Source organism: Hydrogenophaga sp. 2FB (genome assembly GCF_005503365.1).
GTDB lineage: Bacteria > Pseudomonadota > Gammaproteobacteria > Burkholderiales > Burkholderiaceae_C > Hydrogenophaga.
Genome location: NZ_SCML01000009.1, coordinates 1 through 56,632, shown reverse-complemented (window position 1 = coordinate 56,632; position 56,632 = coordinate 1). Strand labels below are relative to the sequence as shown.

Annotated in this window: 52 protein-coding genes (1 of these 52 cut by a window edge); 30 read left to right on the top strand and 22 right to left on the bottom strand. The window is 67.0% G+C overall.

Going from position 1 to position 56,632, the window contains the following annotated elements:
- The 4 genes in view from wecB to FFS09_RS07560 are tightly spaced (at most 12 nt apart) and all read left to right on the top strand, a layout consistent with a single transcriptional unit that may run on beyond the window.
- Nucleotides 1-500: the end of a non-hydrolyzing UDP-N-acetylglucosamine 2-epimerase gene (gene wecB / locus FFS09_RS07575; RefSeq protein WP_137918263.1), read on the top strand. It extends 628 nt beyond the left edge of the window; only the last 500 of its 1,128 coding nucleotides appear in the window; its start codon lies beyond the left edge, outside the window; its stop codon occupies nt 498-500.
- Nucleotides 497-1,477 carry a UDP-glucose 4-epimerase family protein gene (locus FFS09_RS07570; RefSeq protein WP_252374277.1) on the top strand — a complete coding sequence of 327 codons (981 nt, stop codon included), beginning with the start codon at nt 497-499 and terminating at the stop codon, nt 1,475-1,477. Before wecB ends, FFS09_RS07570 begins: the two co-directional genes overlap by 4 nt.
- Nucleotides 1,474-2,034 carry a sugar transferase gene (locus tag FFS09_RS07565; RefSeq protein WP_137918262.1) on the top strand — a complete coding sequence of 187 codons (561 nt, stop codon included), beginning with the start codon at nt 1,474-1,476 and terminating at the stop codon, nt 2,032-2,034. The genes FFS09_RS07570 and FFS09_RS07565 overlap by 4 nt, the downstream gene beginning before the upstream one ends.
- 12 nt (nt 2,035-2,046) lie before the next feature.
- A complete protein-coding gene (locus FFS09_RS07560; RefSeq protein ID WP_137918261.1) occupies nt 2,047-4,041 on the top strand; it encodes a polysaccharide biosynthesis protein in 1,995 nt (664 codons plus the stop codon).
- 210 nt (nt 4,042-4,251) lie between these two features.
- Here FFS09_RS07560 and FFS09_RS07555 read toward each other — a convergent pair whose 3' ends face one another.
- Both FFS09_RS07555 and FFS09_RS07550 read right to left on the bottom strand, forming a co-directional pair.
- Nucleotides 4,252-5,505, bottom strand: a complete 1,254-nt coding sequence (locus FFS09_RS07555) for a HAMP domain-containing sensor histidine kinase (RefSeq protein ID WP_137918260.1) — start codon at nt 5,503-5,505, stop codon at nt 4,252-4,254.
- Entirely contained in the window at nt 5,502-6,218 is a 717-nt protein-coding gene (locus FFS09_RS07550) for a response regulator transcription factor (protein ID WP_137918259.1), read from the bottom strand. Before FFS09_RS07550 ends, FFS09_RS07555 begins: the two co-directional genes overlap by 4 nt.
- A gap of 87 nt (nt 6,219-6,305) precedes the next feature.
- Between FFS09_RS07550 and FFS09_RS07545 the strand changes: the two genes are divergently transcribed.
- Nucleotides 6,306-7,856, top strand: coding sequence for a class I adenylate-forming enzyme family protein (locus tag FFS09_RS07545; RefSeq protein WP_137918258.1), 1,551 nt, complete (start codon nt 6,306-6,308; stop codon nt 7,854-7,856).
- Between the two features lie 3 nt (nt 7,857-7,859).
- Here FFS09_RS07545 and FFS09_RS07540 read toward each other — a convergent pair whose 3' ends face one another.
- Nucleotides 7,860-9,251 (bottom strand): AmpG family muropeptide MFS transporter, encoded by a 1,392-nt coding sequence (locus tag FFS09_RS07540; protein ID WP_137918257.1) that lies wholly within the window; start codon nt 9,249-9,251, stop codon nt 7,860-7,862.
- A gap of 72 nt (nt 9,252-9,323) precedes the next feature.
- Here FFS09_RS07540 and FFS09_RS07535 point away from each other — a divergent pair, with 72 nt between their 5' ends.
- Nucleotides 9,324-10,196: a M48 family metallopeptidase gene (locus tag FFS09_RS07535; RefSeq protein ID WP_137918256.1), complete on the top strand. Its 873-nt coding sequence runs from the start codon at nt 9,324-9,326 to the stop codon at nt 10,194-10,196.
- On the opposite strand, the gene FFS09_RS07530 is transcribed toward FFS09_RS07535, so the two are convergent.
- From FFS09_RS07530 to kdpA, 6 genes are all read right to left on the bottom strand, one after another.
- On the bottom strand, nt 10,193-10,834 hold the full coding sequence (locus FFS09_RS07530) for an MBL fold metallo-hydrolase (RefSeq protein ID WP_137918255.1): 642 nt from the start codon (nt 10,832-10,834) through the stop codon (nt 10,193-10,195). The two genes, FFS09_RS07535 and FFS09_RS07530, sit on opposite strands and share 4 nt — an antisense overlap.
- A gap of 80 nt (nt 10,835-10,914) precedes the next feature.
- Entirely contained in the window at nt 10,915-11,637 is a 723-nt protein-coding gene (locus FFS09_RS07525; protein ID WP_252374276.1) for a response regulator, read from the bottom strand.
- Between the two features lie 4 nt (nt 11,638-11,641).
- Nucleotides 11,642-14,362 (bottom strand): ATP-binding protein, encoded by a 2,721-nt coding sequence (locus tag FFS09_RS07520; protein WP_137918253.1) that lies wholly within the window; start codon nt 14,360-14,362, stop codon nt 11,642-11,644.
- Between the two features lie 92 nt (nt 14,363-14,454).
- Entirely contained in the window at nt 14,455-15,099 is a 645-nt protein-coding gene (kdpC, locus tag FFS09_RS07515) for a potassium-transporting ATPase subunit KdpC (protein ID WP_171019908.1), read from the bottom strand.
- A gap of 9 nt (nt 15,100-15,108) precedes the next feature.
- A complete protein-coding gene (gene kdpB / locus FFS09_RS07510; RefSeq protein ID WP_137918252.1) occupies nt 15,109-17,133 on the bottom strand; it encodes a potassium-transporting ATPase subunit KdpB in 2,025 nt (674 codons plus the stop codon).
- Nucleotides 17,134-17,145: 12 nt separating this feature from the next.
- The gene (gene kdpA / locus FFS09_RS07505; RefSeq protein WP_137918251.1) at nt 17,146-18,873 is read right to left on the bottom strand and encodes a potassium-transporting ATPase subunit KdpA; all 1,728 of its coding nucleotides are present in this window, start codon (nt 18,871-18,873) and stop codon (nt 17,146-17,148) included.
- A gap of 134 nt (nt 18,874-19,007) precedes the next feature.
- Between kdpA and FFS09_RS07500 the strand changes: the two genes are divergently transcribed.
- The 6 genes from FFS09_RS07500 (at nt 19,008) to FFS09_RS07475 (ending at nt 22,725) form a co-directional block, all read left to right on the top strand.
- Entirely contained in the window at nt 19,008-19,547 is a 540-nt protein-coding gene (locus FFS09_RS07500) for a DM13 domain-containing protein (RefSeq protein WP_354595871.1), read from the top strand.
- A 118-nt stretch (nt 19,548-19,665) separates the two neighbouring features.
- On the top strand, nt 19,666-20,286 hold the full coding sequence (locus FFS09_RS07495) for a cytochrome b/b6 domain-containing protein (RefSeq protein WP_137918250.1): 621 nt from the start codon (nt 19,666-19,668) through the stop codon (nt 20,284-20,286).
- Complete coding sequence (locus FFS09_RS07490) at nt 20,283-21,074, top strand: molybdopterin-dependent oxidoreductase (protein ID WP_137918249.1); 792 nt, start codon at nt 20,283-20,285, stop codon at nt 21,072-21,074. The genes FFS09_RS07495 and FFS09_RS07490 overlap by 4 nt, the downstream gene beginning before the upstream one ends.
- A gap of 85 nt (nt 21,075-21,159) precedes the next feature.
- On the top strand, nt 21,160-21,390 hold the full coding sequence (locus tag FFS09_RS07485; protein WP_137918248.1) for a pentapeptide MXKDX repeat protein: 231 nt from the start codon (nt 21,160-21,162) through the stop codon (nt 21,388-21,390).
- A 91-nt stretch (nt 21,391-21,481) separates the two neighbouring features.
- Nucleotides 21,482-22,087, top strand: coding sequence for a sigma-70 family RNA polymerase sigma factor (locus tag FFS09_RS07480; protein ID WP_137918247.1), 606 nt, complete (start codon nt 21,482-21,484; stop codon nt 22,085-22,087).
- Nucleotides 22,084-22,725, top strand: coding sequence for an NrsF family protein (locus tag FFS09_RS07475; RefSeq protein ID WP_137918246.1), 642 nt, complete (start codon nt 22,084-22,086; stop codon nt 22,723-22,725). Before FFS09_RS07480 ends, FFS09_RS07475 begins: the two co-directional genes overlap by 4 nt.
- 27 nt (nt 22,726-22,752) lie before the next feature.
- Here FFS09_RS07475 and FFS09_RS07470 read toward each other — a convergent pair whose 3' ends face one another.
- Entirely contained in the window at nt 22,753-23,544 is a 792-nt protein-coding gene (locus FFS09_RS07470) for an exodeoxyribonuclease III (RefSeq protein ID WP_137918245.1), read from the bottom strand.
- Nucleotides 23,545-23,554: 10 nt separating this feature from the next.
- Between FFS09_RS07470 and pyrE the strand changes: the two genes are divergently transcribed.
- Together pyrE and FFS09_RS07460 are read left to right on the top strand one after the other, a co-directional pair.
- Complete coding sequence (pyrE, locus tag FFS09_RS07465) at nt 23,555-24,283, top strand: orotate phosphoribosyltransferase (protein ID WP_137918244.1); 729 nt, start codon at nt 23,555-23,557, stop codon at nt 24,281-24,283.
- Nucleotides 24,284-24,295: 12 nt separating this feature from the next.
- The gene (locus FFS09_RS07460) at nt 24,296-24,991 is read left to right on the top strand and encodes a DUF4124 domain-containing protein (protein WP_171019907.1); all 696 of its coding nucleotides are present in this window, start codon (nt 24,296-24,298) and stop codon (nt 24,989-24,991) included.
- 41 nt (nt 24,992-25,032) lie between these two features.
- Here the strand turns inward: FFS09_RS07460 and gatB are convergent, their stop codons facing one another.
- Genes gatB through gatC form a run of 3 tightly spaced genes read right to left on the bottom strand, consistent with a single transcriptional unit; the run spans nt 25,033 to nt 28,287 of the window.
- Complete coding sequence (gene gatB / locus FFS09_RS07455; protein WP_137918243.1) at nt 25,033-26,499, bottom strand: Asp-tRNA(Asn)/Glu-tRNA(Gln) amidotransferase subunit GatB; 1,467 nt, start codon at nt 26,497-26,499, stop codon at nt 25,033-25,035.
- Between the two features lies 1 nt (nt 26,500).
- Entirely contained in the window at nt 26,501-27,991 is a 1,491-nt protein-coding gene (gene gatA, locus FFS09_RS07450) for an Asp-tRNA(Asn)/Glu-tRNA(Gln) amidotransferase subunit GatA (RefSeq protein ID WP_137918242.1), read from the bottom strand.
- Nucleotides 27,988-28,287 (bottom strand): Asp-tRNA(Asn)/Glu-tRNA(Gln) amidotransferase subunit GatC, encoded by a 300-nt coding sequence (gene gatC / locus FFS09_RS07445; RefSeq protein ID WP_137918241.1) that lies wholly within the window; start codon nt 28,285-28,287, stop codon nt 27,988-27,990. Before gatC ends, gatA begins: the two co-directional genes overlap by 4 nt.
- Nucleotides 28,288-28,559: 272 nt before the next feature.
- Between gatC and FFS09_RS07440 the strand changes: the two genes are divergently transcribed.
- The 4 genes from FFS09_RS07440 (at nt 28,560) to mrdA (ending at nt 33,129) form a co-directional block, all read left to right on the top strand.
- Entirely contained in the window at nt 28,560-29,603 is a 1,044-nt protein-coding gene (locus tag FFS09_RS07440) for a rod shape-determining protein (RefSeq protein ID WP_137918240.1), read from the top strand.
- 72 nt (nt 29,604-29,675) lie between these two features.
- Nucleotides 29,676-30,623, top strand: a complete 948-nt coding sequence (gene mreC, locus FFS09_RS07435) for a rod shape-determining protein MreC (protein WP_137918239.1) — start codon at nt 29,676-29,678, stop codon at nt 30,621-30,623.
- Entirely contained in the window at nt 30,620-31,150 is a 531-nt protein-coding gene (gene mreD, locus FFS09_RS07430) for a rod shape-determining protein MreD (RefSeq protein WP_137918238.1), read from the top strand. Before mreC ends, mreD begins: the two co-directional genes overlap by 4 nt.
- Before the next feature lie 2 nt (nt 31,151-31,152).
- Nucleotides 31,153-33,129, top strand: coding sequence for a penicillin-binding protein 2 (gene mrdA / locus FFS09_RS07425; protein WP_137918237.1), 1,977 nt, complete (start codon nt 31,153-31,155; stop codon nt 33,127-33,129).
- A gap of 9 nt (nt 33,130-33,138) precedes the next feature.
- Here mrdA and FFS09_RS07420 read toward each other — a convergent pair whose 3' ends face one another.
- Complete coding sequence (locus FFS09_RS07420; RefSeq protein ID WP_137918236.1) at nt 33,139-33,900, bottom strand: sulfite exporter TauE/SafE family protein; 762 nt, start codon at nt 33,898-33,900, stop codon at nt 33,139-33,141.
- Between the two features lie 286 nt (nt 33,901-34,186).
- Between FFS09_RS07420 and FFS09_RS07415 the strand changes: the two genes are divergently transcribed.
- Nucleotides 34,187-35,554 carry an ammonium transporter gene (locus tag FFS09_RS07415; RefSeq protein WP_137918235.1) on the top strand — a complete coding sequence of 456 codons (1,368 nt, stop codon included), beginning with the start codon at nt 34,187-34,189 and terminating at the stop codon, nt 35,552-35,554.
- A complete protein-coding gene (locus FFS09_RS07410; protein ID WP_137918234.1) occupies nt 35,555-35,863 on the top strand; it encodes a hypothetical protein in 309 nt (102 codons plus the stop codon).
- A gap of 3 nt (nt 35,864-35,866) precedes the next feature.
- Here FFS09_RS07410 and FFS09_RS07405 read toward each other — a convergent pair whose 3' ends face one another.
- Both FFS09_RS07405 and FFS09_RS07400 read right to left on the bottom strand, forming a co-directional pair.
- Nucleotides 35,867-37,525: a GMC family oxidoreductase gene (locus tag FFS09_RS07405; protein WP_137918233.1), complete on the bottom strand. Its 1,659-nt coding sequence runs from the start codon at nt 37,523-37,525 to the stop codon at nt 35,867-35,869.
- Between the two features lie 132 nt (nt 37,526-37,657).
- Nucleotides 37,658-39,172, bottom strand: coding sequence for a CoA-acylating methylmalonate-semialdehyde dehydrogenase (locus FFS09_RS07400; RefSeq protein WP_137918232.1), 1,515 nt, complete (start codon nt 39,170-39,172; stop codon nt 37,658-37,660).
- Between the two features lie 111 nt (nt 39,173-39,283).
- Between FFS09_RS07400 and FFS09_RS07395 the strand changes: the two genes are divergently transcribed.
- Entirely contained in the window at nt 39,284-40,228 is a 945-nt protein-coding gene (locus FFS09_RS07395) for a LysR family transcriptional regulator (protein WP_137918231.1), read from the top strand.
- 8 nt (nt 40,229-40,236) lie between these two features.
- On the opposite strand, the gene FFS09_RS07390 is transcribed toward FFS09_RS07395, so the two are convergent.
- Nucleotides 40,237-41,142: a LysR family transcriptional regulator gene (locus tag FFS09_RS07390; protein WP_137918230.1), complete on the bottom strand. Its 906-nt coding sequence runs from the start codon at nt 41,140-41,142 to the stop codon at nt 40,237-40,239.
- 83 nt (nt 41,143-41,225) lie between these two features.
- Here FFS09_RS07390 and FFS09_RS07385 point away from each other — a divergent pair, with 83 nt between their 5' ends.
- A complete protein-coding gene (locus FFS09_RS07385) occupies nt 41,226-41,969 on the top strand; it encodes a sulfite exporter TauE/SafE family protein (RefSeq protein WP_137918229.1) in 744 nt (247 codons plus the stop codon).
- Between the two features lie 63 nt (nt 41,970-42,032).
- Here the strand turns inward: FFS09_RS07385 and FFS09_RS07380 are convergent, their stop codons facing one another.
- Nucleotides 42,033-42,710, bottom strand: a complete 678-nt coding sequence (locus FFS09_RS07380) for a hypothetical protein (RefSeq protein ID WP_137918228.1) — start codon at nt 42,708-42,710, stop codon at nt 42,033-42,035.
- Between the two features lie 84 nt (nt 42,711-42,794).
- Here FFS09_RS07380 and FFS09_RS07375 point away from each other — a divergent pair, with 84 nt between their 5' ends.
- The 7 genes from FFS09_RS07375 (at nt 42,795) to FFS09_RS07345 (ending at nt 48,968) form a co-directional block, all read left to right on the top strand.
- Nucleotides 42,795-44,012, top strand: coding sequence for an AI-2E family transporter (locus FFS09_RS07375; RefSeq protein WP_252374275.1), 1,218 nt, complete (start codon nt 42,795-42,797; stop codon nt 44,010-44,012).
- A gap of 73 nt (nt 44,013-44,085) precedes the next feature.
- Nucleotides 44,086-44,289 carry a hypothetical protein gene (locus FFS09_RS07370; protein WP_137918227.1) on the top strand — a complete coding sequence of 68 codons (204 nt, stop codon included), beginning with the start codon at nt 44,086-44,088 and terminating at the stop codon, nt 44,287-44,289.
- Nucleotides 44,286-44,939: a Pr6Pr family membrane protein gene (locus FFS09_RS07365; RefSeq protein ID WP_137918226.1), complete on the top strand. Its 654-nt coding sequence runs from the start codon at nt 44,286-44,288 to the stop codon at nt 44,937-44,939. The genes FFS09_RS07370 and FFS09_RS07365 overlap by 4 nt, the downstream gene beginning before the upstream one ends.
- A gap of 127 nt (nt 44,940-45,066) precedes the next feature.
- Entirely contained in the window at nt 45,067-45,480 is a 414-nt protein-coding gene (locus FFS09_RS07360) for a hypothetical protein (protein ID WP_137918225.1), read from the top strand.
- 73 nt (nt 45,481-45,553) lie between these two features.
- Complete coding sequence (locus tag FFS09_RS07355) at nt 45,554-47,029, top strand: UbiA family prenyltransferase (RefSeq protein WP_137918224.1); 1,476 nt, start codon at nt 45,554-45,556, stop codon at nt 47,027-47,029.
- A gap of 16 nt (nt 47,030-47,045) precedes the next feature.
- Nucleotides 47,046-47,408 (top strand): SMR family transporter, encoded by a 363-nt coding sequence (locus tag FFS09_RS07350; RefSeq protein ID WP_137918223.1) that lies wholly within the window; start codon nt 47,046-47,048, stop codon nt 47,406-47,408.
- An 18-nt stretch (nt 47,409-47,426) separates the two neighbouring features.
- Nucleotides 47,427-48,968, top strand: coding sequence for an ArnT family glycosyltransferase (locus FFS09_RS07345; RefSeq protein ID WP_137918222.1), 1,542 nt, complete (start codon nt 47,427-47,429; stop codon nt 48,966-48,968).
- Between the two features lie 150 nt (nt 48,969-49,118).
- Here FFS09_RS07345 and alr read toward each other — a convergent pair whose 3' ends face one another.
- Nucleotides 49,119-50,213 carry an alanine racemase gene (alr, locus tag FFS09_RS07340; RefSeq protein ID WP_137918221.1) on the bottom strand — a complete coding sequence of 365 codons (1,095 nt, stop codon included), beginning with the start codon at nt 50,211-50,213 and terminating at the stop codon, nt 49,119-49,121.
- Nucleotides 50,214-50,425: 212 nt separating this feature from the next.
- On the opposite strand from alr, the gene lplT reads away from it, so the two are divergent.
- Nucleotides 50,426-51,709 carry a lysophospholipid transporter LplT gene (gene lplT, locus FFS09_RS07335; protein WP_137918220.1) on the top strand — a complete coding sequence of 428 codons (1,284 nt, stop codon included), beginning with the start codon at nt 50,426-50,428 and terminating at the stop codon, nt 51,707-51,709.
- Nucleotides 51,710-52,416: 707 nt separating this feature from the next.
- Here the strand turns inward: lplT and FFS09_RS07330 are convergent.
- The 3 genes from FFS09_RS07330 to FFS09_RS07320 all read right to left on the bottom strand — a co-directional run.
- Nucleotides 52,417-52,698 (bottom strand): hypothetical protein, encoded by a 282-nt coding sequence (locus tag FFS09_RS07330; protein WP_137918219.1) that lies wholly within the window; start codon nt 52,696-52,698, stop codon nt 52,417-52,419.
- Nucleotides 52,699-52,734: 36 nt separating this feature from the next.
- On the bottom strand, nt 52,735-52,962 hold the full coding sequence (locus FFS09_RS07325) for a hypothetical protein (protein WP_137918218.1): 228 nt from the start codon (nt 52,960-52,962) through the stop codon (nt 52,735-52,737).
- A partial coding sequence (locus FFS09_RS07320) for a hemagglutinin repeat-containing protein (RefSeq protein ID WP_171019906.1) occupies nt 52,959-56,632 on the bottom strand: 3,674 nt, incomplete at its 5' end. The genes FFS09_RS07320 and FFS09_RS07325, both read right to left, overlap by 4 nt.

The following is a 56,632-nucleotide window of genomic DNA, read 5'->3' as shown; positions in this document are numbered from 1 at the left end:
TGCCCGAGAACCTGCGCAACCTGCTCGACAGCCTCAATGCCCTGGCCGATGCCTATGGCTTCCCGGTGATCGTCTCCACCCATCCCCGCACCGCCAAGCGGCTGGAAGACATCGACCACGGCGCACCCCATGCGCTGGTGAAGTTTGTCAAGCCTTTCGGTTTCCTGGACTACAACAAGCTGCAGATGGAAGCGGCGTGTGTGGTGTCCGACAGCGGCACCATCACCGAAGAATCCTCGCTGCTGAACCTGCCCGCCATCACCATCCGGAACGCACACGAACGCCCCGAAGGCATGGACGTGGGCACCTTGATCATGAGCGGCCTCGATCCCGAACACGTGCTGGACGCGGTCAAGGTGGTGATGGCCCAGCACCAGCGCGGCCCGTTGTCGGCGCGGCCTGTGCCGGACTACGAGGCCGTGAATGTGTCCCAGCAGGTGCTGCGGGTCGTCATGAGCTACACCGGCTACGTGAATCGAACCGTGTGGCGCAAACCGTGAACGCGGCAACGGCGAGCCTGGCTGGAGCAACCCTCATTACCGGTGCCAACGGCTACGTGGGCCGCGCGCTATGCGCGCGCGCGGCTGCACAAGGGCGCCCGGTACGCGCCTGTGTTCGGAGCGCCACGGATATGCCGGTCCACGGCTTGCCCACCGTGGCCGTGGGCGACATCCACGAGGCAACGGAGTGGAGCGCTGCACTCAACGGTTGCTCAACCGTGGTTCACCTTGCCGCGCGCGTCCATGTCATGAACGAACGCTCCAGCGACCCCTTGCGCGAGTTCCGCCGCACCAATGTGGACGGCACACTCCATCTTGCGCGGCAAGCCGCCCGTTCCGGCGTGCGTCGCTTCGTCTTCGTCAGCTCCATCAAGGTCAACGGTGAGGCGACGTCCGCGGGTCACCCCTTCACCGCCGCAGACGCGCCGGCAGCAGGGGACGCGTATGGCATCTCCAAAATGGAAGCCGAACAAGGCCTGCCAACGATCGCCCGCGACACCGGAATGGAAGTCGTCATCGTCCGCCCACCCCTGGTCTACGGCCCGGGCGTCAAGGCCAATTTCGCCAGTCTCATGCGCGCGGTGCAACGTGGCATCCCGCTTCCACTGGGCTCTGTCAGCAACAACCGGCGCAGCCTCGTGGCGCTGGACAACCTCGTTGACCTGCTCATCACGTGCATTCACCATCCCGCCGCAGCCGGTCAGACGTTTCTGGTGAGTGATGGCGAAGACCTCTCCACCACCGCATTGATTCGCCGCATCGGCCAGGCGATAGGCACGCCCGCGCGTCTGCTGCCCGTGCCACCGGCCTTGCTGGAGCTGGGCGCAGCGGTCGTTGGCAAACGCGACATGGCGCAGCGACTGCTCGGCAACCTCCAGGTCGACATCACCCACACGCGCACAACGCTGGGATGGGCCCCCCCCATCAGCGTCGACGAAGGTTTGCGCCGGGCCACCGCCGGTATGGTGGCGCGATGAAACGCCTCTTCGATCTGCTGCTGGCACTGTGTGCGGGGCTGGTGCTGCTTGTGCCGGTGGTGCTGGTGGCGCTGGCGGTGCGGTTCACCTCGCGAGGCCCGGCCCTGTACTGGAGCGACCGCGTGGGCCGCCACAACCGCATCTTCAAGATGCCCAAGTTCCGCAGCATGCGCGTGGACACGCCAGCCGTGGCCACCCACCTGCTCACCGAGCCCACCAGGTACCTCACCCCCATCGGACCGTTCCTGCGCAAAAGCAGCCTGGACGAACTGCCGCAGCTCTGGAGCATCCTCAAAGGCGACATGAGCTTCGTCGGCCCTCGCCCGGCCTTGTTCAACCAGGACGATCTGATCGCACTGCGCACGCAGCAGGGCGTGCACGAACTGGTGCCGGGGCTGACCGGCTGGGCGCAGGTGAATGGCCGTGACGAACTGCCCATTCCGCAAAAGGTGGCGCTGGATGCAGAATACCTGCGCCGCCGGAGCTTGGGCTTCGACCTGCGCATTCTCTGGATGACGTTCGTGAAAGTGCTGCGCCGTGACGGCGTGGCCCACTAGAAAAAAACCGCGATGAACAACAGGGACCTCAGGCAGAGCTTCGCCGCCGCCTCGCTGCTGCACATGCCACGTGTGGCCAAGCGTGCTCTCGCCGTTGGCGTGGATATTGCGCTGTGCTCGCTCACCGTCTGGCTGGCGCTCTGCCTTCGTCTGGAGCACTGGGTTCACCTGACACCGCCGCACATGCTGGCCATCATGGGTTCCGTGCTGATGGCACTGCCGCTGTTCATCCGCTTCGGCCTCTACCGTGCCATCTTCCGCTACGCGGGCTGGAACGCCATGGTCAGCCTGGCCCAGGCCATGGTGCTGTACGCGCTGTTCTACGCCACCCTGTTCACTGTGATCGGCGTCACGGGCGTTCCCCGCACCGTGGGGGTGATCCAGCCCCTGCTGCTGCTGGTTGCCGTCGGGTTCAGCCGCGTGGTGGTGCGTTACTGGCTGGGCGGTCTGTACCGCACCATGCTGCAGCGCGAGCACCTGCCCGGCATCCTGATCTACGGCGCTGGTCAGGCAGGCCGGCAGCTCGCGGCGGCGCTCTCGCGCGGCAGTGAACAGCGTTTGCTGGGCTTCCTCGACGAGGACGACCAGTTGCAGGGCAATAGCCTCGATGGGCGCACGGTGTACGACCCCTCCGAGCTGGCGGAGTTGATTCCCAACCTGGGGGTCACAGACGTGCTGCTTGCCCTGCCGTCGATCTCCCGCGAACGCCGCCTGGACATCCTCGACGCCCTGCGGCACTACCCGGTACGTGTGCGCACGCTGCCCACCATGTCGGACCTGGCGTCGGGCCGGGTTGCCTTGAGCGATGTGCAGGAACTCGACGTCGAAGACTTGCTGGGCCGCGACCCCGTCGTCCCCGACACCGCGCTGCTCACCCGCCTCAACCAGGGCAAGGTGGTGGCGGTCACCGGCGCCGGCGGCAGCATTGGCAGCGAACTCTGCCGGCAAATTGCCGCATGCCAGCCGTACACGCTGCTGCTGGTGGAGAACAGTGAGTTCGCGCTGTACCAGATTCACCGCGAACTCATCGCGCTGTTGGGCCAGGATACCGACCCGCTTGAAACCGAGGAAGACGACAACAAAGGCGCCTCGGTGCGGTTGATTCCCCTGCTGGCCTCGGTGCAGGACGAAGCGCGCATCACACAGATCATGCAGGCCTGGCAACCCGAAACGGTCTACCACGCAGCGGCCTACAAGCACGTGCCGCTGGTGGAACACAACCCCGTGCAAGGCCTGCGCAACAACGTCTGGGGCACCTGGGTGTGCGCCCGCGCCGCGCAAGCCGCCGGCGTTTCCCACTTCGTGCTGATCAGCACCGACAAGGCCGTGCGCCCGACCAACGTGATGGGTGCCAGCAAGCGTCTGGCCGAGATGGTGCTGCAGGCGCTGGCAGCCGAACCCGGCGGCACCACGAACTTCGCCATGGTGCGCTTTGGCAACGTGCTGGGCTCCAGCGGCTCGGTCGTGCCGCTGTTTCGCGAGCAGATCCAGAACGGCGGGCCGATCACGCTGACGCACCCGGACATCACACGCTACTTCATGACCATTCCCGAAGCCGCGCAACTGGTGATTCAGGCCGGGGCGATGGCGCATGGGGGCGATGTGTTCGTGCTCGACATGGGCGAACCGGTGCGCATCATCGACCTCGCACAGCGCATGGTGGAGCTGTCAGGTCTGCAAGTGAAGACCGCGCAGAACCCCACGGGCGACATCGAAATCCAGATCACCGGACTGCGGCCCGGTGAGAAGCTGTATGAGGAACTGCTGATCGGCGACAACCCCCAGCCGACGCAGCACAAGCGCATCATGAAAGCACTGGAAGACAGCCTGCCCTGGGCGGAATTGCAAGCCCTTCTGGCGTCGCTGGAAGAGGCCATGGCGCGCAACGACGTGACAACCGTGCGCAACTTGCTCCAGGTGTGTGTGCAGGGTTATCAACCCACCGGCGACGTGGTGGACTTCGTGCACTCATTGCCCAACAGCCGCCCGGCCCCCCTGCGCGCCTGAGCAAAAAAAAGCCACCGACATGCGGTGGCTGGAAATGTCCTTGAGGACGTCGTTGGAGAACAGCTTCAAATGCCGGTCCTGATGTGCTCGCCGCCGAATCTTGGGACCCGGCGTTGTGACAGCAACGGTTGATATTGTGCGCCGCATCATGCGTTTCGACCATCCCCCATTTGGGGGATGACGCGTGTGTTTCCGGTCGAAAAATACAGCTCACACCGGCAACCGAACGACAAAGCGCGCGCCACCACCCGGCCGGTCTTCGCAGTGCACCGTGCCGCCGTGGCGCTCGACGATCGTTTTCACCAGCGATAAGCCCAGCCCCACGCCACCTTCGCGCTCGCTGGCGCCCGGCAGGCGGTAGAACGGTTCGAAGATGCGCTCGCGCTGGTCGGGCGGTACACCCGCCCCATGGTCCTCCACCCATAGCGTCACGCTTGAGCCGCCGCCTCGGCCCGTGGCGGTGGTGGGCACCAGGATGGTCAGGCGCACCTGTGCGTCACCGCCCACCGCGCTTGCGGACCCGCCGTAGCGGCGGGCGTTTTCCAGCAGGTTGCGCAGCACCCGGCGCAACAGGCGCGCCTGCCCTTGCACCAGCACGGGGGCCGCGCCCGGCGCGATGTCCAGGTCCGCGCCGGTGCGCGCGCATTCCTCCGCCGCCAGGCCCACCAGGTCGACCTCTTCGGTCGGCCCGAGCGCGGAGGCATCGCGCGCGTCGCGCAGGTCCAGCCGGCTGGCCAGCAGGATCTCGTCGATGAGCTGGTCCAGTTCGTCGATGCTGCGGGCAATCTCGGCACGCTGCGCGGCACTGGCGCCGTCCTTGCCGAGCAGCTCCAGGCCCATGCGGATGCGCGTCAGCGGCGAGCGCAGTTCGTGTGAGGCATTGGCGAGCAAGGCCTTGTGCGACTGCACCAGGGTCTGCACGCGCTCGGCGGCGGCGTTGAAGCGGGTGGCGAGAAACGCCACCTCGTCCTGCCCTCCCATCGGCAGGCGGGTCGACAGGTCGCCATCGCCCCAGCGCTCCACGCCCTTCTGCAAGGTCTCCAGTCGTTTGGTCAGGCGCCGCACGATGGGGTACGCGCCCAGGGCCACCGCGAAGGCCACCAGCCCCAGCAGCCAGGCGAAGCCGGTCGGGGTCTGGAACCATTCGGGCGTGCGGCGACCCGGTCCGCTGGAGGGACGGCTTCGGGGCAGCAGCACGTACAAGGTCTGCCCGTCTTTCATCAGCACCTCGAACTCCCAGCCCTCGCCCGGGATGCTCACCGCGCGCGCGGGCGCTTCGCCGAGGATGTCGCGCGCGCCATCGCGCACGATGATCGTGCGGGTGACGCGCGCCTCGCGCTCGGCGCGGTCTTCGTCCAGCGCCTGTTGCCACAGCCAGCCCACCACGAGCGTGAGCACGGTCACGGCCGCCACCACGGCGAGCCAGATGCGCACGTACAAGCGGGAACCGAAGAGACTGCTCATTCCTGTTGCTTGGCAAACACGTAGCCCACGCCGCGCACCGTGAGGATGCGTTTTGGATCCTTGCTGTCGGCTTCGATGGCGTTGCGGATGCGGCCGATGTGCACGTCGATCGAACGGTCGAAGGCTTCGAGCTCACGCCCGCGCACGGCTTCCATGATCTGGTCGCGCGTGAGCACACGCCCGGCGCGCTCGGCCATCGCCACCAGCAAATCGAACTGGTAGGAGGTGAGCTCACACGCTTGACCCGCCACTTGCACGGTGCGCGCGTCGCGGTCGATGTCGAGCGAGCCAAAGCGCAACACCGGCGTGGAGCGCGCCACGCTGGCGCTGCCGGTCTCGCCGCGCCGGCGCAGCACCGCGCGCACACGTGCGAGCAATTCGCGCGGCTCGAAGGGCTTGGGCAGGTAGTCGTCCGCGCCGAGTTCGAGGCCGATGATGCGGTCCATCGGATCGCCCTTGGCGGTGAGCATGAGCACCGGCACGCGCGCGGCATCGCCGGGCAACGAGCGGATGCGCCGGCACACCTCGAGGCCGTCCATGCCCGGCATCATCAGGTCCAGGATCACCAGCTCGGGCTGGATCAGCTGCAGTTGCGCCAGCCCCTGTTCACCGTCGCTGGCGTGGGTCACCTCGAAGCCGGACTGGCCGAGGTACTCCATCACCATCTGCGCCAGGCGGCTGTCGTCTTCAATCATCAGCAGGGGAGAGGTCATGGTTTTCAGTGTAGCGGCGTGCGCCGGTGAGGGCCATCGTGTCAGCGGCGTGTGAATCGGCCTTGCGGCTCGCGTAAAGTCATGTAAATGTCCGCGCCCTGGCCACCCTCGCCCCCTGCGCTGCCGGCGTCTTCGTTGACCGCGCTGCTGCACCGGCTGGCGCGTGAGCGAGGGGCCGCCACGGCCTTGCGCTGGCACGACCCGGCGGGTGGCGTGTCGAACGCACGCTGGGCCCACCTCACCTTCGCCGACCTCGCGCAACACGCCGACGCGATTGCACACGGGCTCGCGCACCGCCACGGGCTTCGTGCCGGCGACCGGGTGGCCTGGCTGGGGCTGAACCACCCGGCGCAGATCGCGCTGCTGTTTGCGCTCGCGCGCCTGGGTGCGCTGCTCGTGCCGCTGAACCACCGCCTCTCACCCGCCGAATGGGCCACGGTGCTGCAAGACGCTCGACCCACGCTGCTGGTGCACGACGACGCCTTGTCCCACGCGGCCCCGGCCTTGGCGGCACAGACGCACACGGCCGTGATGTCGGTGCACGGGCTGCCACTCGACGGCGCAACCTCCACCGCTGCCGTGGGAACGGCCGACCACCCCGCCCTGCTGGTCTACACCTCGGGCACCACGGGCGCGCCCAAAGGGGCGCTGCACACGCAGGGCAACCTGCTGGTCAACATGACCATCGCGGCGCAGGTGCAGGGCATGACCGCAGACGACACCGTGCTCACCGTGCTGCCACTCTTTCACGTGGGCGGCCTGTGCATCCAGACCCTGCCCGCGCTCGGCGTGGGCGCGCAGGTGCTGCTGCACGCACGCTTCGACGCGGCCGCCACCTTGTACGCCCTGGCCAACGAACGCCCCACGCTCACGCTGCAGGTGCCCGCCACCTTGCAGGCGCTGACCACGCACGCCGATTGGCTCGGCGTCGACCTCTCCTGCCTACGCGCCATCTGGGCCGGCTCCAGCCTGCTGCCCGCGCCGCTGATCGCAGCCTGCCACGCGCGCGGCGTGCCGGTGTGCAACGTGTATGGCAGCACGGAAACCGGTCCCTTCTCCATCGCGCTGCCGCCCACGCACGCGGCAAGCCACCTGGGCTCGTGCGGTTGGCCTGCGCCCGGCGTCGATGTGAGCTTGCGCGACATGCACGCACAGCCTGTGGCCGAGGGTGCCGTCGGCGAGGTCTGGGTGCGCGCGCCCAACGTGGTGCAGCGGTACTGGCCCGCGCTGCCGGCCTGCGATGCCGAGGGCTTCTTTCACACCGGCGACCTGGCACAACAGGCTGCCGATGGCAGCTTCACCGTGGTCGGCCGCGCCAAGGACATGCTGATCTCCGGCGGCGAAAACATCTACCCGGCCGAGATCGAGAACCTGCTCGCGCAGCACCCCTGGGTGTCTGAATGCGCCGTCATCGGCCAGGCCGATCCGCGCTGGGGCGAGGTGGTGGTGGCGGTGGTCGTGTTGCGCGCCGCCGCAGACGAACACTGGGCCGCGGCGTTGCAAACATTTCTGGACGGCCGGCTGGCGCGCTACAAGTGGCCGCGCCACTGGCACCGGTTGGACGCGCTGCCCAAGACCGCGCTGGGCAAGGTGCAGAAGTCCACGCTCAAGTCGTTGCTGAGCACGCCCGGCGCGTGAACCTCAGGTCTTGGTGTCGACGGGGGCCCAGCGCGTGGCCAACCAGATCAGCAGCAACACCGGCACGCCCAGGCAGGCGGTGGCGATGAAGAAGGTGGGGTAGTCGTAGGCATCGACAAACGCGCCCGAGTACCCCGCGAGCCACTTGGGCGCGAGCAGCATCATCGAACTGAACAGCGCGTACTGCGTGGCCGAGTACTTCACGTTGGTGAGTCCCGAAAGGTAGGCGATGAACGCGGCCGAGGCCACGCCCGCGCTCAGGTTGTCGGCCGAGATCACCATCACCAGCGCGCGCACGTCGTGCCCGTGGCCGGCCAACCAGGCGAACAGCAGGTTGCTCACGGCGGAGAGCACCGCGCCGAGCATGAGCACGCGCATCACGCCCAACCGCAGCGAAAGCGCACCGCCGATGAAGGCGCCCACCAGCGTCATGATCACGCCGAACACTTTCGTGACCGCGGCCACCTCGTCCTTGGTGTAGCCCATGTCGACATAGAACGGGTTGGCCATGATGCCCATCACCACGTCGCTGATGCGGTACACGCCGATGAGCGCCAGGATCAGCAGTGCCTGCTTGCCATAGCGCTGGAGGAAATCGGCAAACGGTTCAACCAGCGCGCCGCGCAACCACTCGGCAGCGTTCCTCGCGGGCGGCAAGGCCACGCGCGCGGGCTCGCGGGAGAACAACACCGTCAACACGCCCACCAGCATGCTGGCCGCCATGACCAGGTACGCCGTCGTCCACGCCGCCTGCTGGTACAGCGCGCCGGGCAGGGCAGCGCCCGCGCCCGACACGGCGGGTGCCACCTCGGCGCGCGCCGCGATCCACAGCACGCCCGCGCCAGCCCAGATCATGGCCAGGCGGTATCCGGTCTGGTAGGTCGCGGCCAGCGCGCCCTGGTGCCGCACATCGGCCGACTCGATGCGAAAGGCATCGAGCGCGATGTCCTGCGTGGCCGAGGCGAACGCCACCGCCAGCGCGCACCACACCACCACGTTGAGCCCACTGCGCGGATCGGCCAGCGCCATGCCCACCAGCGACGCCATGATGCAGAACTGCGACAGCAGCAGCCAGCTGCGCCGCCGGCCCATCCAGCGCGTGAGCAACGGGATCGGCAAGCGGTCCACCAAGGGCGCCCAACACCACTTGAAACCGTAGGCCAGGCCGACCCAGCTCAGGTAGCCAATGGTGGTGCGGTCCAGGCCGGCTTCGCGCAAGCGAAAGCTCAGCGTGCCCAACACGAGCAACAGCGGCAGGCCGGCCGAAAAACCGAGCGCGAACATGCGCAGGCTGGCCGGCTCCAGGTAGACACGCAGCGTCTCGCCCCAGGTGGGCCGTGCCGGCGGTTCGGACACGGTGGGGGCGGTGTCCGGCAAGGGCTGGGCTGGTGGCATGGGTGAATAAAAATTGAGAGGCCGCCGGGAAACGGGTAGGCACAAACACCCGGCTTTGTCTATTATTCACGCATGTGCTTCCTCTGCGACCTGAAGTCTTCTTCCTCCCCTCTCCCCACCACCCAGCCTGAACACGTGTGGTCGGCGCGGCGCGGCTTCCTGCTTGCGGGCACCGCCGCGGCGGCCAGCGCCGCGTTGCCGGCTGTGGCCCAGGTGAACGTGGGCGAAGGTTCCACCTTGCGCAACCTGGTGCCCGCCGAGGAACTCGAGAATGCGGCGGGCAAGCAGTACGGGGAAATGATGGCCGAGGCCCAGGCCAAGAAGGCTCTCATGCCGACCAGCCATCCGCAAGTGCAACGGCTGCACGCCATCGCGAAACGCATCATCCCCCACTCGACGCAGTGGAACGCCCGCGCCAAGGACTGGAAGTGGGAAGTCAACCTGATCCAGAGCGACCAGATCAACGCCTTCTGCATGCCCGGCGGCAAGATCGCCTTCTACACCGGCATTCTTGAGAAGCTCAGCCTGACCGACGACGAGACGGCGATGATCATGGGCCACGAAATGGCCCATGCCTTGCGCGAACACGCGCGCTCGCGCGTGGCCAAGAGCAACGCCACCGGCATCGGCCTGTCCGTCGTGGCGCAACTGCTCGGCCTCGGACAGTTGGGTGATGTAGCGGCCAACCTGGGCACGCAGTTGCTCACGCTCAAGTTCAGCCGCGAAGACGAGACCGAGGCCGACCTTGTGGGCCTGGAACTCGCGGCCCGCTCCGCCTTTCAGCCACGCGCTGCCGTGAGCCTGTGGCAGAAGATGACCGCCAACGGCGGCGGTCAGGGTGTCGGTTTTCTCTCCACCCACCCCAGCGGCCCGAACCGCATCCGTGAGCTGGAAGCGAACGTGCCGAAGGTGCAGGGCCTGTACGAGCAGGCGCGCAGAAGTTAAACCCGCTCGCGCACGTACGGATTGCTGCGCCGCTCTTCCCCGAAGCTGCTCTCCGGTCCGTGACCGGGAATGAACACCGTGCCGTCACCCATGGGCCAGAGGCGCTCGCGGATGCTGTCGAGCAGTTGCTGGTGGTTGCCTTGCGGAAAGTCGGTGCGCCCGATGCTGCCGGCGAAGAGCACGTCGCCCACGAACGCGCGTTGTGCCTCGGGCGAGTGAAACACCACGTGCCCCGGCGTGTGGCCCGGGCAGTGCCGCACGTTGAGCGTGCAGCGCCCAATCTGCACCGTGTCGCCATCGGCCAGCCAGCGCGTGGGCGTGAAGACCTCGGCCGGTGGAAAACCGAACATTGCGCCCTGCTGCGGCAAACCGCTGATCCAGAACTGGTCACCCGGGTGCGGGCCGATGATGGGCAGGTCCAGCTGGCGCGCGAGTTCGGCCGTGCCGCCCGCATGGTCGATGTGCGCGTGGGTCTGCCAGATGGCTTTGAGGTGGATGCCCAGGCGCTGCACTTCCGACAGCAGCAACGGCAGATCGCCGCCGGGATCGATCACGGTGGCATCCAGGGTCTCGTCGCACCAGACCAATGAGCAGTTCTGGGCAAAGGCGGTGACGGGGACGGTGTGGTAGCGCAGCATGGGTGGGGATATTGGTGGTCGGCAAAGAGTCGAATTTGACAACAAAGAAGAAACCCGGCGGCCAGACAGGCCCATGGCCATCATCCCGCCAGCGGTTCCTTGCCGACGAATCGCAGGCCCACCCCCGGCTCCGTCGCGATGTAGCGCGGTGCCGAAGCATCGTCGCCGATCTTGTGCCGCAGCTTGCCGACCAGGATGCGCAGGTAGTGCGCGTCCTCTTCGTGGCTGGGCCCCCACATCTCGCGCAGAAGCTGCGGCTGCGTGACCAGCCGGCCGGGTTGCTCGATCAGGAACGCCAGCAATGCAAATTCCTTGCGCGTCAGCGTGACCACCGCGCCCTGAACCCGCACCTCGCGCTGCGCGAGATCGACGTGCAGGTGGCCATCGTCGTAAACCGGCCCGGACCCGCTGCGCAGGCCCGCCACGCGCAGGAAGGCGCGTATGCGCGCCATGAGTTCCTCGATGCCGAACGGCTTGGTCACATAGTCGTTGGCGCCCGCGTCGAGCAACGCGACCTTCTGGTCTTCACCCGAGCGCACGGTGAGCACGATGACGGGCACGCGCGACCACTGCCGCAGTTCCCGCAGAACGTCCTGGCCATCGCGGTCGGGAAGTCCCAAATCAAGGACCACGATGTCCGCGCCCTTTCCCGCCAGCATGCTCAAGCCCTCCTGGCCGGTTTTCGCCAGCAAGGTGAGGTAGCCCTGCGACCGCAGGCTGATGTCGATCAGCTTGCGGATCTGGGGTTCGTCGTCGATGATCAGGACCCGCGCGGGCGGCGCCGATTCGGCGGATGAACTCACGTTGTCATACCCCTTCGTTGGACTGCTCGCCATGCGGCAAGGTCAGCCGGATGGCGGTGCCGCGTCCTTGCGGCCCCGGCAGGGCCTCGACCTTGCCCATGTGGGCACCCACGATGCCTTGCACGATCGTCAGACCGAGTCCGGTGCCGTGCCGGCCGCGGTCACCGCGCTCCACGCTGTAGAACATGTCGAAGATCCTGCGCCGTTCCTCCTCCGGAATGCCCGGCCCCAGGTCCGAGATGTCGATCTGGACGGTGTGGCCGCCAGCGGGCCTGGCCTGCACCCGGATGGGCTCGTCCGGTGGCGAGAACTTGGCGGCATTCTCCATGACGTTGAAAAGGGCCTGCTCGATCAGCGCGGGGTGGACGTGGATCGGACCGATCGCGCGGTCGATGTCGGTTTCCACCTTCACCGTCGGCTCGTAGCGCTGCAGACGCCGCGCGGCGGAGCCCACCAGCTCGTCCACGCCAATCCAGTCGCGCGTCAAGGTCAGGCCCTGCTGGCCCAGCCGCGTCATGTCCAGCAGGTTCTGGATGTACCGGTCCAGTCGCTCGCCTTCGACGCGGATGGTTTGCAGCAGATCGCTGCGGTCGTCGGCGCCCATGTCCTTGCCGTAACGCGCCAGGCTGTCGGCCGCGCCGATCATGGAGGACAAAGGCGAACGCAGGTCGTGCGAGACCGAGGAGAGCAAGGCCGAACGAAGGCGCTCCGTCTCGCCCGCCACCTTGGCCACTTCCAGTTCCGACACGAGCCGCGCGCGCAGCGCCGCCTGGCCGATGTCGTCCGTCATGCTTTCGGCCAGGCGCCGCTGCTCGAACGACAGCCGCCCCATGGCCGACGGAAAGCGCAAGCCCACCACGCCGAGCGTGTCCTGCTCGGACAGGATGGGCAGAAACCACCACGTGGAATGGCCGAGCGTGTCGGTGTACCGGCCGCTGGGCTGTCCGTGCCGCTGCGTCCAGTCGGCCGCGACCAGGTCCTTCTCGGTAAGCTCGCCCGCCACCGCCGACGGGCCGGACTCGCCGTTGATGCGCACCCAGGCCTGGGCGTTCAGGCTCGATTGCAGGACGGCGGCACTGGCGCCGATCACCTGGCCGAGATCGGCCGCCTTGGACAGCTGACGCGCCAGGTGCTGCATGGCAGTCGTGTGCGTGTTCGCGGTGCGCAGCGAGATGACCTGCATGCGCAGGCGCGAGGCCAGGCGGCCGGCGATCAGGGCAGCGGCCATGAACAGCATGACGGTGGCAACACCCCGTGGCGCGCCGATGAGGAAGGTGAGCCTCGGATCGATGAAAAAGAAGTTGTAGGCCAGGAAACACAGCACCGCGGTGATGACCGCGGCCGCCATGCGCGTGCGCGAGGCCACCAGCAGCACGGCGACCAGGAACACCGTGGAGAGGTCTTCCAGCCCCAGGAAGCGCTCGGCGACGGCCGCGGCGGCAATGGCCCCGACCGTGGCCAGCGCGATCAGGACGGGTTCGCCCTTGGCCAGCCGCTCGCCCGCCAGGTCCTGGAAGCGGCGGGCGCGTTGCCGCGCCTGCGGCGTGCTGACAATGGTCAGTTCGTAGCGCGCGCCGCGGAGCAGAAGTTGCTGGGTCAGCGTGCGGTTGAACATGCGCGCGATGGGTCGCTCGCGCGTGCGGCCGATCACGATCGAACGCGCGCCGCGCGCGGCTGCCGCGTCCAGCAGGGCTTGCGGGATGTCCGTGTTGTAGAGGATCTCGGTGTCCCCGCCCAGGTTGCGCGCGAGCGCAAAAGCCTTGTCCAGCTCCATCTGCCGCTGCTGCTCGGTGTGCGCCAGGGAGTGCCGCTGGGCGGCGGCGCGCTCCAGGTCCTCCGCATGCAGCGCGGCGTCGGCGGAATGGCCCGTGTCCACGGCCACCACGGACCAGGGCGCCCCCCGGCGCTCGGCGATGCGCGCACCCGCCCGCACCAGGTATTCCGACTGGCCCTTGCCGTCGATGGCGATGAGCACGTGGCGCTGGATCGCAATGTCCCCCAGCCCCCGCGCCGTGCGTTTCTCGCGCAGGTCGGCGTCGACGTGTTGCGCCACGGTCTGCATCGCCAGCTCGCGCAACGCCGTGAGGTTGGAGGGGGAGAAGAAGGCCTGCAGCGCTTGCGCCGCCTGCTCGGGCAGGTACACCTTGCCCTGGTTGAGGCGCTCGATCAGCTCGCGCGCGGGCAGGTCGACCAGGCGGATGTCCCGCAGCCGTTCGAACACCGCGTCGGGCACGGTCTCGCTGACGCGAATGCCCGTGATCTGGTGCACCACGTCGTTGAGGCTCTCCAGATGCTGGATGTTGACGGTGGTGTAGACGTCGATGCCGGCGTCGAGCAGTTCCTCGACATCCTGCCAGCGCCGCTCGTGCCGGCTGGCGGGCACGTTGCGGTGCGCCAGCTCGTCCACCAGGGCAATGGCGGGCTTGCGGGCCAACAGGCCGTCCAGGTCCATCTCGTCCAGCGTGCGCCCCTGGTAGTCGATCTTGCGCCGCGGCAGCTGCGGCAGGCCCTCCACCAGCGCCTGGGTTTCGCTGCGGCCATGCGTCTCGATGATGCCGATCACCACGTCAACCCCTTGGCGGTGCAGCTCGCGCGCGCGCGCCAGCATGGCGTAGGTCTTGCCCACGCCAGGGGCGGCGCCCAGAAAGACGGTGAGCCTGCCCGCGGCCTGCCGCCGCAACTCACCGATCAGGGCGTCGGCCTGTTCCGTGTTGTCAGAACCCATGTCATCGGTCTTTCTGGTGGAAACGAACCGTATTGTGGTGGCCGGCGCCGCGTCGCCGGTGGGTGCTCGGCACGCGCATGGGGTTCGCGTCCTTACGGCCTGGCGGGCGCCTTCAGCGCGTCCAGTGCCAGATTGAGGTTCAGCACGTGCACGCGCGGCTGCCCCAGCACGCCCAGCTGCTTGCCGTCGGTGTGCTGCGCCACCAGCCGTTCGACGGCGCTGCGTTCGAGGCTGCGCGCGCGCGCCACCCGATCGACCTGGATCGCCGCGCCGGCCGGGCTGATGTGCGGGTCGATGCCGCTGCCGGACTGGGTATACAAGTCGCCCGGTACCGCCGAGGGCTCCACGCCTTCCCGTTGTGCCACAGCGGCGCGTGCCTCCTCCAGCCGCTGGCGCATGTCGGGGTTGGTGCGCGCCTGGTTGCTGCCGGCCAGGGACATGGTGTTGTAGCCAGCCGCCGAAGGGCGCGACTGGAAATAGGTGTCGCTGACGAAGGGCTGTGCGACCAGTTCGGAGCCAATCACCTTGCCATCGCGCTCGATCACGCTGCCATTGGCGGTTTTGGGAAACAGCGCCTGCCCCACGCCGACGCCAGCGAGCGAATAGAGAAAGCCGAAGCCGGCCAGCGAGAGAACCGTCAGCACGATCGCGCCGCGCCAGAGGCCGCGGTCGACCACCGGGGTGCTCTCCACGTCGGCCTTGCGCGGGGTGGCGGTGAGGGTGGATGTCATGGTCATGGAAATGCCTCAGAGGTTGAACAGGGCCGACAGCACGAGGTCGATCAGCTTGATCGCCACGAATGGCAACAGCACGCCACCCACGCCGTAGACCAGCATGTTGTTGCGCAGCAGGTGGGTGGCGCTGGCCGGCTTGAAACGCACGCCCCGCAGCGCCAGCGGAATCAGCGCCGGGATCACGAGGGCGTTGAAGATCAGCGCCGACAGCACCGCGCTGCTCGGGCTCGACAGGTTCATCACGTTGAGCACGGCCATCGACGGAATCGCTGCCGCAAAGAGCGCCGGCAGGATGGCGAAGTACTTGGACACGTCGTTGGCCAGCGAGAAGGTCGTGAGCGCGCCGCGCGTGATCAATTGCTGCTTGCCGATCTCGACCACCGCGAGCAGCTTGGCCGGGTCGGAGTCCAGGTCGACCATGTTGCCCGCCTCCTTGGCCGCTTGCGTGCCGGAGTTCATCGCCAGGCCCACGTCGGCCTGCGCCAAGGCGGGCGCGTCGTTCGTGCCGTCGCCCACCATGGCGACCATCCGGCCGCCGGCCTGCTCGGCGCGGATGCGCGCGAGCTTGTCTTCGGGTCGGGCCTCGGCGATGTAGTCGTCCACACCCGCGTCGGCGGCGATGGTGGCGGCCGTCAGCTTGTTGTCGCCGGTGATCATGACGGTCTTCACGCCCATCTCTCGCAAGCGCGCGAAGCGCTCCTTGATGCCGTGCTTGATCACGTCCGACAGCTCGATGACCCCCAGCACATGGCGGCCATCGCTGACCACGAGCGGCGTCGCGCCCTTGCGCGCCACGTCCGAGACACGCGCCTCCAGCTCGGCCGGCACGCGGCCGTCCAGGGACTTGACGTGCGCCGCGATGGCATCGAACGCACCTTTGCGGATCACGCGGTCATCGGGCAGGTCCACGCCCGACATGCGCGTCTGCGCGGTGAAGGGCACGAAGTGCGCCTGCTCCGGATCGACGAGCGCCTCGCCCTTCTCGCGCGCGAGCTTGACGATGGACTTCCCTTCCGGCGTGGGATCGGCCAGCGAGGCCAGCATCGCGGCCTGGCGCAGCAGCGTGGCGTCGACGCCCGCCATCGCGTGAAAGGCGGTGGCCTGGCGGTCGCCGTGGGTGATGGTGCCGGTCTTGTCCAGCAGCAGCACGTCCACATCACCCGCCACCTCCACGGCCTTGCCGGACTTGGCCAGCACGTTGGCCTTGAGCGCGCGGTTCATGCCGGCAATGCCGATGGCCGGCAACAGGCCGCCGATGGTGGTCGGGATCAGGCAGACCAGCAAGGCCACCAGCAGGACGACGTTGATCTCGACACCCACGAAGCCGCCGATGAAGGGCAGCGTGACGACCACGATCAGGAAGGTCAGCGTCATGACCGCCAGCACGATGCCCAGCGCGATCTCGTTGGGCGTTTTCTGCCGGTTCGAGCCTTCGACCAGCGCGATCATGCGGTCCAGGAAGCTGTGGCCCGGCTCGGCCGTGACGCGCACGACGATGCGGTCGGACAGCACCTTGGTGCCGCCGATCACGCCCGATCGGTCGGTGCCGGCCTCGCGCAGCACGGGGGCGGATTCGCCCGTGACCGCCGACTCGTTGATGGTGGCCAGGCCCTCGACGATCTCGCCATCGGCGGGGATCAACTGCCCCTCTTCCACCACCACGAGATCGCCGGGCCTGAGTTCCGCCGCGGGCACGGCGTGCTCTTGTCCCGACGGGCTCAGGCGGCGGGCGACAAGGTCCTTGCGCGCGCGGCGCAGCGAGGCGGCCTGGCCGCGGCCGCGCGCCTCGGCCACCGCTTCGGCGAAGTTGGCGAACAGCACCGTGACGAACAGGATGAACGTGACCGCCCAGCCGAAGCCGGCGCTGGTCCAGCCCGCGATCGTCGCCACGGCCGTGACGACAGTGCCCAGCCACACGACAGCCATCACCGGGTTCTGAATGGCGTGCTGCGGAGCGAGTTTCTTGAACGAATCGATGAGCGCGGGCTTCAGGCTGTGGCCCGCACCCGACGACGGATGGGTATGCGTGGTATTTATGGGGGACTCCCTTCAACGGGCCAGCAGATCGGTCAGCAGCAGGTGGTCGGCCACGGGGCCCAGCACCAGCACCGGCATGAACTGCAACAGCGTGAGGATGACGACGATGCCGATCAGCGTCAGGGCGAAGGTCGGCGTTTCAACGTGCAGCGTGCCGGCGCCTTCGGGCGCGCGGCGCTTGGCGGCGAGCATCGCGGCGATGGCCAGCGGGATCACGAGGGCGGGGAAGCGACCCAGCGCGAGCACGATCGCGCAGCTCACGTTCCACCACGTCGTGTTGTCGCCCAGGCCCTCGAAGCCCGAGCCGTTGTTGGCAAAGGCCGAGACGTACTCGTAGAACACCTGGCTGATGGCGTGGAAGCCCGGGTTGGAGTGGCCGCTCAGGCCGGGCACGGCCAGCGTGACGGCCGTGAAGCCCAGGATGACGAGCGGTTGCAGCAGCACCAGCACGGCGAGCAGTTTGACTTCGGGCCCTTCGATCTTGCGGCCGAACAGTTCCGGCGTGCGGCCCGTCATCAGGCCGGCCAGGAACACCGCCAGCATCAGGTAGACGATGAACTGCATCAACCCGCAGCCCACCCCGCCCCAGATGGCGTTGATCAGCATGTTGACCATCGACACCATGCCGGTGAGGGGTGCGGAAGAGTCCAGCATCAGGTTGACCGAACCGTTGTTGACCTGGGTCGTGGCGGATGCCCACAGCGCCGAGGCTTCAACGCCCAGCCGCATCTCCTTGCCCTCCATCAGCGCGATGTCCATGGCGGTGGCGGAATGGCTCTCCGACCACAGGCCGATGCCGGCGGAGATCACCGACATGACCAGCATGGTGCCGAACACCAGGGTGCCGAACTTGCGGCGACCGGTGAACGGCGCGACCATGAAGACGATGGCCACCGGGATGATGGCGATGGCGAACACCTCCAGGAAGTTGGCCAGCGGCGTCGGGTTCTCCAGCGGCACGGTGCTGTTGGGGCCGTACCAGCCACCGCCGTTGCTGCCCAGCTGCTTGATGGCCACCATGGGCGCCACCGGGCCAACGGGAATCTTCTGTTCCTTGAACTCGGCCGTCGCGTCGATCGGCGTGGCCACCGGGCCGGCCTGCAGCGTCGCGGGCACGCCCTGCCAGGTCAGCAGCGCCGAGAACACAAGGCACAGCGGCAGCACGAAGCGCAGTGTGGCGCGGGTCACGTCGACCCAATAGTTGCCGACGTCGACCGTGACTCGGGTGTCCGACGCAGCGCCATCCGGGCCTTGGGCCATGGCCTGGCGGCCGCCGAACAGGCCCCGCAAGGTGGCGGCGACCATGGCCAGGCCCATCACCGGCGTGACCACCTGAAGACCGACGATCCCCGTCATCTGCGACAGGTAGGACAGCTGCGCCTGACCCGCGTAGTGCTGCTGGTTGGTGTTGGTCAGGAACGAGACCATGGTGTGCAGCGCCAGGTCCCAGCCCATGTTGGGAATGCCATCCGGGTTGAGCGGCAACCAGGCCTGGGTCATGAAGATCACCCAGACCACAGTGGCCAGCAACAGGTTGGAGAGCAGGAAGCCGCCGGCATAGCCGCGCCAGCTCATGCCGACGCCGGGGCGTGTGCCCAGCACGGCGTAGATAGGCCGCTCGATCCAGCCGAACAGCACATCGCTGCGCATCGGGTCGCCGCGCATGACGGCAGCCAGGTAGCGCCCGAAGGGCCAGCCGACGGCCACGAGCAGCACGAGGAGAAGAAGAGACTCGACCATGGGTTTTTGTGCGAACGAATGGCGAAATAGCCATGCGGAAAGTGTTCGCCAGAACCCCAAGGCGCGGCATAACTTGTGCGTAAATTCCGAGCGCACGCGGCGCTGGACGCGGCACTGCCGACGCGCCCTGCAGCTTGACCACGCGACCCCACCTCACTAAGGTGGCAGCACCGACGCTGGCCGCCGATCGTTCGCAGACCGCCATGAAGAAAGCGCTGATCCTTTTCGTTTCACACGCCCTGGTGGCGCTGGCCGGCTTCGCCGCGGGCATCTACCTGCTGCCCATCCTCATCGCGCCCACCGCGCCCGACGCCACCGAGGTCGGCGCCCTGGCCGCGAAGGCGCCGTTCAGCGGCCAGTTCCGCCGCGACCTCAAGGGCAGCGATGCGCTGCACTGGGGCGAGGGCACGGTGTCGGTGGGGCCCTCGGCGGTGGCCCTGATGGGACGGCTCGCGCCGGGGCCCGACTACAAGCTCTACCTCGCGCCCAGCTTCGTGCAGGACGAAGCGGAGTTCCACCGCATCAAGGCCGCTTCGCTGCGCGTGGGCGATGTGAAAACCTTCGACAACTTCATCGTCGCGCTGCCACCCGGCGCCAACCCGGCCGACTACAACACGGTCGTGGTGTGGTGCGAAACCTTTCGCGAATTCATCTCGGCGGCGCAATACCGCTGAGGCGCCCAGGCCGAACCCCTGGTCCAAAATAAAAGTGGTCCCGCTGTAACCAGCCGCACCGCCGCACCGAACTTCCATCGCGACCCGGGATGTCCGGGCCGTCAGATCAGGAGTTCACATGATTGGTACGGCAAAACCCCGACCCATCCATCCCTTGTGGATGCGCATCAGCCATTGGCTCAATGCCTTCGCCGTGCTGATCCTGATCGCCAGCGGATGGCGCATCTACAACGCGGCGCCGTTCTTCGGCTTCACCATCCCCAACGACATCACCCTGGGCGGCTGGCTCGCGGGCGCGTTGCAATGGCATTTCGCCGCGATGTGGCTGCTGGTGGCCAACGGTGTGTTCTACCTGCTCATGAACGTGCTCACCGGCAGGCTGCTGCGCAAGTTCTTTCCCCTGTCGCCGCGCGCCATCCTCCAGGATGCGTGGGCCGCCCTGCGAGGCAAGCTCTCGCACGCCGATCCACGCCACTACAACAGCGTGCAACGCCTGGCCTACCTGTTCGTGATGATCGACATCCTGGTGATCGTGCTGTCGGGGCTGGTGCTGTGGAAGTCGGTGCAGTTTCCTGTGCTGCGCGAGTTGCTCGGCGGCTATGAATTTTCGCGGCGCATCCACTTCGTGGGCATGGCGCTCCTGGTCGGGTTCATCGCCGTGCATCTGGTGATGGTCGCCCTGGTGCCACGCACGCTTCTGACGATGCTGAGCGCCCGCGGCAAGGAGACTACCGCATGAACCTGTTCAAACGCCGCGTGTTGCCCCACATCGACGCCGATGCGGTCTTGCTCGACGCACGCAAGCTGCTCGAAAAACGCATGGCCCCGGCGGCCCGTCGCGACTTTTTGCGCACCTCCCTGACGCTGGGTGGCCTGTCGCTGCTGACCGGTTGCAGCATCAGCGACCACGAAGACGTCGAGGCCGTGCTGGGCCACATCTCGCGCTTCAACGACCACGCCCAGGGCTGGTTGTTCGATCCGAACCGGCTGGCGCCCACCTACGGTGAAGCCGAGATCACGCGGCCCTTTCCTTTCAACGCCTACTACGGCGAAGACGAGGTGCGGGTGGTGAAGGAAGACGGCTACCGCCTGGAGGTCACGGGGCTGGTGGCCGACAAGCAGCGCTGGACACTGGACGCGTTGCGCGCGATGCCGCAACAGGAGCAGATCACGCGGCACATCTGCGTGGAGGGTTGGAGCGCGATCGGCCGCTGGGGCGGCGTGCCGTTCGCCCATTTCCTGCGCCGCATCGGCGCGGACCTGAGCGCGAAATACGTCGGCTTCAAGTGCGCCGACGACTACTTCACCAGCATCGACATGGCGACCGCCCTGCACCCGCAAACCCTGCTCGCGCTCACCTGCGACGGCGCGCCCCTGCCGCCGAAGTACGGCTTCCCGATGAAGCTGCGCATGCCCACCAAGCTGGGCTACAAGAACCCGAAAAACATCATGGCGATGTTCGTCACCAACACCTATCCGGGTGGCTACTGGGAAGACCAGGGCTACAACTGGTTCGGCGGGAGTTGAGCAGGTTGTGCTCATCGCCGCAGACGGCGCGACCGTGCCCATTCCGGACCACGGCGCATTTTTTGACCTTACTAGGACGCTCACCATGAACAAGCTCAACACCGCCCTGCTCGCCGCCTGCCTGGCCGCCGCCTCCGTCTCGGCCTTCGCGGCCGACGACATGATGAAGAAGGACGGCATGGCCAAGGACTCGATGTCCAAGGACGCCATGAAGAAGGACCCCATGTCCAAGGACAGCATGGCCAAGGGCGATGCGATGAAAAAGGACGCCATGAAGAAAGACGACATGATGAAAAAGGACGAGATGAAGAAGTAAAGCGGTCAGCCGCTTGCGCCAAGGCCGGTCACGCCGGCCAACTGCAAGCCCCTTCACGGGGTTCAAGGGCCCCGTGTAAGCTGCGGCTCCCATGGAACGACTTTCGTCCAGCAACGATGCGGCGCACGCCCACACCGAACAGACGCTGCGCAGCCTGATGCTCGCCGGCCTGGACGGCGACGCGGCGTCGTACCGCCGTTTCCTTCAGTTGTTGGGCACCCGCTTGCGGTCGTTCTACCGCCGGCGCCTGTCCGGTTGGCCTGATGACGTGGAGGACCTCGTGCAAGACACCCTGCTGGCGATTCACAACCAGCGCCACACCTACCAATCCGACCAGCCGGTGACCGCCTGGGTGCACGCCATCGCGCGCTACAAGACCATCGATCTGCTGCGCGCGCGCCAGGTGCGCGAGGCACTGCACGACCCGTTGGACGACGGCGAGAACGCCTTGTTCGACACCTCGAACAGCGAAGCCGCCGAAGCGCGGCGCGACCTGGACCAGTTGCTCGCCACCCTGCCCGAGCGCCAGCGCCTGCCCATCGAACAGGTCAAGCTGGAAGGGCGCTCGGTGGCCGACGTGGCGCGCGAGACGGGCATGTCCGAATCGGCCGTGAAGATCGGCATCCACCGCGGGCTGAAGGCCTTGGCAGTCCGCATCGCCGCCCTGCCGAAGCCCGGCGCAAAGGTATCCCCATGAAGACCGACGACCTCATCGACCTGTTGGCGAGCGATACCGTGCCGGTGCAGCGCCACGTCGCCGCGCGGCGGCTGGCACTGGGCCTGCTGGTCGCCGTGCCGATCTCGGTGCTCCTCATGGGCACCGTGCTGGGCGTCAACCCGGCGCTCAAGGCGTACCTTGCCCAGCCCATGTTCTGGGTGAAGTTCGGCACGCCATTGCTGATGGCGCTGGTGGCCTTGCCCTTGGTCGCCCGGTTGGGTCGACCCGGCGCCGACACGCGCGTGGCGTGGGCCGCCTGGGTCGTGCCCATCGCCTTTCTCTGGGCGCTCGGGCTGGTGGTGCTCCTGCAGGCCCCGACCAGCGACATGCCCACCCTGGTGCTGAGCCGAACCTGGCGGGTGTGCGCGGAAAACATCGCGGTGTTGTCGCTACCGGTGTTCCTCGCGGCGATCTGGGTGCTGCGGTCCATGGCCCCGGTACGTCCCGCACTGGCTGGCGCTGGCGCGGGGGCGCTGGGCGGTGCGTGTGGCGCGGCGGTTTATGCCATCCATTGCCCCGAACTCGCCGCGCCCTTCATCGCCATCTGGTACGTGCTGGGCATGCTGCTGCCGGTGGTGGCCGGCGCCTTGGTAGGGCCTCGCTTGCTGCGCTGGTAGCGCCGCCGTCCGCGGCGCGTCCCGCCGTCACAACGTGAAGTCGTAGCCGATCGTGATCGGCGCGTGGTCGGAGAACTTCTCGGTCTTGTAGATCGACTCGCTGCGCGCCAGTGCCGCCAGCGCCGGTGTGGCCAGGTGGTAGTCCAGCCGCCACCCCACGTTGTTCGCGTAGGCCTGGCCGCGGTTGCTCCACCACGTGTAGCAGGCGTCGGTGGTGTCGGGTTGCAGGTGGCGGTACACATCGACCATGCCGCCCGCGTCCAGCAGCTTGGTCATCCAGGCGCGCTCGTCGGGCAGGAAACCGCTGTTCTTCTGGTTGCTGCGCCAGTTCTTCAGGTCCTTTTCCTGGTGGGCGATGTTCACGTCACCGCACAGGATGAACTCGCGCCCGTTCTTGAGCCCCTGCAGGTGCGGGTAGAAGTCGGCCAGAAAACGGTACTTGGCTTCCTGCCGCTCCGGGCCGGACGAGCCGCTGGGGAAGTAGACGCTGAGAATGGAGAGCTTGCGCTGGGGCGTGTCGAAGCGCAGTTCGGTGAAGCGGCCCTCGGCATCGAACTCGGTGGAGCCGAAGCCGATCAGCACGTCGCTCGGTTCGTGGCGCGTGTACACCCCGGTGCCCGAGTAGCCCTTCTTCTGTGCGAAATGGAAATGGCCTTTGAGCCCCGCCATTTCCTCGAAGCGGCCCGTCACATCGCTGGCCTGGCATTTCACTTCCTGCACACAAATACAATCGGGCGCGTGTGTGGACAGCCACTTCTCCAACCCTTTCGTGGTGGCGGAGCGAATGCCATTGAGGTTGAGGCTGGTCAATTTGAACAAGGACTTCTCCATGGTGTTGGGTACAAGCGCGGCGCAAGCGGGCGCGCCAGATGAGGATGCTTCTGCTGCGCTGGCGCAGGAGTTCGTGCGGTTTTGCGTCGAAGCCGGCGTGCTGCGCTTTGGCGAATTCAAGACCAAAGCCGGGCGCATGAGCCCGTATTTCTTCAACGCGGGCTTGTTCGACGACGGCGCCAAGCTGGGTCGGCTCGCGCAATTCTATGCAAACGCCCTGGTGGCCAGCGGCATTGAGTTCGACATGATCTTCGGTCCGGCCTACAAGGGCATTCCGCTGGGCGCGGCCGTATCGATCGAACTCGCGCGGCTGGGCCGCAATGTGCCGTTTGCGTACAACCGCAAGGAGGCCAAGGACCACGGCGAGGGCGGCACGCTGGTGGGCGCGCCGCTCAAAGGCCGTGTGCTGATCGTCGACGACGTGATGTCCGCCGGCACCGCGGCACGCGAGTCGATCGCGCTGATCCGCGCCGCCGGTGCCGTGCCGCACGCGATCGCGATCGCGCTGGACCGCCAGGAAAAGGCCACCGAGGTCGGGCCCGACGGGCGCGTGCAGGACGTGGACCACAGCGCCGTGCAGTACGTTCAGCGCGAGCTGGGTATGCAGGTTTGCACGATTGCGAGGCTCGCCGATTTGCTGCAGTATCTGTCCCGACAAACGGGAGGCGAGCACGACGCACACCGCGAACGCGTTCTGGCCTACCGTCAACGCTACGGCGTCGCCTGAACCGCCCCACCCATGCCCAACCACCCGCATCCGCTCTCCTTTCAGCGCCAGCGTCCGGGCATGGCACGTTGTTGTGCACTGCTGCTGGGCGCCGGCCTGTGGAGCACGGCGGCGCAGGCGCAGATCTACAGCTGCGTGGACGCCAAGGGCCGTCGCCTCACGTCGGACCGTCCCATCGTCGAGTGCCTGGACCGGGAACAAAACCAGCTCGGCAAGAGCGGCACCGTCGTCAAGACCATTCCACCGAGCTACACCGCCGACGAGCGCGCGCGGCTTGATGCCCAGCGCAAACTGGAAGCCGAGCAGCAGGCCCGCATTCAGGAAGAAAAGCGGCGCGATCGCGCCCTGCTGATCCGCTACCCCAACCAGGGTGTGCACGACAAGGAACGGGCGGACGCCATAGCGCAGATCGACGAGGTGATCGGCGCGGTGAACAAGCGCGAACTCGCGCTGGTCGCGCAGCGCAAGGACATCAGCACCGAAATGGAGTTCTACAAAGGCGACGTGTCGAAGGCGCCCAACTGGCTCAAGCGCAAGGTGGAAGACAACGAGAAGCAGATGCTGGTGCAGAAACGCTTCCTGGAAGAGCAGGCCCAGGAGAAGCAGCGCGTCAACGCGCGTTTCGACGAAGAACTGGTCAAGCTCAAGCAGCTGTGGGTCGCTGCGGGTGGCCCTCGCGCGGGCAGCAACACCGCCCCACCGCGTTGAGCCTGTGTGGGGCCGATCGCTCGGGCCCCACGTCCGCTTGATCAACCCAGTTTCTGGCGCAACAGGTCGTTCACCTGCTGCGGGTTGGCCTTGCCCTTGCTCGCCTTCATGACCTGACCGACCAGCGCGTTGAACGCCTTCTCTTTGCCGGCGCGGAACTGGGCCACGTTGTCGGCGTTGGCGGCCATCACCTCGTCGATGATTTTTTCCAGCGCGCCGCTGTCGTTCATCTGCTTGAGGCCTTTGGCTTCGATGATGGCGTCGACGTCGCTGCCTTCGCCGGTCCACAGCGCGTCGAAGACCTGCTTGGCCGCGTTGTTCGACACCGTGCCGTCGGCGATGCGCCCGATCAGCGCGGCCAGCTGCGCGGCGTTCACCGGCGCGCTGGCGATATCGCCTTCGTCGGCGTTGAGCCGGCGCGAGACCTCGCCCATGATCCAGTTGCTGATCAGTTTGGCTTGTCCGCTGGCCTTGGCCGCGGTTTCGAAGTAAGCCGCCATCGCGGGGCTCTGCGTGAGCGTGGTCGCGTCGTACTCGGGCAGGCCGTAGTCCGCCACAAGCCGATCGGCCATGGCGCGCGGCAACTCGGGCATGCCCGCCTTCACCTGTTCAACCCAGTCGCGCCCGATCACGAGCGGCGGCAGATCGGGATCGGGAAAGTAGCGGTAGTCGGCCGCATCTTCCTTGGTCCGCATCGCGCGCGTCTCGCCGGTGTCGGGATCGAACAGCACGGTGGCCTGCTGGATCGCGTGGCCGTCTTCGATCTGCTCGATCTGCCAGCGCACCTCGTAGTCGATGGCCTGCTGCATGAACTTGAAGCTGTTCAGGTTCTTGATCTCGCGGCGCGTGCCCAGCGGCGCGCCGGGTTTGCGCACCGACACGTTGGCGTCGCAGCGGAACGAGCCTTCCTGCATGTTGCCGTCGCAGATGCCGATCCAGGTCACGATCTTGTGCAGCTCTTTCGCGTAGGCCACGGCCTCGGCGCTGGAGCGCATGTCGGGCTCGGTCACGATCTCCAGCAGCGGCGTGCCGGCGCGGTTGAGGTCGATGCCGCTCTGGCCCCCACCTCCGAGTGCTGAGTCTTCGTGCAGCGATTTGCCCGCGTCTTCCTCGAGGTGCGCGCGCACGAGGCGCACGGTCTTCTTTTCGTCACCGAGGAAGAACGACACCTCGCCGCCCTGCACCACCGGGATCTCGAACTGGCTGATCTGGTAGCCCTTGGGCAGGTCGGGGTAAAAATAGTTCTTGCGCGCGAACACGCTTTGCTCGGCGATGTGCGAACCGAGCGCCAGGCCCAGGCGGATGGCGAGTTCGACCGCCGCCTTGTTCATCACGGGCAGCGTGCCGGGCAAGGCCAGGTCGACCGCGCTGGCCTGCGTGTTGGGCTCGGCACCGAACGCGGTGGGCGCGCGGCTGAAGATCTTCGATTGTGTGGCGAGCTGGGTATGGGTTTCGAAGCCGATGACGACTTCGTAGCCGCCCACCAGAAGGGATTTGCTGGAGCTCATGTCAATAGCCTTGCGGTGCACGCGTGTGCCAGTCGGTCGCTTGCTGGAAAGCGTGCGCGGCCTGCAGCAGCGGACCTTCCTGGAAATAGTTGCCCACGAGCTGCAGGCCCACGGGCATGCCGCCCGCGCCGAAGCCGGCCGGCACGCTCATGCCGGGCAGGCCGGCGAGGCTGGTGGAGAGGGTGTAGATGTCGGCCAGGTAGTTGGCCACCGGGTCGTTGCTCTTCTCGCCGATCTTCCACGCCACGGTGGGCGCGACGGGGCCAGCGATCAGGTCGCACTGCGCGAACGCGGCCTGGAAGTCCTGCGCGATCAGGCGGCGGATCTTTTGCGCTTGCAGGTAATAGGCGTCGTAGTAACCGTGGCTCAGCACGTAGGTGCCGATCATGATGCGGCGCTGCACCTCGGGGCCGAAGCCTTCGCTGCGCGACTTCTTGTACATGTCGATCAGGTCGTCGTACTTCGCGGCGCGGTGGCCGAACTTCACGCCGTCGAAACGGCTGAGGTTGGAGCTGGCTTCGGCGGGCGCGATGATGTAGTAGACCGGGATGGACAGCTCGGTGCGCGGCAGCGACACGTCGACCAGCGTGGCACCCAGCTTTTCATATTCGGCCAGCGCGGCGCGCACGGTGGCCACCACGTCGGGCGCGCAGCCTTCGCCAAAGAACTCTTTCGGCAAGCCGATGCGCAGGCCCTTGAGTGGTTGCGCTGCGGTGGCGCCTTCGCGGGGTTTGCCCAGCAGCGTGGTGTAGTCCTCGGCCGGGTGGTCCAGGCTGGTGGAATCGCGGTCGATGTCGGGTCCGGCCATGGCGCTCAGGAGCACGGCGCAATCGGTGGCGCTGCGCGCCATCGGGCCCGCCTGGTCCAGGCTCGACGCAAACGCCACCATGCCGTAGCGCGAGCAGCGACCGTAGGTGGGCTTGATGCCGGTGATGCCGCAGAAGCTGGCGGGCTGGCGGATCGAACCACCGGTGTCGGTGCCGGTGACGGCGGGCGCCAGGCGCGCTGCCACGGCCACGGCGGAACCACCCGACGAACCGCCCGGCACGCGGCTGGTGTCCCAGGGGTTGTGCGCCGCGCCATAGGCGGAGTTCTCGTTGCTGCCGCCCATGGCGAACTCGTCGCAGTTGAGCTTGCCCAGCGTGACCGCGCCCTGCGCGGCCAGGCGCTGCACCACGGTCGCGTCGAACGGGCTCTGGTAGCCCTCGATCATTTTCGAGCCAGCGGTGGTGGGAAAGTCCTTGGTGACAAAGATGTCCTTGTGGGCCAGCGGCACGCCCAGGAGCGGGCTGCGCTCGCCGGCGGCAACGCGCGCATCCGCCGCGCGGGCCTGCGCCAGGGTGGTGTCTTCGTTGAAGGACAGGTAGGCGCCGAGCGCGGCGTGCTGCTTCGCGCGCGCCAGCAGGTGCTGCGCGGTTTCAAGGCTGCTGGTTTTCTTGTCGGCGATGGCGGCCGCGAGTTCGGCCACGCCCAGGGTGTGCAACTCGTTCATTCGATCACCTTGGGCACGAGGAACAGGCCGCGTTCGACGGCGGGCGCGCTTTTCTGGTTGGCTTCGCGGTTGTTCGGCTCGCTCGCCACGTCCGGGCGCAGGCGCAGCGAAACGTGGTCGATCACGGCGGTGGGGTGGGCCAGCGGCTCCACGCCGGTGGTGTCCACCGCGTTCATCTGCTCGACGATGTCGAAGAAGCCATTGAGCTGGGCCAGCATGGTTTCGCTGTGCGCCGGTGAAAGCTCCAGGCGCGCCAGGTTGGCGATGCGCCCGATGTCGGACAGGGTCAGGGACATGACAGAAACGGTTCCGGGTGGAAAGAGGGGATGCCGGACAGGCTCGCGATTGCGCCTGAAACGGCTTGTAAACAGCCCAATTGCCCCCTTTTTGCGTGCAGTTGTACACAGGGGATACGTTATTATCCAAGGTTTAGCGGCGCGCCCTGTGCGCCGTTGCGATTTTCGCCCTGGAATCAATCACTTAGAACCAATGCCCGGCCATCCAACCGGCCCCATTCACGGCGACGAGCGCGCGCAGCCGCGCCCGTGCCCCACAGGATCCATGCACCATGTTTGAAGCTTTTCGTCGGCAATTTTCGACCGACCTGGCCATCGACCTCGGCACCGCCAACACCCTCATTTACGTTCGCAACAAGGGCATCGTGCTCGACGAGCCTTCGGTGGTGTCGATCCGCCACGAAGGCGGCCCCCAGGGCAAGAAAACCATCCAGGCGGTCGGCCACGAAGCCAAGGCCATGCTGGGCAAGGTACCGGGCAACATCGAAGCCATCCGTCCCATGAAGGACGGCGTGATCGCCGACTTCACCGTGACCGAGCAGATGCTCAAGCAGTTCATCAAGATGGTGCACCCGCGCTCGATGTTCAAGCCGAGCCCGCGCATCATCATCTGCGTGCCTTGCGGCTCCACCCAGGTCGAGCGCCGCGCCATCCGCGAGTCGGCCCTGGGCGCGGGCGCTTCCGAGGTGTACCTGATCGAAGAGCCGATGGCCGCGGCCATCGGTGCCGGCCTGCCGGTGTCGGACGCTTCGGGCTCCATGGTGGTCGACATCGGCGGCGGCACCACCGAAGTGGGCGTGATCAGCCTGGGCGGCATGGTCTACAAAGGCAGCGTGCGCGTGGGCGGTGACCGTTTCGACGACGCCATCATTGCCTACATCCGCCGCAACTACGGCATGCTGATCGGCGAACCCACCGCCGAAGCGATCAAGAAACAGATCGGCTCGGCCTTCCCGGGCAGCGAAGTCAAGGAAATGGAAGTCAAGGGCCGCAACCTCTCCGAAGGCGTGCCGCGCAGCTTCACCATCTCCAGCAACGAAATCCTGGAAGCGCTGACCGATCCGCTGAACAACATCGTGACCGCCGTGAAGGCGGCGCTCGAGCACACGCCGCCCGAACTGGGCGCCGACATCGCCGAGCGCGGCATGATGCTCACCGGCGGCGGCGCGCTGCTGCGCGACCTGGACCGCCTGCTGGCCGAAGAAACCGGCCTGCCGGTGCTGGTGGCCGAAGAGCCGCTGACCTGCGTGGTGCGCGGTTGCGGCATGGCGCTGGAGCGCATGGAACGCCTGGGCACCATCTTCACCAGCGAATAAGCGCCCGCCGTCGTTCCTCCTCGGCGCGACGGCCCTCTTCCTCCACCACTTCCGAACAGCACCCCGAGCCCCATGCCACTGGGCACCCTGGACCGCACCCCGCCGCCCTTTTTCAAACAGGGGCCGTCGGCACTGTCCAAACTGGTGGTGTTCAGCGCCGTGGCGCTGTTTCTCATGGTGGCCGACCTGCGCTTCAAGCTCACCGACCCGATCCGCACCGCGGTGGCGATGGTGCTCTACCCGGTGCAGTGGACGGTGTTGAAGCCGGTGGAGTTCGCCTCCATGGCCGGGGGGTATTTCACCTCGCTGCACGCGGCGCAAAAGAGCGAGGGCGAGGCCTTGCAGCGCCTCGCGGCGCAGGCCGAGCGCAGCCTGCAGCTCGAACAGATCACCCTGGAAAACCAGCGCCTGCGCGAGCTGCTCGCGATGCGCGAGCGCATCGGCACGCAAGCGGTGGGCGCGCAGGTGCTGTACGACGCGGCCGACCCGTATTCGCGCAAGATCGTGATCGACCGGGGCCAGACGCACGGTATCGAAGCCGGCTCGCCGGTGGTGGATGAAAGCGGCGTGCTGGGCCAGGTGACGCGGGTCTACCCGCTGATGTCCGAAGTGACGCTGCTGATCGACCGCGACCAGGCCATTCCCGTGCTCAACACGCGCACCGGCGTGCGCAGCGTGGCGTATGGCCAGCCCTCGAACAATGGCGATGGCATGGAGCTGCGCTACACCCTGGCCAGCGCCGACATCGCCGAGGGCGACCTGCTGTCCACCAGCGGCGTGGACGGCGTGTACCCGGCTGGCCTGCCGGTGGCGCGCGTCACCTCGGTCGAGCGCCAGGCGGACTCGTCGTTTGCGCGCATCCAGTGCGTGCCGCTGGCGCGCGTGCAAGGCACGCTGCATGTGCTGGTGCTGGCCTCCACCGCCGCCGTGCTGCCGCCTTCGCCGCTGGCCACGCCCGCCGACGCGCCGCGCCCGACGCCGCGCGGCAACCGCCCGGGTGTGAGGAGCACCACGCCATGATCATGCGTCCTGGCCAGCAACTGCTGCTGCCCGCCAACCCCGTCTTCATCTGGTTCAGCCTGTTCGTCGCGCTGGTGTTCAACATGGTGATGAACATGGGCCTGTTCGGCCGCGCCGCCTGGGTGCCCGACATGCTGGCCGTGGTGCTGGTGTTCTGGAGCGTGCACCAGCCGCTGCGCATCGGCGTGGGCGTGGCCTTCGCCTTCGGCCTGGCCATGGACGTGCACCAGGGCGCGCTGCTCGGCCAGCACGCGCTGGCCTACACCGTGCTGGGCTTTCTCGCCATCTCCATGCACCGCCGCCTGCTGTGGTTCGGCGTGCCCAACCAGGCGGTGCAGGTGCTGCCGCTGTTCGTGGCCGCGCACGTGCTCGAGTTGCTCGTTCGCATGGTGGGTGGCGGCAGCTTCCCGGGTATAACGTACCTGTTGGCGCCGCTGATCGAGGCCGCGTTGTGGCCCGTGGTGAGCGTGCTGCTGCTGGTGCCGCAACGCTGCGCGCCGAACCCCGACGACAACAGACCCCTGTAGTCATGACCGAAATCCGCAACGTCGAAGCCGACCTGGCGCAGTTCCGCACCCGGGTGCTGCTGATCGGCCTGGCGGTGGTGTTCGGGTTCGGGTTGATCGCCGCGCGCATGGTGTACCTGCAGGTGGTGCGCCATGACGACTTGCTCGCGCAGGCCGAGAGCAACCGCACCGCGGTGCTGCCGGTGGTGCCCAACCGCGGGCAGATCCTGGACCGCAAGGGCCGCGTGCTGGCCACCAACTACTCGGCCTACACGCTGGAGATCACGCCTTCGCGCGTGGAGGACATGGACGCCACCATCGCCGGCCTGGGCGAGTTGGTGGAGGTCACGCCCCGCGACCAGCGGCGCTTTCGCAAGCTGCTCGAAGAATCGCACCGCTTCGACTCGCTACCGCTGCGCACCCGCCTGACGGACGAAGAAGTCGCGCGCTTCACCGCGCAGCGCTACCGCTTCCCCGGCGTGGACGTGCGCGCGCGCCTGCTGCGCCAATACCCCAATGGCGAGATCGCCAGCCACGTGGTCGGTTACATCGGGCGCATCAACCAGCGCGAAACCGAAGCGATTGCCGATTGGCCGGAAGAAGACCAGGCCAACTACCGCGGCACCGAATACATCGGCAAGCTCGGCGCGGAGCAGAGTTACGAGCGCGAGTTGCACGGCACCACCGGTTTTCAGCGCGTGGAAACCTCGGCCGGTGGCCGCGCGGTCCGCCAGTTGGCCAACACGCCGGCCACGCCGGGCAACGCGGTGGTGCTGTCGATCGACATCCAGCTGCAGAAGCTGGTGGAAGACATGTTCGGCGAGCGGCGCGGCGCGCTGGTGGCGATCGACCCGCGCTCGGGCGAGGTGCTGGCCTTCGTGAGCAAACCCACCTTCGACCCGAACCTGTTCGTCGACGGCATCGACGTGGACAACTGGCGCGCGCTCAACGAGTCGATGGACAAGCCGCTGCTGAACCGGGCCTTGCGCGGTACCTACCCACCGGGTTCCACCTACAAGCCCTTCATGGCGCTGGCCGCGCTCGAAACCGGCTCGCGCAGCGCCAGCATGGTGATGAACGACCCGGGCTTCTGGATGTTCGGCGGCCACCGCTTCCGCAGCCATGGCGACGGGCTGGGCGCGGTCGACATGCGCCGCGCCATCGTCAAGTCCAGCAACACCTATTTCTTCTCGCTGGCCAACGACATGGGCGTGGACACGATGCACGACTTCATGAAGCCGCTGGGCTTCGGGCAGATCACCGGCATCGACCTGCGGGGCGAGGTGCGCGGCGTGCTGCCCAGTCAGGCCTGGAAGCGCAACACCTACAAGCGACCCGAGCAGCAGCGCTGGTACGCGGGCGAAACGATCTCGCTCGGCATCGGCCAGGGCTACAACAACTTCACCATGCTGCAGGTGGCACACGCCATGGCCACGGTGGCCAATGGCGGCATCAAGTACAAGCCGCACCTCACGATGGCGACCGAGAACGTGGTCACGCGCGAACGCGTGCCGTTGCCTGGCCCGCCCCCGGAAAACCTGGGCTACAACCCCGAGAACGTGCGCTTCGTGCTCAACGCCATGCAGGCCGTGACCACCGAAGGCACCTCCACCCGCGTGTTCGCGGGCGCGGGCTACCAGAGCGGCGGCAAGACCGGCACCGCGCAGGCGGTGACCATTGGCCAGAAGGACCGCTACGACGCGCGCCGGCTGGAGGAACACCAGCGCGACCATTCGCTGTACCTCGCCTTCGCGCCGGTCGACGCGCCGCGCGTGGCGCTGGCGGTGATCGTGGAGAACGCCGGCTTCGGCGCGGCGCACGCAGCCCCGATCGCGCGCCGCGTGTTCGACTACCTGCTGATGGACCAGTACCCCAACCCGCAAGACCTGGCCGCGGTGCGCCTGGGCCAGGCGGGTGCGCCCATCGGCACGCCGCTCAAGGCCAGCGAGATGCCTTGGCCTCCGCTCGCCCCGGCCACCGCGGCAGCGGCGGCGCAGTAAGGCGACGCCTCAGGTTCGCAGCCACGCGTCGTACGTGGTTTTCAGGATCAGCGCGCTGACCACGACGATGAAGGCGATGCGCACAAACCCGCTGCCGTGCTTGAGCGCCAGCCGCGTGCCCAGCAGGCTGCCGACCACGTTGGCGACCGCCATCGCCAGCACGAAGTGCCACCACACATGGCCCTTCCAGGCGAACAGCATCAGCGCGGCCAGGTTCGTCGCGGTGTTGATCAGTTTGGCGCTGGCGCTGGCGTGCAGGAAGTCGTAGCCCAGCCAGCGCACGAACAGAAAGACGAAAAAGCTGCCGGTACCGGGGCCGAAGAAGCCATCGTAGAAGCCGATGGTGCCGCCCAGCACCGCCGCGGCCAGCGTTTCGCGGCGGCCGCTGAAGCGCGGCGCATGGTGCTGCCCCAGTTCCTTGCGCGCCAGGGTGTACGCCAGCACCAGCAGCAGAATCACCGGCAAGGCACGCCGCAGAAAGTCGGGCGAGATGATGGTCACCGTCCACGCGCCGGCCATGGAGCCCACAAAGCCCACCGCCGCGGCGGGCAACAGCGCATGCCAGGGCATCTGCACGCGCCGTGCGTACTGCAGCGTGGCGGCCGCCGTGCCCCAGACCGAGGCGCCCTTGTTCACGCCGAACAGCGTGGCCGGGTGGGTGGTGGGAAACATCGCGAACAGCGCCGGCACCATGATGAGACCGCCGCCACCGACGATCGAATCCACAAAACCGGCACACAGGGAGGCGAGCGAGACGAGCAGCAATTCCATGGGCGAGATTGTCGCCGGCCGATCCTGGGCAAAAAAAAGCCGACCCTTGTGGGGTCGGCTTTGAAGAATCGGGCATCTCTGGAGGACGCTGAACCGTTGTTTGTAGTTGGACTGGGTTGTCTCCTCGGTCCCCCGCGGTCACCAGCGCTGGGCGCTGTTGGCGAGTGCGTGCACTGTAGCGAATCGCACCACCCCTGTGCATACGGAGTTTCCCTTGGGCGGGAGAACCCTTGGCACAGGATATGCAGAAGGGTCGGCGTCGTTCGTTGTTCAGACGCAACTCACCATGCACCCACACCACCGCACCCTGCCGTCCCTCGCCATTCCGCTGGCCGCCGCCCTGCTCTGGCCACTGGGCGTTGCAGCCCAGGGCGCCCCCGTCGCCGAGCCCGTGAAGGCGGCGCTCGCCGCGCCCGGACTGGTGGCGGCCAGCGCCCTCCAGGGTGCCGACACCGCCTGGCTCATGGTCAGCACCGCTTTGGTGCTTTTGATGACATTGCCCGGCATCGCCCTGTTTTATGGCGGCATGGTGCGCCGAACGAATGTCATCAACACCATGGCGAGCGTGGTGGGCATCGCGGCGGTGGTCAGCCTGTTGTGGTTTGCGCTGGCGTACTCGCTTGCGTTCACGCCGGGCGGCGCCCTGGGCGGTTTCATTGGTGGAATGGGTCGCATCGGTTTCGCGGGCATGGAGGTGCTGGGCAGCAGCGCGCAGGTGGCCGTGAGCCACATCGCGCCGCACGTGCCGGAATCGGTCTTCGCCATGTTCCAGCTGACCTTCGCCGTCATCACCTGTGCGCTGGTGGTGGGCGCCCTGGTCGAACGCATGCATTTCGGTGCCTTGCTGCTGTTCGCGGGCTTGTGGCTCCTGCTGGTGTACGCGCCGATCGCGCATTGGGTGTGGGAGCCGAGCGGCTGGCTCGCGCAATTGGGTGCGCTCGACTTCGCCGGCGGCGCGGTGGTGCACATCAACGCCGGCGCGGCGGCCCTGGTCTGCGCCTATGCGCTGGGCCCGCGCACGGGCTACGGCAAGGAGCCTTTCGTGCCCTTCAACCTGGGCATCACCATGGCCGGCACGGGTTTGCTGTGGGTCGGCTGGTTTGGTTTCAACGGTGGATCGGCCCTGGCCGCCGACGGGCGTGCCGGTCTGGCGATCCTGGCCACGCACGTGGCCGCCGCGGCGGGCGCGGTGGCCTGGATGGGGGCCGAGTGGCTGGCGCGCAAACGCACGTCGCTGCTGGGCATGTGCTCGGGCATCGTCGGTGGCCTGGTGGCGATCACGCCGGCGGCGGGTTTCGTCACGCCGCGCGGCGCGCTGGTTATCGGTCTGGTCGCCGGCATGGCCTGCTACTGGGGTGCGACCGCGCTCAAGGAACGGTTGGGCGCCGACGACTCGCTGGATGTGTTCGGCGTGCACGGCGTGGGCGGGTTGGTGGGCGCGCTGCTCACCGGCGTGCTCGCCGACCCGGTGATTTCGGGCGCGCAAGGCAGCCTGCTGGCGCAGGCGATCGCCTGTGTGGCCGTGCTGGGCTACAGCCTGGTGATGACGGCGGTGGTGCTGTGGATCACCTCGCGCGTGGTCAGGCTGCGTGTGCGCGAGGGCGATGAGCGCGCGGGGCTCGATGTCTCCTTGCACAACGAGAGCCTGAACTGAATGAGCACGAGCGACACCTTTGCCATCGCCGCCCACCTGCACGTGCTGCTGCGGCGCAAGACCGGCCGCGTGACCGACACCGAATGGATGGCCACCAACAGCGACTACGCACGCGAAATCATCCGGTTCGCGCGAGAAAAAGCCACCACCGAGGAGCTCGCGGAACTGGTGCCCTGGGTCGACAAGCTGGAAGCGGCGATTCCGGAGATGGAGACACCGCGCTCCAAAACGCTGTTTGAAGCAGCGGCCGAAGCGCTGCGCAATGCGTCTTCGGGCGAGGGCAACCGCTACGTCGGGCGCCTGCGCTGAGGATCACTCGCCTTTGAGGATCCAGCTGGCGGCCTTCTCCGCGATCATCAAGGTCGGGCTGTTGGTGTTGCCGCTGGTGATGGTGGGCATCACGCCCGCGTCGACCACGCGCAGACCGGCCACACCGCGCACGCGCAGGTGGCTGTCGACCACGGCCATGGGGTCGTCATCGCGGCCCATCTTCGTCGTGCCCACCGGGTGGAAGATGGTGCTGGCGATGTCGCCGGCCAGGCGCGCGAGTTCATCGTCGCTCTGGTACTGCGGGCCGGGCTTGAGCTCTTCGGGTTGGTACTTGGACAGCGCCGGTTGCGCGACGATCTTGCGTGTCACGCGCAGGCTGTCGGCCGCCACTTGGCGGTCTTCGGGCGTGCTGAGGTAGTTCGGCGCGATCGCGGGCGCGTCCGCGAAGTTCGCGCTGCGGATGTTCACCGTGCCCCGGCTCGTGGGGTTGAGGTTGCAGACGCTGGCGGTGAACGCGGGGAAGGTGTGCAGCGGCTCGCCGAACGCGTCGAGCGAGAGCGGCTGCACGTGGTACTCGAGGTTGGCGTAGGGCTGGGCGGGGTCGCTGCGCGTGAACGCGCCGAGCTGCGAAGGCGCCATGCTCATCGGGCCGCTGCGCTTGAACAAATACTCCAGGCCGATGCGCGCCTTGCCCAGCAGGGACGACGACAGCACGTTGAGCGTGGGCGCGTCTTTCACGGTGTAGACCGCGCGGATCTGCAGGTGGTCTTGCAGGTTCGCACCGACGCCGGGCAGGTCCACCGCCACGTCGATGCCGTGCTGGCGCAGCAGCGCGGCCGGGCCGATGCCCGAGAGCTGCAGGATCTGCGGCGAGCCGATACTGCCCGCGCAGAGCACCACCTCGGCGGTCGCTTCGGCGGTCACATGGGCCGTGCCGTCCCACACCTCGACGCCGGTGCAGCGCAATGCGCCGTCGGCCCCGCGCTCGGTCACCAGGCGCGTCACCTGCGCGCTGTTCCAGAGTTCGAAGTTGGGCCGACCGTAGCAGGTGGGGCGCAGAAACGCGCGCGCGGTGTTCCAGCGCAAGCCGTCCTTCTGGTTCACCTGGAAGTAGCCCACGCCTTCGTTGTCGCCGCGGTTGAAGTCGGCCGTGTGCGGGATGCCGGCCTCTTGCGCTGCGACGGCGAACGCGTCGAGCACGTCCCAGCGCAGGCGCTGTTTCTCCACGCGCCATTCACCGCCGTGGCCGTGGTACGCGCGGAAGTTCGGGTCGCGCAGCGCGGCGTTCTTCTCGTCGCCGAGGTAGTGGTTCTCGTGGCGCTTGAAGTCGGGCAGCGCGTTCTCCCAGCGCCAGGCGTCGTCGCCAGTGAGTTTCGCCCACTGGTCGTAGTCGCGCGACTGGCCGCGCATGTAGATCATGCCGTTGATGCTGGAGCTGCCGCCCAGCGTCTTGCCACGCGGGTAGCGCAGCGAGCGGCCATTGAGCCCGGGTTCGGCTTCGGTCTGGTAGAGCCAGTCGGTGCGCGGGTTGCCGATGCAGTAGAGGTAACCGACCGGGATGTGGATCCAGTGGTAGTCGTCCTTGCGCCCCGCTTCGATGAGCAACACGCGCTTTTGCTTGTTGGCAGAGAGCCGGTTGGCGATCAGGCAGCCGGCGGTGCCGCCACCGATCACGATGTAGTCGAAGCTCGTGTCGCTCATGGATGTTTGTCTCTCGGATCGTTGTAATGCAGCCGGAGCATAGTCCAGGGCTGTCGAGGGTCCGGCTCCGCCGGCCCATGACAGCGTCCCCCCTTCGCCGGGGGGAAGCGCCAAAGGGCGCGCAGGGAAAGCCTACTTCGCCGTGGGCATTACAAACTCCGCACCTTTCCCGATACTTTCAGGCCAGCGCTGCATGATCGACTTCTGCTTCGTGTAGAAGCGCACGCCCTCCTCGCCATACGCGTGCATGTCGCCGAACAGGCTCTTCTTCCAGCCGCCGAAGCCGTGCCAGGCCATGGGCACCGGAATCGGCACGTTGATGCCGACCATGCCGACCTGGATGCGCCGCGCGAATTCGCGCGCCACGTGGCCGTCGCGCGTGAAGCACGAAACGCCGTTGCCGAACTCGTGGTCGTTGATGATCTGCACCGCGTGTGCGAAGTCCGCCACGCGCACGCAGCCGAGCACGGGGCCGAAGATCTCTTCCTTGTAGATCTTCATGTCGGTGGTGACGTGGTCGAACAGCGTGCCACCCATCCAGAAACCTTGGTCGCAGCCCTCGCCGGCCTGCGCGCCGTCGAAGCCGCGGCCATCCACCAGCATCTTCGCGCCTTCCTTCACGCCGGCTTCGATGTAGCCGGCGATGCGCGTGTGCGCGGCCGCCGTGACGATGGGGCCCATCTCGGCGGCGAGGTTGTTGCCGTTGAGGATCTTCAATGCCTTGGTGCGCTCGATCAGCTTGGGCATGATCCTCTCGGCCACGTCGCCCACCAGCACCGCCACGCTGATGGCCATGCAGCGTTCGCCGGCCGAGCCGTAGGCCGCGCCGATCAGCGCGTCCACCGCCTGGTCGAGGTCGGCGTCGGGCATCACCACCATGTGGTTCTTCGCGCCGCCCAGTGCCTGCACGCGCTTGCCGTGGTGCGCGCCGGTCTCGTAGATGTAGTTGGCGATCGGTGTGGAGCCGACGAAGCTGATCGCCTTGACGTCCGGGTGCACCAGCAGCGCGTCCACCGCCTCCTTGTCGCCTTGCACGACGTTGAACACGCCATCGGGCAGGCCGGCTTGCTTGAAGAGTTCGCCGAGGAACAACGAGGGCGAGGGGTCGGTCGGGCTGGGCTTGAGCACGAAGGTGTTGCCCGCGGCAATCGCCACCGGGAACATCCACATGGGCACCATCACGGGGAAGTTGAACGGCGTGATGCCGGCGACCACACCCAGCGGCTGGCGCAGCGTCCAGTTGTCCATGCCGGTGGACACCTGGTCGGTGAAATCGCCCTTCAACAGTTGCGGCATGCCGCAGGCGAATTCGATGATGTCGATGCCACGCGCCACCTCGCCCTGCGCGTCGGTGAAGACCTTGCCGTGCTCGGCGGTGATGAGGCGCGCAAGGTCGTCCTTGTGCTGGTTCACCAGTTCGAGGAACTTGAACATCACGCGCGCGCGGCGGATCGGTGGCGTGTCGGACCAGGCCGGGAAGGCGGCCCGCGCGGCGGCCACGGCCTCGTTCACATCGGCTGCATTCGCGAGCGCGACCTTGCCGCTCACCGCCCCGGTGGCGGGGTTGTAGACGTCCTGCCGGCGCGTGGACGTGCCTGGCGTGACGGCGCCGTGGATGAAATGGTCGATGGCGGAAGGATGGGTCATGGTGGGCTGCGGTGGGTTGGTCGGGAAGATGGGCCCAGTCTAGGCAGCGAGAACCCCCTCGCCTAGCCCTGGAACCTGAACTGATTGTTTGCAATGGTGAACAATGAGGGCATGAACGAGAAAAAAGTGGAAGACCTCTGGGTGCACCTGCACTGGCTCACGGTGCTGGCCCAACAAGGCAGCTACACCGCGTCGGCGCAGCGGCTGGGCGTGAGCAAGGCGGCCATGAGCCAGCGCATCGCGGAGCTCGAGCGCGCCGCCGGTGTGGCCTTGGTGCAGCGCACCACGCGCAGCGTGCGCCTTACGGAAGCGGGGCAGCGCCTGGTGGCCGACACGCGCGATCCGTTCGAGCGCATCGCGCAGAGTTTTTCCAGCGTGCGCGACCTGGCGGAAGAGCCAGCGGGTCTGGTGCGGGTCACGGCGCCGGTGGCGTTCGCGCGCCAGCAGCTGGTGCCGCGCATGGCCGAGTTTTTGCGCGCGCACCCCAAGGTGCGGCTGGAGCTGGACCTGTCGGACCGGTTGAACGCACTGGCGGTGGAGGGCTTCGACCTGGCGATCCGCCACACCGCGTCGCCGCCCGACACCCACGTCGCCTGGCCGGTGTGCGCCACGCGCTCGGTGCTGGTGGCCAGCCGCGACTACCTGCGCCGGCGCGGCACGCCACACACGCCGCAGGACCTCGCGCAGCACGACTGCCTGCACTACCCGCGCGCGCAGGACACACCGGCCTGGCATTTCAACGCCCGCGAGGGCCGGAAAAAGACGGAACGGATCACGGTGCCGGTGTCCGGCCCGTTCAGCGCCAACAACAGCGAGGCGCTGCGCGACGCCGCCATCTCGGGCCTGGGCATCGCCCTGGTGCCCGACTTCAGCGCGCAGTCCGCGCTGCAATCGGGCCAGCTGGTGGAGGTGCTGGAGCACTGGGCGTCGGTGGGCGCCTTCAGCCCTCAGATCTACGCGATCCGGCCGTACGCCAGCCATGTGCCGCGCGCGGTGTCGGCTTTCGTGGCGTGGTTGCGCGGGGCCCTGGCCGAGGGGTTTGCGGTCCGGGGCTGAGGCCGCGCTCATCCCTGCCGGGCGAGAAACGCATGCAAGGCTGCCGCCCCCGCACCCATGGGCGCGTCGCCCGCCGCCGTGCACAGCAGCAGCTGCCGCGTGGCCCAGTCGTCGCGCAGCGGGCGCGCCAACACGCGTTCGCTGGCCAGGCGCATGGCCGTGGCCTGCGGCACCACCGCCACGCCCACGCCTTCGCCCACCAGTTGCATCACGGCGTCGAGCCCGCGCACGCGCACGCGGTGGTGCAGGCCCCGGCCGTGTTGCAGGGCCTTGTCGTGCAGCAGGCGGCTGATGCCGCTCTCGCTCGGCAGGCCCACAAAAGGCCGTTCGAGCAGGTCCACGAAGGGCAGCGGTTGCCGCGATGCGCGCGCGCCCTGTTTCGGCAACACCGCTACCAGGCGGTCTTCGCGAAAGAAGCGCGTGTTCAAGCCTTCGGTGCCCACGTAGTCGGCAACGATGCCGATGTCGGCCTGCTCCTGGCGCATGGACACCAGCGCGTCCTGGCTGCCGAGCTCGCGCAGGTCAACGTCGATGTCCGGGTGCGCGACGAGGAAACGGCCGAGCAGTTGCGGCAGGTGCTCGGTCATGGCCGCCGTGTTGCACAACACGCGCACCGTGCTGCGCACACCGTACGCGTGCGCGGCCATGTCGGCGTGCAAGGCCTCCATGTCGCGCTGCAGGCGGCCCGCGTGCAGCAGCAGGGTGCGCCCGGCGTCGGTGGTGCGCACGCCGCGCTTGGAGCGCAGCAGCAGCGTGGCGCCAATGGCGTGTTCGAGTTGCTGCAGCCGGGTGCTGGCCGCCGCTAGCGAGAGGTGGATGTGGCGCGCGCCCGCGGTGATGGAACCGTGTTCGACGATGGCGGCGAACAGGCGCAGGTCGAACGGGTCGATGCGGTAGGTGGGTGTGGCGGCCATGGTTCGATCCTCCGGAATCGGCGAAGGATACCTCTGGCGATGCGCGATGGACAGCATGGGCTGCGGCCCGCACGATGCCGCGCATGAACGACGCATTTCATCTCTGGCTCATTGCAGCCGTGTTCACCGCGGCGGGCACCGTCAAAGGCATTTCGGGCATGGGCTTGCCGACGTTTTCGATCGCGCTGCTCGGCCTGGTCATGCCGCCGGCCACCGCCGCCACGCTGGTGCTCCTGCCTTCGCTGTTGACGAACATCGTGCAATGCACCGGGCCGCACGCGCGCATGTTGCTGCGCCGCCTGTGGCCGCTCTGGCTGGGCGTGGTGGTGGCGACGGTGTGGAGCCCGCTGCCCGACCTGGGCCACGCCGGCCCGGCCACGCGCATCGCGCTGGGCGGGGTGTTGATCGCGTATGGCTTGTGGGGTCTGGCGCGCCCTGCCCTGCCCGATTTTTCGCGCCGTCCGTGGATGGCGAGTGGCGTGGCCGGCGTGCTCTCGGGCAGCTTGACGGCCGCCACCGGCGTGTTCGTGATGCCGCTCGTGCCCTACCTGCAGACGCTGCGCCTGGAGAAGGAGGCGTTCATCCAGGCGCTGGGCCTGAGCTTTCTGGTGGCCACGCTGGCGCTGGCGGCGCGGCTCGGGCAGATCGCGGCGAGCACGGGCGCGTCGGTGCCCCTGACCACCCACGCGCTCGCGCTGGTGGCGGCCTGCGCGGGGGTGTGGATCGGCGCGCGGCTGCGCCAACGCCTGCCGTTGCCGGTGTTCCAGCGCGCGCTGTTCGGCGTGTTCATCGCGCTCGGTGCGCTGATGCTGGCGCGCGCCCTGTAGAGCGGTCCCGCGCATGCAGACCGACCCGAGCGCGATGGCCCTGGCCGAGGCGCTGGAACGGGCCTACCGGCTGGCGCTGGCAGTCGAAGCGCTGGCAACGGACACGCGCGCGGCCGCGTCCGACGGCCAGGCGATTTCGCGGATGGCCAACGAGCTGCTCGGCGTGCTCGACCAGGCCAGGGCATCGATGCTGCGGCCCACGACCAGCAAGCGCACCGGGTGGCGGTAGCCCGCGCTGTTCGATTGCAGGATGCGCACGGCCTCGCGCAGCGCGGCATCGCTCAGGTGCCCGTCGGCCACCATCAGCGTGGCGCGGCGCGGCTGGAACCGCTGCCAGGCTTGCGCGTCGCCGATCAGGTAACCCGCGTCCCACGGGTCCGACGGCCGCCGCGCGCGCCACGCCAGGGCATCGTTGAGCTTCACGCGCAGGCGCAGCCACAAGCCGGCCCAGCGCCCGCCCGCGGCGGCAAGCTGGTCGGTGCCATCGAGGTGGCGGGAAAAGGCATCGATCTCATGCGCCAGGCCCGCCTCGGCGAGCGTGGCCACGGTGAAGCGCTGTTCGACGCGGGGCAAGGCCCCGGCGAAACACCAGGCTTGCAATGCCGCAAGCCCCGTGACCGAGGTGCTGGCGCTGGCGCGCGGCGGCGCCACACGCAAGACCGCACCGTCAAACCGCGCCAGCAACGAGCGGGTCCAGGCGCTGACGGAGGGTCGGGGCGCGCGCGCTGTGGGTTCCTGCATTCCTGCCCTCCGGGCTTGTGACAAATCGGCGATGGTAGCCAACGGCCGGCATACTGCGCCTGTCGACCACTTCAGTTTGCGCCCATGAACACGGACACCCCTGACACGCCGCCCACCCCCGCCGCGACCTCGCCTTTGCTGGATCTGGGCCCGATGGCGATGGTCATGAAACCGCTCTCGGGTTCGGTCATGCTGCGCGTGCTGCTCGTGGGGGTGACCGTGGCGTTCGCCTGGATCATGCTGCCCTTCTACGGCACCATCCTGTGGGGCGCCATCATCGCCCTGCTGTTCGTTCCGCTGAACCGCTGGCTGCTGCCGCGCATGGGGCAGCGCCGCAACCTGGCCGCGCTCACGACCATGCTGGCCGCGCTCGTGATCGTGGTGCTGCCCGCCGTGCTGGTGGTGAGTTCGCTCACCCGCGAGGCCACCCAGCTGTATGCGCGCATCGAGTCGGGCGAGCTCAGGCCGGCGGAGAAACTGCGCAGCCTCTTCGACGCGCTGCCCGTCTGGTTCACCGATCTCCTGGACCGATTTGGCCTGGGCAACTTCGACCTTCTGCAACGCAAGATCACGCAGCTGGTGACGCAAGGCAGCCAGTTCATCGCCACGCAAACACTCAACTTCGGGCAGGACGTGCTCGGCCTCGTGGTCAGCCTTTTCATCTCGCTGTACCTGGCGTACTTCCTGATTCGCGATGGCGGCAGCCTGGTGCGCTCGATCCGCATGGCGATCCCGCTGCCGCCCGAAGACAAGCAGGAATTGCTGGAGCAATTCGGCGCCGTGCTGCGCGCCACCGTCAAGGGCAACCTGGTGGTGGCGGTGGTGCAAGGCGCGCTGGGCGGCCTGGCGTTCTGGTTCCTCGACGTCAACGCCGCGCTGCTCTGGGCCGTGCTGATGGCCGTGCTCTCGCTGCTTCCAGCGGTGGGCGCCGGGCTGGTGTGGGGCCCGGTGGCGATCTGGCTGTTTGCCACCGGCCAGACCGTGGAGGCCGTGGGCCTGGTGGCGTTCGGTGTGTTCGTGATCGGCCTGGTCGACAACGTCTTGCGCCCGCTGCTGGTGGGCAAGGACACCGGCATGCCCGACTACCTGGTGCTGATCAGCACCGTGGGCGGCATCGCCGTGATGGGCATCAACGGCTTCGTGATCGGCCCGGTGATCGCGGCGATGTTCGTGGCGGTGTGGGGCATCGCCACGGCCACGCGGGTGCGAGCGCGTGCGGTGTCGATGGCGGCCGACGAGCCTGCGGCGGTGGTGCCGACGCCGCTATCCGAGGTCGGCCCGACAGATCGGCAAACGCCCTGAGACCTGGGCGCCAGCGCCCCGGCCACGGCGCCATCGACGCCCACAAGCCCCGCTTCACGTCCACAATGCGGCCATGAAACACCTCACCCTCTTCGGCGCGGCCGCCCTCTGCCTGTGGTTGGGCGCTTGCACCACATCACCCACCACGCCGCCACCGCCGGCCAGCGAGCGCGGCCCCATCATGTGCACGCAGGACGTGCAGCAGTGCCCCGACGGCCGTTTTGTCGGCCGCACGCCGCCCGGCTGCGCCTTCGTGTGCCCGGCCACAGGCAAATGAACCCGCCGCCCCTGTGGCGTGCGCGGTGGCTGACCGCCTTGGTGGCCCTGGTGGCGTGGTTCGGCGTGCTGCTCCAGCTCGCGCTGTCCTTGCGGTTGGCGCATGCTCAGGGCGGGTCGACGGTCGATGGGTGGATCGCCTACCTGGGCTATTTCACGGTGCTGACCAACGTCCTGGTCGCGGTGAGCCTGAGCTGGCCGGCGCTGGGTCCGCACAGCGGGCCCGGGCGCTGGTTCCGCCAGCCAGGTGTGGCCGCGGCGGTGGCCGTGAGCATCGCCATGGTCGGGCTGGCCTACCACCTGCTGCTGCGACACCTCTGGAACCCGCAAGGCGCCCAGTGGGTGGCCGACACCGTGCTGCACACCCTGACACCGCTGCTGTGCCTGCTGCACTGGTGGGTGGTGGTGCCGCCCGCGCGCATGGCCTGGCGGGCACCGTTGCGCTGGGCGTGCTGGCCCTTGGCCTACCTCGTGTATGCGCTGCTGCGCGGTGCCTGGCTGCAGCACTACCCCTATCCCTTTATCGACGTGAACCTGCTCGGTTACCCACAGACGCTGTGGAACGCGCTGGGTCTCCTGATCGCTTTTCTGCTGCTGGCCACGGGCTTCGTGGCCGTGGCGCGCGGGCGGCTGGGGTCCGCGCGGCGCTGAACGGGAACCGGATACGCTCGGGGCCTCTCCAAAGAGGCCCCTCCGTCACCCACAGGATTTCACCGCCCATGACACCCTTCTTCCACCACCCGGCCACCCCCTGCGCTTTCCCCGTGGGAGGCCGGCCATGAAGGCGCTCATCTGGGGTGTGTTCGGCTTGTTCGCGCTGTGCTGGACTGGCCTGGCCGCCGCGTCGGTGCAGGTCACCGAATGGCTGCTGTCGATGCTGGCCTCGGGCCAGGCCACCGACGCGGCGAGCGCCACCGGCCAGTGGCAGGTGCCGGACTGGTTGGGCACGTGGATCGACCCGACCTGGCTGAAGGCCTTGCAGACGGCATGGATCGGTCTGGTGCAAGGGCTTGCCCAGGTGCTGCCAACGGCATCGGGCACCCTGATGGACTGGGTCGCGCCGCTGGTGTGGAGCGCGTGGGCGCTGGGCATGCTGTGCCTGTTGCTGGTGGCGGTGGCGCTGCATTGGCTGACCGGCAAGCTCAAGACGCCGGCCACGCTGCGCCCGGGCACGGGCGCGGGACGCGGTTGAACCCGGCGCTCGCCCACCCGCGCAGCGCGGGACCGCCCCCTAAAATCGCCTCTCCGCTTCACGGACTGCCCGCTTGACGCTCCCTGCCTCCACCGACCACGCGCCCGATGCCTGTCCGCTCTATGTGGACATGGACGGCACCCTCACGCCGAGCGACACGCTGCACGAATCGGTCATGCTGTTCGTGCGCAGCAACCCGCTGAACCTGTTGCGCATGCTGGCCTGGTTGCCCAGCGGCAAGGCCCGCTTCAAGCAGCGCCTGGCCGATGCGGTGCGGCCCGACCCGGCGCGGCTGCCCTACAACGAACCCTTCGTGGACTACCTGCGCGAGCAACACGCCAGTGGCCGTCCGCTGGTGCTGGCCAGCGCGGCGGACGCGCGCATCGTGCGCGACGTGGCCGATCACCTGGGCGTGTTCGACGATACGCTGGGCACCAACGCGCAAGGCGACGGCATCAACCTGAGCCGCGCCCACAAACGCGCCGCCATCGACGCCCATGCGCGCGCGCACGGCCACGACCGCTGGGCCTATGCCGGCAACAGCCGAGACGACCTCGACGTGTGGAGCGGCAGCGCGCAGGCGGTGGCGGTGAACGCGCCGGCGGGCGTGGTCGCGTCGCTCCAGCGCAGCCAGCCGCAAGCCCAGGTGTTCGAACGCCAACCGCTGAGCCTGAAGACCGTGCTGCGCGCGGTCCGGCTCAAGCAGTGGTCGAAGAACGGACTGCTGTTCGTGCCGCTGCTGGCCGCGCACTCGCTGGACCCGGCGCTCTGGGCCTTGGTGCTGATGGCCTTCGTGGCCTTTGGCCTGTGCGCCTCGGCCACCTACCTGGTCAACGACCTGCTCGACCTGCCCAACGACCGCGCGCACCGCATCAAACGCCACCGCCCGCTCGCCTCGGGCGCCATCGGCATCGTGCCCGCGGTGGCGCTGGGCGCGGTGATGCTGGTGCTGGCCTTCGTGCTCGCCTTCCAGGTGTCCACCGGCTTTGCCATGGTGCTGCTGGCCTACACCGTGACCACGCTGGCGTATTCCCTGTACCTCAAGCGCCTGGCGCTGATCGACGTGCTCGTGCTCTCGGGCCTGTACACGCTGCGCATCGGCGCGGGCGCGGTGGCCTCGGGCGTGGACCTGTCGAACTGGCTGCTGGCGATCTCGATCTTCCTGTTCCTGAGCCTGGCGCTGATCAAGCGCTGCGCCGAACTCGAAGAGCTGGAGGACGACGACAGCACGCTCGCGCCCGGGCGCGGTTACCAACCGCGCGACCTGGCCTCGCTGCGGGCGATGGGCATGGCCAGCGGCTTCCTGTCGGTGATGGTGCTGGCGCTGTACATCGACAGCCAGAACAGCCAGAAGCTCTACGCGCATCCCGACATGCTGTGGGCCGCGGCGCCGGTGTTGCTGCTGTGGGTGATGCGCATCTGGCTCAAGACCGGGCGGCGCGAACTGCACGGCGAAGACCCGCTGCAGTTCGCCCTGAAGGACCCGTTCAGCTGGGTCACGCTGCTCGTGATGGGCGGCATTGGCCTGGTGGCCACCGTCGGTTTCTGAACCAGGACACGTTCCCATGAAATCCATCGCTCTGGGCCTGGCCGTGTTCTGCGTGCTGCTCTCGTCGGCCGCACAAATCGCCATGAAGCGCGGCATGGGCGCGCCCAACGCCGCCGCCGACGTCGGCAGCACCTACGCGCACGCGCTGACCAGCCCGATGGTGTGGCTCGGCCTCGTGCTCTATGGGGCCAGCGCCGTGCTCTGGCTGTGGGTGCTTTCGCGCCTGGACGTGAGCATGGCCTATCCGCTGGTGAGCCTGGGCTTCGTGGTCACCATGGCGCTGGGCGTGCTCTGGCTCGGCGAGCCATTCTCGTGGCTGCGCGTGGCCGGTTGCACCTTGATCGTGGTGGGCGTGTCGCTGCTCGCCCTGGACGCCTGATTCTTCTTTCTCTCCCCCATGCACGCCTCCGAATTCTCCGCCCACGTCTCGCGCCAGATCTTCTGGGGCGCGTTTGCCATCACGCTGTTGTTGAAGATCGTCATCGCGGCGAGCTTCCCCATCACGGGTGACGAGGCCTTCTTCTACCAATGGGGCGTGTTCCCCTCCTGGGGTTACTCGGACCACCCGCCCATGGTGGGCTGGCTGCTCGCGCTGCTGCGCCAGGGCGGTGACCATCCGTTGATGCTGCGCAGCTTCACGCTGCTCGTCACCAGCTTCATCGCGCTCGGTGTGGTGGACGTGCTGCGCCGCTTCCTGCCCGAAGACCGCGAAGCCAGTGCGTGGCTGGCCGGCGCGGTGTACCTGGCGATGCCGTGGTCGTGGCTGTTCGTGCTGGTGACGACCGACACCCCGTTGATCTTTTTCATGGCGCTCTCGGTCTGGTGCTACCTGCGCGCCGACACCTGCAAGGACCGTGGCCTGGGTTGGTACGCGCTGGCCGGCCTGTTCCTCGGCCTGGCCTTTCTCTCCAAGTACTTCGCGGCGCTGCTGGGTTTTGCGTACGCGGCGCATTGTTTTGGCTGGCGGCGCAAGCGCTGGTGGGCGCCGTTCCTGATCTTCGTGCTCGCGTTGCCCTCGATCGCCTTCAACGTGGCCTTCAACGCCACGCATGGCTGGAGCAACGTGATGTTCAACGTGTTCAACCGCAACGAGGGATCGGCCTGGTCGTTCACCACGTTCGCGGTGTACGCGGTGATGGTGGTGTACCTGCTCACGCCATGGTTGTTGTGGCGTGCCGCGTCCGCGCGCGTGGCGCCGGGGGTGTCGGCCACCACGCCGCGCACCTTGGCGGTGTTGTGGTTGTTCCCGTTGATCGTGTTCGCGCTGCTGAGCACGCGCCGCACGATTGGCCTGCACTGGGTGCTGGGGTTCGTGCCGGTGTTCGTGGTGTGGGCGGGGTTGCGGCTGGAGGCGCGTCCGCTGCGCCGCAGCCTGGTGTGGACGGTGGCGCTGTCGGTGCCGCACCTGCTGGTGGTGGCCGCGGTCGCCTGGGCGCCGCTGACGTGGTGGCAACCGTTCAAGATATATGACCGCGCGGTGTTCCTGCGCGAGACCGGCGCCATCGTGAAGGCGCTGGAGCAGGACCTGCCGGCGGGTGCGACCCTGATGGGCCGCACCTACAACCCGTCGGCGATGCTCGCGTTCCACCACAAGCAGTACGTGCCGGTGTTCGGCGTGGGCAAGCACCACGCGCGGCAGGACGATCAGATCGTCGATTTCCGGGTGTACGAGGGCAAGCCGATCCGGGTGTTCCTGTACGACGAGCCGAACCTGGCCGAGTTCGCGCCGTATTTCGAGCGCGTGAGCATGAAGCGTTTCGAGGTGGACGGCGTGGCGTTCTTCGCGGTGGATGGTGTGGGCTTCAAGTACCAGCCGTTCCATGACGAGGTGCTGGCCGTGGTGGCGCGCGAGTTCCACGACATTCCCCGGTGGTTGCCGGTGTTGGGGAATGCGTTTTGTGAGCGGTATGGGTTTGCGGCGTGTTCGCCAGAGAGATAGGGGGCACCCCCCTGCGCCGCTCACGCGGCTTCCCCCCTCTGTAGCGCGCCTTCGGCGCTTCGAGGGGGGACGACACCTTGGGCCGGCAAAGCCGGACCCTGGGTGCCTCTGGTCCAAGACACGCTGGCCGGAGAAGGGACCTAGCCCGCGCTACGCAGGTGAAGGCGCAAACGGCACGCGCGGCGCCACCGCGCACATCAACTCATAGCCAATCGTCCCCGCCGCCGAAGCCACCTCGTCCACCGGCAGCACGACACCGGCGGACGACCGCCCCCACAGCACCACCTCCGAGCCCATCCCCGAGCCCGGCAGCGCAGACAGGTCCACCATGAGCATGTCCATGCTCACCCGCCCGATCAGCCGCGTGCGCACCCCATCCACCAACGCCGGCGTGCCGGTGGGCGCATGGCGCGGGTACCCGTCCGCATACCCGCAGGCCACCACGCCCACACGCATCGCCCCCTCGGCCGTGAACGTGGAGCCATACCCCACCGTGTCGCCAGCCTGCAAAGACTGCACGCCGATGACGCGGCTGGACAGCGTCATGGCCGGGAGCAAGTCCCAGTCGCTTGCGGTCTTCTCCGGAAAGTCGGGCGCACCGCCGTACAGCGCAACACCCTCGCGCACCCAGTCACCCGACACGCCCTTCGCATGGCGCAGGATCGCCGCGCTGTTGGACAGCGTGCGCTCGCCCGGCAGATCGCTGGTGGTTTCCTCGAACACGGCGATCTGATGCGCAATGCCGCGCACACCATCGGCATCGCTGAAATGCGTCATGAACGAAATCTCGTCCACCTGCGGCAGCGCATTGAGCCGCGCCCAGGCGCTGCGAAACGCCGCGGGGGTGAAGCCCAGGCGGTTCATGCCGCTGTTGAGCTTCAGGAACACGCGGTGCGGCACCTGCGTCTTGTGCGCAGCCAGCCAGTCGATCTGCTCGCTGCAATGCACCGTGTGCCACAGGTGCAGGCGCGAGCACAGCTCCAGGTCGCGCGGCTCGAACACACCTTCGAGCAACAGAATCGGGCCGCGCCAGTCCAGCGCCCGCAGCCGCTCGGCCTCGGCCAGATCGAGCAGGGCAAACCCGTCGGCCGAACGCAGCGCGTCAAAGCAGCGCTCGATGCCGTGGCCATAGGCGTTGGCCTTGACCACCGCCCACACGCGCGCGTCGGGCGCGCAGTCACGCGCGCGCTGCAGGTTGTGGCGAAGGGCTTCGGGATGGACGGTGGCGAGGATGGGGCGGGGCATGTCGGGCGAAGAAGAGATGTGCGGTAAGTCGCAGAGGGCTGTGCAGAGGCGCCACAGGTCGCCAGCGGGTCAGTGCGTGCAGCCGAGGCGTCAAGACCGCGTGCTATAACCCGGCATCCTCTGGAGACGCCCGTCAACTGTCGCACAAAAAAGCCGGAGCTCCCCACACCGAAGGCCTGTGCCAACGGGGTCCGGCGCACAAAATCATCGCCATGAAGCGCGGCTTCTACACCATCATGACGGCGCAGTTCTTCAGCTCGCTGGCGGACAACGCGTTGTTCGTCGCGGCCATCGAACTGCTGCGCACGCGCGGCGCGCCCGAGTGGCAGAGCGCCGCCCTCGTGCCCCTCTTCGCCTTGTTCTACGTGGTGCTCGCGCCTTTCGTGGGCGCGTTCGCCGACGCCCGGCCCAAAGGCCAGGTCATGTTCATCAGCAACGCGATCAAGGTGGTGGGCTGTCTGCTGATGCTCACCGGCGTGCACCCGCTGCTGGCCTACACCCTGGTGGGCCTGGGCGCGGCGGCCTACTCGCCGGCCAAATACGGCATCCTCACCGAGCTGCTGCCGCCCTCGCAACTGGTCAAGGCCAATGGCTGGATCGAGGGCCTCACGATCGCTTCCATCATCCTGGGCGTGCTGTTCGGCGGGCAATTGGTGAGCCCCTGGATTTCTTCGGTCCTGCTCTCGGTTGACATTCCTGGCGTCCACACCGGCATCCACCATCCGGCGCAGGCGGCCATCGCCGCGCTGATGGTGGTCTACGCGCTGGCGGCCTGGTTCAACACCCGCATTCCGCTCACCGGCGTGACGCCGCGCCCCATGCCGAAGAACCCGCTGGCGCTGCTGCCGGACTTCTGGCGCTGCAACAGCCGCCTGTGGCGCGACCGGCTGGGTCAGATTTCGCTGTCGACCACCACGCTGTTCTGGGGCGTCTCGGGCAACCTGCGCTACATCGTGCTGGCCTGGGCGGGCGCGGCGCTGGGCTACAGCACCACGCAAGCCACCTCGCTGGTGGGCGTGGTGGCCGTGGGCACAGCCGTGGGCGCGGTGATCGCCTCCATGCGCATGCGGCTGGACCAGGCCACGCGCGTGATGCCGCTGGGCATCGCCATGGGGGTGCTGGTGATCCTGATGAACTTCATCGACAACGTCTGGGTGGCCGCGCCGTTCCTGGTGTTGCTGGGCGGCCTGGGTGGGTTCCTGGTGGTGCCGATGAACGCGCTGCTGCAGCACCGGGGCCACAACCTGATGGGCGCCGGGCGTTCCATCGCGGTGCAGAACTTCAACGAGCAGGCCTGCATCCTGTTCCTGGGCGCCGCCTACAGTTTCTCCACCGGCGTGGGCCTGTCGTCCTTTGCGGCGATCACGGCGTTTGGCGTGCTCGTCGCGGGCTGTATGGGCTTGATCGCGCTGTGGCACCGCTACAACCAGCGCACGCATCCGCATGAGCTGGAGCGGCTGCTGGAGATTGCGCGGCGGGATGATTTGCACGGGTAGTCTGCTGCGGCGCTGGGTGTGATGCCGCGTATCCGTGCGGCTTGGCTACGTTGCGCATGTACTCGAGGCTGGCACTAGCTTGTGCAAACCTTGTTCAGGTGCGGTCCGAACTCCTAACCATTTGATGGGTGCCCCAAAAACTCATCCAGCAACCGCAGGTTTCTCTCGATCGCGGGGACACTTGTCTTCATGCTAAATCTCCTTGAGTTCTCGTAGCTCCAGAATTGAGTTGGCCAAAAATAGTGAGGGCCAATAGCCAGCGAAAGGCCGCCCACGGTAATGTTTCTATCTATACCGATACTGTACTGAAAGATATGTTTTCTTTCGAGCAGACAGTATTGCTCGTGCCATCCAAGTTCACTCTCTTGAGTAATTTGAAATAAATATATGTGCCTGCCTCCATTGTTTTTATAGAATTTAAAGATGATCTCCCTCAGGAGATTTCGTCCATCCATGTCATTTTTACCAGTGCAGTCCGATCCCACCCCCCTTTTAGCTCTCAACCACCAGCTCGATTGCGTAAAAATTCGTCCATCAACTCCAAATTGATTTGAATGTCATATGGGTCTGCCGTGATTTTGAATTTGCGAAAATTCTCATAGCATCAAAATGCAGCGGGGGAAAAGTAGTGAGGACCGATCGCCAGCATGACCATGCTTTTGCACAAAAAGCTCTCCGCACTATGAGCAAGGTGTTAGATGAGTGCATCATCCCGCGCTTTCGTCATCTATTGCAGAAAAACAAACTGAGCCTGTAGGTGTTGACCCCGAGACAATGCTAGGGAACTCGCTCCTGATCCAATCCATAAACAAGGAGTCATCTCGTATTTCAATCATGGTCGTGTCCTTATGTACAACAACCGCTCCACCAGTGTGAATGTGATCTCGCAGCATCTCAATCTTTGAAACAAGCCAATCGATTGCTGAAGCAGAGTCTTTCTGATCGGCGGCATGCAAATCCGCCAAGACATCAAGGTTTACTATTTGCATGGTGCGCAAAGATGCAATGAGTCTCAACGAGATGGATTAATCTTCCACAACAATGTTCCAGCCTTTCTCACCTGCATCGAATAGAAGCTGCTTCAAGTACTCAATCGCTTTACTGGCATCCAGTGGTTTTTTACTATCTTTTTTGTGTGCATTTTTTTTGAACAAATAAAACTTTGGCTCAAGCGTCCATTCACCGGGAAAAACAATACACTCCCCATCATTAGCCTGAAGAGTCAGTGCGCCTGGAGTTGAATTTACGATCATTTTGGACCCCTGTTAAAAATGATAGTTTCTTTCATCGTGTAAGGATCGACCGCAATAACCTTTGAAACAGCCGGATTGTTGATAAGCGTCGGAAATTCGTAAGTCTCCCAGATATTCTGAGGTCGGCGCATGCTACCCAGCACAACTTTAACTTCACCAGATGCGTTTTTCGCGAGCTCTGTTGAAACATCAATCCAAGCTTGGACTGTTGATGCGTCCGCGGGGTTATAAATTGGCATTTTGATTTGTCGCTGCTCGAGCAATTGCTCGAGGGTTTTCCCTTTATACATCTCAGCTATGGCTCTAGCGGCCTCCACTCCACCCGTTCCATTGGTATTCCCCGACCAGAAAACAGCTTCGTCAATATTAGTGACAAAAACACTTTTCCCATACTCAATGGGAGCGCCCTCTGTATAGAAGTTGTTCGCAATCCGCGAAGCGGCAATCTCATTGATTTCCTTGCCGGTGCGCGCCAGTACCAACTCGCGCACGGCAGTCGTCGTCAACGCCTTGGCCACGGCAAGTTGCCCCATGGCGACCACATCCAGGGCAATCAGCCCCAGCTCTGCGGCATCGCGCAACACTGGCGAGCGCTGGATCACGTTGATCGCGGTGTCGAGCTCCTTGATGCTGCGCCGGGCTTCGGCTTTGGCCGCGTCGCTGAGTGCGGGGTCTTTGAGCATCTGCTCAAGCAATGCCCGTTCGGCTTGCAACGCGCTTTCGCTGAGCACGCTGCGGTAGTCGATCGCGCCGGTGTTCTTTGCGTTTTTAAGCTCGTACTCTCGGAGCACCTTGATCTCGCAAGCGGCGTCACCGGCGCTGCGGCAATCGTTTAGTTTCTGGTGCTTGTTTCGAAGATCGGTCGCGCTGAGATAGTTCTGCGAAGTAGCGGCAAGTCCCGTTGCAGCACCGGCGCTTCCACCGACGGCGGCACCAAACGCCACTGCGATGGTCTGTGCCATGGCTTGCTTGACCTCCACAGGCAGATCAAGTGCCGCGATGTGGTCACCCATGACCGGCAAGGCCGTTTGAGTCAGGCCAGCGCCTGCGGCGCCATCAATGCCACCGCTCGCTAAGCCAGCGATCACGTGCAGCGCGACACGCCCCACACCACCCTCCTTCCACGTATCCTCCAGCGCGTTCGCCTCAGTGATGAGTGCTTGGCGTATCGCGGGATCGGTTTCGGATGCGGCCTGCTCTTTGAGTGTGTTCGCCTTTTTCAGTTGCTCGTTGCCGTACTGGCCAATGGCTTTTCCCGCCTGCTGCCCAAACGCCTTGGTGATGACCACCTGAGCTTCCACTTCGTCGCGCACCTTCTCCTTGTCGAATATGGGAACGAGACCGGTCTCGGCGTCCCCCGTGCGCGCGGCCTTGTTGCCCGCGATGCCGGAGATGGCCGCAAGGGTGGTGCTGCTGGTCGAGCCCGAAGCCGATCCGACGCCCGCGCCGCTGTTGCCGAGCTGGCTGCCCACCCCCACGCTCACACCGACGCTTGTGGCCTCGAAGCTCGCGCTGTTGTGGATGTCGCTCAGCGTGAGGCCGCCGTCGCTGTCGAACTGGTTGCGCTCCTGGTCCACCGCCGCTTGCGTGCTGGTGATGGCGCCGCCGATGAGTTCGGTCTTGCCTTTGACGTTGACCTGGAAGCCGCCGTCCCCGGCGCGGATACCGCTTTGTTCTGCGACCGAGGCGAAGTCGCTTTCGATCCTGGTTTTGCTGGCGTTCGCGCTAGCGCCGCCCTGCTGTGTGGCCTTGCCGTAACTCACAGAGCCACCCGACTGGCTGCTCGTCTCGTCCCACACGCTGGTGTCTTGCAGGCTCTGGATGAGGAGGTCCCCTCCCACGTCGGCCTTGACCGTGTTGGCCGCCACCACAGCGCCTTTGAGCGTGGTGTCGCCACCCGATTGCAGTTGAACGAGCTTGCCCGCTTCTATGCGGGTGTTGCTGTGGATGAGGTCTTCACCGTCACCCGCGCCTTTGCTCGATTGGGCGCTGGCGCTGACCGTCCAGCCGCCCACGCCGTAACCCACACTCACACTGGCGTTGCTGCTTTCGCTGCGGCGGCGTTCCTTTGCGGTGTTCTCGGCCGCTTGCAGCTCGATGTCGCCTTCTGCGTTGAGGAGCGCGGTGTCGCCCGCCTTGACGTGGCTGCCGCGCACGAGGATGTCGGAATCCTTGCCCGCTCCGCGGGCGATCAGACGGACGTCACCCGCCGCACTCAGATTCGAACCTCGGGCGTTGTCGGCTTCTTGCTCCAGGGTGTTCTTGCTGCTGCTCGCGCCGATGCTGATGTTCACGCTCGCGGCGCTATTCGGGTCTGCCGCGATGCTCTTGCCGGCGTTGTAGGCCTGCATGCCCGCCGCCGCCGCGCCCAGGGCTTTCATGCGCCCGTCTTCGGTCTTGCCCGTGGCTTCGGCGGTTTGGGTGATGCTCTGTGCGGCTTCCATGAACGCACCGCCCGCGCCGACGCTGATGCCGCTTTGGCGGCTCTTCTCCTCAAGCCAACTGCGTTCGCGGGTGCGCGCTTCGGTGATCTGGATGTCCTGCGCGATGACGGTGATGTGGCCACCCGTTTTGGGTTGACTCGGGTTGGTGTGACCCGTGACCTGCTCATTGGGAGGGGTGACCAGGACAGCCGCGCCCGCCGCGATCACGTCCGACCCTGTCTGGCGGTAGTGCCTCCCCGCCGTGATGGTCACATCGCCATCGATCGCACCGATGGTGGACGCGGCCGCGCCCGTGCCCTCGCGTTGTTGGTCGCTGCTCTGCTGCTGGCTGCCCAGCATGAGGCCTCCGCCGCTGTCGAGCAGGCCGCTGTTCTTCTCTTCCCGGAAGTTCGTGCTGCTCGAGGTGGTTTGCGCGGCGGTGATGCTCACGTCGCGCCCGGCGCTCAAGGTGGTGCCCTGGTCGCTGATGAGGTTGCTGCCGTGTACCGAGAGGTCTTGCCCGGCCCGGATGTCCACGGTGCGCCCACCGAGCTGGCTGGAGATGGCGTCTGCCGTGTTGAGCGTGCTGCGGGTGGTGATGCTGCCGCTGGCGAGGAAGTCGCTGGTCTTCTTGTGGTGGGCGTCGGCGTAGTCCAGGGTTTGAACGCCTGCGGCGATGTTCACGTCGCGCCCGGCCTGTGCGCTCAGATCGCCCTGGGCCTGCACGTTGGCCGCGCGCGCGTTCAGGTCGCGCCCGGCTTGCAGCTGGAGGTCGCCGGTGGTTTCGATGCGCGTGCCCACCTCGGTGCTGCGGGTGGTGCGCTGGCGGTTGTCTTCGTTCCAGTGCAGGTCGTCTTCTGCGCGGGTGCGCACGGTGTTCAGGTTCAGGTCGCGCCCTGCGGTGATGGCGGTGACACCACCTTCGCTGTCGCTGCGGATGTCGGCCGCGGTGAGGGTGATGTCGCGCCCGGCCTGGGCCAGGATCACACCGGCTTCGCCGCTGACGTAAAGCTTCGCCTGGCGGTCGACGCCGGTGCGTTCGAAGGTGTTGCCTGCGATCTTCGTGGTGGTGCTGCGGGTGGTGCTGGCGATGTCCAGATCACGCCCGGCATCGAGCACGATCGCGTCCTTCGCGGCGATCTCACCGCCGGCCACATGGATGTCGCGCCCTGCGCTCAGCGCAGCGGTGCCCTGCGTCGTGATCTTGCCGCTGTGCTGGATGTCGCGTCCGGACTGGACTTGAACGA

Coding starts and splice junctions, on each gene's coding strand:
- FFS09_RS07325 (WP_137918218.1), bottom strand. CDS start 52,962: ATGATCGTAAATTCAACTCCAGGCGCACTGACTCTTCAGGCTAATGAT.
- FFS09_RS07405 (WP_137918233.1), bottom strand. CDS start 37,525: ATGAGCGACACGAGCTTCGACTACATCGTGATCGGTGGCGGCACCGCC.
- FFS09_RS07545 (WP_137918258.1), top strand. CDS start 6,306: ATGTCCGCGCCCTGGCCACCCTCGCCCCCTGCGCTGCCGGCGTCTTCG.
- FFS09_RS07365 (WP_137918226.1), top strand. CDS start 44,286: ATGAACCCGCCGCCCCTGTGGCGTGCGCGGTGGCTGACCGCCTTGGTG.
- FFS09_RS07415 (WP_137918235.1), top strand. CDS start 34,187: ATGCACCCACACCACCGCACCCTGCCGTCCCTCGCCATTCCGCTGGCC.
- alr (WP_137918221.1), bottom strand. CDS start 50,213: ATGCCCCGCCCCATCCTCGCCACCGTCCATCCCGAAGCCCTTCGCCAC.
- FFS09_RS07330 (WP_137918219.1), bottom strand. CDS start 52,698: ATGCAAATAGTAAACCTTGATGTCTTGGCGGATTTGCATGCCGCCGAT.
- FFS09_RS07485 (WP_137918248.1), top strand. CDS start 21,160: ATGAACAAGCTCAACACCGCCCTGCTCGCCGCCTGCCTGGCCGCCGCC.
- gatA (WP_137918242.1), bottom strand. CDS start 27,991: ATGAACGAGTTGCACACCCTGGGCGTGGCCGAACTCGCGGCCGCCATC.
- FFS09_RS07490 (WP_137918249.1), top strand. CDS start 20,283: ATGAACCTGTTCAAACGCCGCGTGTTGCCCCACATCGACGCCGATGCG.
- mrdA (WP_137918237.1), top strand. CDS start 31,153: ATGACCGAAATCCGCAACGTCGAAGCCGACCTGGCGCAGTTCCGCACC.
- FFS09_RS07360 (WP_137918225.1), top strand. CDS start 45,067: ATGAAGGCGCTCATCTGGGGTGTGTTCGGCTTGTTCGCGCTGTGCTGG.
- FFS09_RS07530 (WP_137918255.1), bottom strand. CDS start 10,834: ATGCTGCGCTACCACACCGTCCCCGTCACCGCCTTTGCCCAGAACTGC.
- mreC (WP_137918239.1), top strand. CDS start 29,676: ATGCCACTGGGCACCCTGGACCGCACCCCGCCGCCCTTTTTCAAACAG.
- FFS09_RS07375 (WP_252374275.1), top strand. CDS start 42,795: ATGAACACGGACACCCCTGACACGCCGCCCACCCCCGCCGCGACCTCG.
- pyrE (WP_137918244.1), top strand. CDS start 23,555: ATGGTGTTGGGTACAAGCGCGGCGCAAGCGGGCGCGCCAGATGAGGAT.
- FFS09_RS07400 (WP_137918232.1), bottom strand. CDS start 39,172: ATGACCCATCCTTCCGCCATCGACCATTTCATCCACGGCGCCGTCACG.
- FFS09_RS07565 (WP_137918262.1), top strand. CDS start 1,474: ATGAAACGCCTCTTCGATCTGCTGCTGGCACTGTGTGCGGGGCTGGTG.
- FFS09_RS07410 (WP_137918234.1), top strand. CDS start 35,555: ATGAGCACGAGCGACACCTTTGCCATCGCCGCCCACCTGCACGTGCTG.
- FFS09_RS07395 (WP_137918231.1), top strand. CDS start 39,284: ATGAACGAGAAAAAAGTGGAAGACCTCTGGGTGCACCTGCACTGGCTC.
- FFS09_RS07550 (WP_137918259.1), bottom strand. CDS start 6,218: ATGACCTCTCCCCTGCTGATGATTGAAGACGACAGCCGCCTGGCGCAG.
- FFS09_RS07555 (WP_137918260.1), bottom strand. CDS start 5,505: ATGAGCAGTCTCTTCGGTTCCCGCTTGTACGTGCGCATCTGGCTCGCC.
- kdpC (WP_171019908.1), bottom strand. CDS start 15,099: ATGACCATGACATCCACCCTCACCGCCACCCCGCGCAAGGCCGACGTG.
- FFS09_RS07440 (WP_137918240.1), top strand. CDS start 28,560: ATGTTTGAAGCTTTTCGTCGGCAATTTTCGACCGACCTGGCCATCGAC.
- gatC (WP_137918241.1), bottom strand. CDS start 28,287: ATGTCCCTGACCCTGTCCGACATCGGGCGCATCGCCAACCTGGCGCGC.
- mreD (WP_137918238.1), top strand. CDS start 30,620: ATGATCATGCGTCCTGGCCAGCAACTGCTGCTGCCCGCCAACCCCGTC.
- FFS09_RS07460 (WP_171019907.1), top strand. CDS start 24,296: ATGCCCAACCACCCGCATCCGCTCTCCTTTCAGCGCCAGCGTCCGGGC.
- FFS09_RS07390 (WP_137918230.1), bottom strand. CDS start 41,142: ATGGCCGCCACACCCACCTACCGCATCGACCCGTTCGACCTGCGCCTG.
- kdpA (WP_137918251.1), bottom strand. CDS start 18,873: ATGGTCGAGTCTCTTCTTCTCCTCGTGCTGCTCGTGGCCGTCGGCTGG.
- gatB (WP_137918243.1), bottom strand. CDS start 26,499: ATGAGCTCCAGCAAATCCCTTCTGGTGGGCGGCTACGAAGTCGTCATC.
- FFS09_RS07370 (WP_137918227.1), top strand. CDS start 44,086: ATGAAACACCTCACCCTCTTCGGCGCGGCCGCCCTCTGCCTGTGGTTG.
- FFS09_RS07540 (WP_137918257.1), bottom strand. CDS start 9,251: ATGCCACCAGCCCAGCCCTTGCCGGACACCGCCCCCACCGTGTCCGAA.
- FFS09_RS07350 (WP_137918223.1), top strand. CDS start 47,046: ATGAAATCCATCGCTCTGGGCCTGGCCGTGTTCTGCGTGCTGCTCTCG.
- FFS09_RS07385 (WP_137918229.1), top strand. CDS start 41,226: ATGAACGACGCATTTCATCTCTGGCTCATTGCAGCCGTGTTCACCGCG.
- FFS09_RS07560 (WP_137918261.1), top strand. CDS start 2,047: ATGAACAACAGGGACCTCAGGCAGAGCTTCGCCGCCGCCTCGCTGCTG.
- FFS09_RS07420 (WP_137918236.1), bottom strand. CDS start 33,900: ATGGAATTGCTGCTCGTCTCGCTCGCCTCCCTGTGTGCCGGTTTTGTG.
- FFS09_RS07480 (WP_137918247.1), top strand. CDS start 21,482: ATGGAACGACTTTCGTCCAGCAACGATGCGGCGCACGCCCACACCGAA.
- FFS09_RS07495 (WP_137918250.1), top strand. CDS start 19,666: ATGATTGGTACGGCAAAACCCCGACCCATCCATCCCTTGTGGATGCGC.
- FFS09_RS07535 (WP_137918256.1), top strand. CDS start 9,324: ATGTGCTTCCTCTGCGACCTGAAGTCTTCTTCCTCCCCTCTCCCCACC.
- lplT (WP_137918220.1), top strand. CDS start 50,426: ATGAAGCGCGGCTTCTACACCATCATGACGGCGCAGTTCTTCAGCTCG.
- FFS09_RS07475 (WP_137918246.1), top strand. CDS start 22,084: ATGAAGACCGACGACCTCATCGACCTGTTGGCGAGCGATACCGTGCCG.
- FFS09_RS07380 (WP_137918228.1), bottom strand. CDS start 42,710: ATGCAGGAACCCACAGCGCGCGCGCCCCGACCCTCCGTCAGCGCCTGG.
- FFS09_RS07345 (WP_137918222.1), top strand. CDS start 47,427: ATGCACGCCTCCGAATTCTCCGCCCACGTCTCGCGCCAGATCTTCTGG.
- FFS09_RS07520 (WP_137918253.1), bottom strand. CDS start 14,362: ATGGGTTCTGACAACACGGAACAGGCCGACGCCCTGATCGGTGAGTTG.